Here is a 56,584-nt window from a genome sequence, read left to right as displayed (position 1 = left end):
CATCGACATAGGCGCCATTGGTCACGTCAGGCACATCCAGACGTTCCCCTGTCAGCCATTCGTAAAGGAACCCGGTGCGCCGGGCGTACTGGCCGAAAGGCTCTCGTCGACACCATTCTTCAATAGGTTGCGGGCCTATTGCCGCAAACAGGCGAGCAAAGAATTCAAGATGAATCTCTTCGTACTTGAGCCCGAATTCGAAATGTCCTGCGAAATCGTCTGCGGGTCGGTAACTTTGTGGATACCGGTTCTTCACATTACCGTCACTTTCGCGGCTGACACGTGCAGAGCCAATCGTGGACTCGACGCGCAGAGGCTGTGCAAGTGCGATGTCGTAGCGATCGGCGAGGGCCTTGAAACCGACTGGCATTGACGAATTCCTTAATAGGGCAATGAAAATGCTAACAAAACGCTCATGTGGCGCGAAAACGTTAATTTTCTACGATGCGAAAATACTAATCCTGTGTGAATTTTGATACTAAAACCGTGATTCCCAAAAAAAACGATAACGTATCTCAGCTTAGTCGTAACTGCCCTGAGGGCAAAAGGCAACTCCACCAAATCCCAGACACAAAAAAACCGGCCATCAAGGCCGGTTTTTTCTTTACCTGCATCCCCCGTCAAAAAACAACGTGAGACCAAAATTCGATTGGAGCGGGTGAAGGGAATCGAACCCTCGTTATCAGCTTGGGAAGCTGGAGTAATGCCATTATACGACACCCGCTCAGAACGGCTGACTTTGTACCAGATGTGCACGTGGAAATGAAGTTTTTCTTTGCGCGGGATGGCTTTAGCGCAGGTGAAACAAGACATCAGACCGCGTAACGGTCGTTCGCGGGCAAGCCTCGCTTCTACAGATTTGCGTTAGCGTTGTAGGGCGAAGCTTGCTCGCGATGACGCTGTTTCAGATTGCCAATGCATGGTGGTCCTGGACGTAGTGGTAACGCGGTCGGTTTGCCGGTTGCTCAGGTTTCAGGAAACCCAGCAGGGCATTGCGGCTGTCTCGGCAGGCGGCTTTGTGTTCCATGTCGAGAAAGTGGCCAGTCGCATCCAGCGTCTTGAAGGTGGCGTGTTTCACATGGTCGGCGAATAACCGGGCGCCATCGGCGGCGGTGTATTCGTCCCATTCGCCGTTCATGAACAGCACCGGTACGTTGATTTTCTCTGCCGCTTTGAAGAAACACTGGCGGTCGCTGTGCAGCAGGTCGCTGATGTGGAAGTGCATCTGCCCGTATTCATGATCGGCCAGGCTGCTGACGTGGCGGAAGTTGAAGCGCTTGAACAGGGTCGGCAGGTGTTTGCCGATGGTGCTGTTCACCAGGTTGCCGACCCGGTCGCCGTCACGGCTGCCGAGGTAGTCGACGCCGCGCTCGAGGTAGTCGAGCATGTGCGCGTTGATCTCCGGGGAGAACGAGCTGATCACGGCTTTTTCGATGCGTCGCGGTTGTTGGGCGAGGGCGACCAGGGTCGCGGCGCCGCCCCAGGAAAACGACAGCACGTGTTCGGCGGCGAAGTGGTCGATCAGCTCCAGAAGGATCTGCCCTTCGACTTCCTTGGTCAGCAATTTTTCATGCAGGTTGTGGGCTTTTGATTTGCCCGCGTAGGGCTGGTCGTAGCAGACCACGTTGAACTGCGGATGGAGGTTTTTCACAGTTTGTGCAAACGACGCAGTCGTGGCCATCGAGCCGTTGACCAAGATGATGGTCTTCTCTGCGGCGTCTGCGCGATAGAACTCCGTGTAAACCCGATACTGACCCTGTATATCCAGCACAGCGATTTCTGGCCTCATGTCATAAGACTCCTGGCAAGCGGGTATGCGCGCAAATGAGATTGCACGAGCTTTGTGACAGGTAGGCAGATGCCTGGAATTTTGAAGGCCCATGTCGATCCATTGCAGTCCGGTCGACGGGTATTGTTATTGGCGGGCAGTCTGCCGGTCTGAGGCGGAACCTTAAGGTTCTCTAACCGACAAAAAGTTTCTTTGAAGTACGTTGTGACTCGTCAGTCACATTTTGGCTGACGACCTGATTCAAGCAGGGGAGTCGGCATCGCGCAAGTGCAATTCGTAAATTCTTCGACGGCTTCTGCTGAGCGGTAGGCTGCTTAGATCAATCTGATCTCTTCATCGCTCAGTGGGCGGTATTCGCCCGGTTTCAGCGCGTTGTCGAGTGTCAGCGGACCCATGCGTTCGCGGTGCAGGCGCAACACTTTGTTGTCGAAGTGGCCGAACATCCGCTTCACCTGGTGATAACGGCCTTCGACGATGCTCAGTCGCGCTGATTTCGGCCCGAGCAGCGCCAACTCGGCCGGCAACGTGGTGAGGTTTTCGAAAGCGAAGTACAGGCCTTCGGTGAATTTCAATGCATATTCCGGGCCGATCTCTTGCTCGGTCTCGACGTAGTAGACCTTGGGCAGTTTGGTCTGCGGTTGGGTCAGGCGTCGCGACCAGCTGCCGTCGTTGGTGATCAGCATCAGACCGGTGGTGTTGAAATCGAGGCGACCGGCGATGTGCAGGTCTTCCTTGTCCGGCTCGTGGATCAGATCGAGCACCGTCGGATGCTCTGGGTCGCGAGTGGCGCTGACGCAACCGGGCGGTTTATGCAGCATGAAGTAGCGTGCGGGTTTGCCGACTTGCAGGACTTCCTCATCGACCTCGACACGGCTGAACTCCAGCACTTCGGCGTGAGGATCACTGACGACTTTTCCGTCGACCCGCACGCGCTTTTCCACCAGCAACAGACGAACCTGCTTGCGGTTGAAGCGGGGCAGGTTGCTGAGGAAGCGGTCAACGCGCATGACAAAACATCGACAGGAAAAGGGCCGCGCATCTTACGTGATCGGCCATAAGGATGCTTACAACTGCGCCTCGACCTGTGCGCAGCGCGGGCACAGGCAGGATTTGTCACGCAGCTCGGCGGGCAGCGCTTCGAGTACCGCCGGGTCGATGCTGACGCCGTAGCACCAGCAGGCCCGATCGGCGGTTCGCGGGTCGGCCAGGGTGCAGTCGTTGGAGGCGCCGCAGGCCGGGCAGAATTCAGGCTTGTTCATGTAGGACTATGCATAACTGGTGTGAGGCTTTTCCGCGCAGGTACGGTTACGGCCGGATTGTTTGGCCCGATACATTGCATGATCGGCCCGGGAGAGCAGGGTGTGCAAGGTGTCATCCGGTTGTAGCGTCGTGAGGCCAATGCTGACTGTCAGATGCAAGGCGTGATCGCTGTAGGCATAACGCTGTTGCTCGACATGCCGGCGAATTTTCTCGGCGATCATCAGACCGGTCTCACCGTCCGTGTCCTTGAGTAGCACGATGAACTCCTCACCGCCCCAGCGGCAGACGATGTCGGATTGGCGCAGGCAACTCTCAAGATCCCGTGCAAAGCCGATCAGCACCTGATCGCCGGCGAGGTGACCGTAGGTGTCGTTCAAGGCCTTGAAGTGGTCCAGATCCAGCAGCAGCGCGGTCAGCGGTTTCGGCTCGCGCTGAGCCTCGTGCATCGCCTGTGCGGCCAGCAGGTCGAAGCCGCGACGGTTCGGCAGCTCGGTCAGGCTGTCGAGCGTCGCCTGCGCCTGGATCTTGCCCTGATAGCGCTTGATCACCCGGTGGAGCAGGGCCAGCACGATCAGCGTCACGACCAGGCAAATCAGCAGGTTGAGGTACAGCGACTGACGGATTTCGCTCAGGGCGCCGTCTTCGCGTTTGTCGACGAACAGGTACCAGTTCAATTCCGGAATGAACCGCACATTGAGGAAATGTCCCTCGCCCTGGACGGAATATTCGTAGCTGCCGCTGTGGGGTTTGGGCAGTTGGCTGACGAGGCTCTTCATGCTGTCGAGTTCGCCGAGGGTTTGCCCGACGCGCGAACCCTGCGGACCGCCATCGGCGCCGGTGAGCACCAGCCGACCGAGTTTGTCGACGAAATACACGCTGCGCTGATAGCGCTGCTGGTACTTGTCGATCAGCTTGATCACCGCATCGACTGTCAGACCAACGCCCGCCGCGCCGATGAAACGGTTGTTGTAGTCGTAGACCTTGTAGTTGATGAAGAAGGTCAGGTTGTCCTTGTTGGCAAGGTCCGGGTCGACGTTGATCTCGTAGGGATCGGCCATGTCACGCACGCGGAAATACCAGGTGTCGCGCGGTTCAGTGACCTTGACCTGCTTGAGCACGCCTTTGGCGTGGTAGTAGGTCAGCGTACCGTTGGAAACAAAAAACGCGGTGTAGGCACCGTAGTGGGTCATGACCTCATTGAGGTAACGGGTCATCTGGTCGGTGTCGTGCTCGCCGTTTACCACCCAGTCACGCATGAAGGTATCGCGGGCCATCATCGAGGAAATCAGGATCGGTCTGACGAGGTCTTTCTGGATTTCCGAATAGACCGTGTCCGATGTCAGCGGCAGCTCGGTGTTGACGATGTTGTCGCGGATCGAGGCGCGCGAGGCGTAGTAGCTGAGGAATGAAGTGGCAAGGAAGCCCGCGCCCAGCAGCGCGATCAGCGTGAGAACCAGCAAACGTTGCGAATACAGCGGCGAGCGAAGCGGCATGACGATTCCGTTGGCAATGACCCGATGGAAAGCATTCTAGTGGGACTGCGGGCAAATAACTGCGGGATTTGTGGGGTGAATCGGCTGGGGTCAGGTTCAGTGGCGTCTGGGCGGACGCCTTCGCTGGCAAGCCAGCTCCCACAGGGACCGCGCAAAACCTGTGGGAGCGGGCTTGCTCGCGAATCGAGAGATCAACTCTGATCTGTCAGATAAGCACGCCATCCACCCAGATGACTGATATCCACCGCACCCTCCAACCCATAAGCTTCACAGATAAACCCACTCTCCCAACGCCCATCCGCCAGTTGCACCTTGCCCAACCCCAACGGCGCAGGAATCGCGGTCAGAAACGACCCCAACTCGCTGCTCGGCAATTCCCAAACTTCCACCGCAATCGCCACGCCGCCATCCTTCACCCGCACCATTCCCGGACGAAATGGCGGGCCGCCGGCCAACGCATACAGCTGATAATCCGGCGAACTGAACGTCGTTTCGACCAATGTCGCGCCGCGCCGCTTCAATTGCCAGTTCAGCGCCAGCCCATCCAGATGCGCGCCGCACACCACCAGTCGTGCGCGGTCATTGCGAGCGACCGCCACAGGTACAGGCGCATCCGAACGACGCTGAAACGCATCCGCCACACTCAACAAATACTGATCGGTAAACGCCCGACCAAACAACGTCACGCCCCACGGCAAACCATTGCCCATGAAAGCGCTCGGCACGGCCACGGCGGCGTAGTCGAGCAGGTTCATGAAGTTGGTGTAGTAACCCAGTTCCGAATTGCGCAGCACCGGCTCAGCCGCAAGCTCCGCCAAGGTGACAGGACGGCCGATGGTCGGCGTGACCACGCAATCCAGTCCTTCCAGCGCCTTGTCGCAAAGCGCTTTCAAGGCTTGCAGCCGATACTGGGCGCGGAAGGTTTGCACGCCGCTCACTACCGGTGCCTTGGCCAATACCGCACGAATCACCGGCAATACAGCTTCAGGATTTTGCTCCATCAACTCGCCGGCGACGCTGTAGCGCTCCGCCACCCACGGGCCTTCATAAAGCAAGCGCGCCGCTTCAAGGAATGGCGACAGATCCAGTTCCACCGCTTCACCGCCCAACGTCTTGAGCCGATCGATGGCATCGCCGAACAACAGCGGACCTTCAGGGCAACCGAAGAACTCCAGGTCCTGCGCACGCGGCACGCCGAAGCGGAAAGGGCGCGGATTACCAAACGCCGAGCCGTCATTCCACAGCGGGTTGCTGCGGCTGTACTCATCCCGTGGATCGAGATGCGCCGTGAGCGCCAGCAACTGACTGGCTTCCCGAGCGGTCGCGGTAAAGGTCGTGACGCAATCGAGCGTGCGACACGCCGGCACCACGCCCGCCGTGGAGATCAGCCCTTTGGTGGCTTTCAACCCGAGCAGATTGTTCAACCCCGCCGGCACTCGCCCCGATCCCGCCGTGTCCGTGCCCAACGAAAAACTCGCCACGCCCAGCGCCACCGCCAGCGAAGAACCGGCGCTGGAACCGCCCGACGGATACTCCGGCAACACGCTGTTCGGGCACGCGCCGTACGGCGAGCGACTGCCGTTAAGCCCGGTAGCGAACTGGTCGAGATTGGTCTTGCCCAGCGGAATCGCCCCCAACGCCAGCAACTGCTCGACGATGGTCGCCGACTGCTCCGGCACATAGGCAAACGCCGGGCACGCCGCCGTGGTTGGAATGCCGGCCAGATCGATGTTGTCCTTGATCGCAAACGGCACGCCGTACAGCGGCAGGCTTTCGATATCGCGACCGTCGAGGGCGGCGAAGTACGGTTCCAGTTCTTCAATGCTGAGCAAATGAATGAACAGGTGATAGTCCGGGTTCAGCGCGGCGGCTTTGTCACGCAGGCTCAGCAGCAGTTGTCGCGGTGTGGTGCTGCCGTCGCGGTAAGCGCTGCGCAGGGCGTCGAGTTGCAGATTGATGGTCATGGCGTTAATCCTTTTCAAATGGGGTTCAGTCGAGTTCCAGCACCACGACGCGCTGTCCGGCGCGCACCGCCGAACCCGGTTGCACGCGGATCTCGCGGACGATTCCGGCCATGGGCGCGAGCAGCGGGATTTCCATCTTCATCGACTCCAAAATCACCAGCACATCGCCAGCGGCAACGCGGCTGCCGGTCTCCACCTGAACCTGCCAGAGGTTGCCGGCGATGTGGCTGTCGACGCTCATTTCGCCGCTGGCCAGCGGTACGTCTTCAGTCGGTTCCGGGGCCGCTTCTTCACTGTCGAAATGCGCCTGGCCGCTGGCGATCCAGCGCTCGCGCTCGGCGTTGAACGCGCCTTGCTGCTGCTCGCGAAACGCGGCGATGGTCTCGGCTTCTTTCGCCAGGAAAGTCTGGTAGTCCGCGAGGTTCAACTGGCTGTGTTCGATGTTCAAATCGAAGCGCCCGAGCGGGAAATCGCGGCGGATGCGCAACAATTCATCGGCGCTCACCGGATAGAAGCGGATCTGGTCGAAGAAGCGCAGCAACCACGGTTTGCCATCGAACGCGGCGACTTCGCGGTAGCGGTTCCACATCTGCAAGGTGCGGCCGACGAACTGATAACCGCCGGGGCCTTCCATGCCGTAGACGCACATGTAGGCGCCACCGATGCCCACCGAGTTTTCTGCGGTCCAGGTGCGGGCCGGGTTGTATTTGGTGGTCACCAGCCGATGGCGCGGATCGAGCGGGGTGGCGACCGGTGCGCCGAGGTAGACGTCGCCCAGACCCATCACCAGGTAACTGGCGTCGAACACCGTGCGCTGCACTTCATCGAGGTTCGGCAGGTCGTTGATGCGGCGGATGAACTCCAGATTGCTCGGGCACCACGGCGCGTCCTTGCGCACGGTGGTCATGTATTTTTCGATTGCCAACTGGCAGGCCGGGTCGTCCCAGGACAGCGGCAGATGGACGATCCGCGAGGGCACTTGCAGGTCTTTGGCGGCGCACACGGCGTCCCATTCACCGGCGACGATGCCGAGCAGATCGGTGAGTGGAAGTTGTTCGGGTTGGTAGTGCACTTGCAGTGAACGGATGCCGGGTGTGAGGTCGATCACGCCGTGCAGGTGTTTGCTTTCCAGCGCCTGCATGAGGGCGTGGGCGCGGAAGCGCAGGACGAGATCAAGTTCTGGGGCGCCGATTTCCAGTAGCAGGTGCGTATCCCCCGACAACCTCGCAACCAACCGCGTATCGTCCTGACCAATATCCAAAACAACAGGCGACACAACTCCCTGTGGGAGCGGCGGTGCGACGATTCGACTTGCTCGCGAAGAGGGCGTGTCAGTCGATATGAATGTGTCTGACACATCGCTTTCGCGAGCAAGCCCGCTCCCACAGGGGGTATTCCATTTCAAGGCGAGATTTCGGGCGGTTTTGAGATCGACCGGGAAGAACTGTACTTTGTCACCAGCCTTCAATTGCCCCAGCTGCCAAAGATCCGCCTCAATCACTGTCACCGGACAAACAAACCCGCCCAGACTCGGCCCATCCGGCCCCAGAATCACCGGCATGTCCCCGGTGAAATCCACTGCCCCAATGGCATACGGATTGTCATGAATATTCGACGGATGCAGCCCAGCTTCACCGCCATCAGCCCGCACCCATTCCGGCTTCGGCCCGATCAACCGCACGCCGGTTCTGCTGGAGTTGAAATGCACTTCCCATTGGGTGGCGAAGAACGTGCCGATGTAGTTTTCGGTGAAGTATTCCGGCGCGCCATGCGGGCCGTAGATCACCCGAATCTGCCGCACGGCAGGCAACTCAACGATTTCAGGCAGTTGCTCACCGACGTTGTGGTCGCTCAACACCGGCACATGCAACACGTCCCCGGCCCGCAGCGCACGACCGCCATGCCCGCCAAATTGCCCCAGCGTGAAGGTACTTTTGCTGCCGAGATAATCCGGCACTTGCAGGCCGCCACGCAGGCACAGATAGCTGCGAGCGCCTGCACCGGCAATCGTCCCGAGGCTCAGCGTGGCACCGGCTGGAATCAGCAGCGCCGTGTTCATCGCCACGAGTTCACCGTTCAACGTCAGCGGAATCACCGCCCCGGTCACCGCCACCACCGCATCGCAATTGAAGCGCAGCAACGGCCCGCTCATGGTGATTTCCAGCGCGGCGGCGCCTTCTTCGTTACCCAGCAAAAGATTGCCCAATCGCAACGCACGGCTGTCCATCGGCCCCGACGGCGGCACGCCTACCGCCCAGTATCCGAGACGCCCCGGATAGTCTTGAACGCTGGTCTGCGTCCCGGCGCTGAGCACTTCAAAAGTGTTGGCCCGATAGACCAGATTTTCCAGGCAACGGGTCCACGGCTGACCGCTGGCGAACGGCGCATCGAGCAAAATCTGCCGTAGGTAATCGCGGTTGGTTTCCACACCGTAGAGCAGGCTGTCGCCCAATGCTTGATGCAGATCGGCTCGCGCTTCTTCGCGAGTCGGCGCCCAGCAGATGACCTTGGCGATCATCGGATCGAAGTACGGCGGAATCTCGCAACCGGCCTCGACCCACGTGTCGATGCGCAGCTGTTTGCCATCGGCGACGGGGAAGTTCACAGCGGTCAGCAAACCAGGGCTCGGCTGAAAATCACGCCCCGGATCCTCGGCGTAAAGCCGTGCCTGAATCGCGTGACCGTCGGCTTTCAAACCTTGGCTCAACTCGCTCAACGGCGGTAAATCACCGGCCGCGAGCTCGACCATCCAACGCACCAGATCCACGCCCCACACCTGTTCGGTGACACCGTGCTCCACCTGCAATCGGGTGTTCACTTCTAGAAAGTAGAAGCGCTGATCTTCGCTGTCGAAGACAAACTCCACGGTGCCGGCGCTGCGATAATTCACTGCTTTGGCCAGTTTGATCGCCGCCGCGCAGAGTTCGTCAGCCATGCCTTCAGGCAGGTTCGGCGCCGGGGTTTCTTCGAGGACTTTCTGGTTGCGGCGTTGTACCGAACAGTCGCGCACGCCGAGGGCGATCACTTCACCGCGACCGTCGCCGAACACCTGAACTTCGAGATGTCGGGCACGCTGGATGTACTTCTCGATGAACACACCGGCGTCGCTGAAGTTGTTCTGGCCAAGGCGTTTGACCGCTTCGAAGGATTCGCTCAATTCGGCAGCGCTGCGGCACACGCGCATGCCGATGCCGCCACCGCCGGCGGTGCTTTTGAGCATCACCGGATAACCGACCTGTTCGCCGGCAATCAGCGCCGCGTCGAGGCTGTCGAGCAATTCGGTGCCTTCGAGCATCGGCACGCCGTGTTGCTTGGCCAATGCACGCGCGGTGTGTTTGAGGCCGAACACGCGCAACTGCTCAGGCGTCGGGCCGATGAAAGCGATATCGGCCGCTTCGCAGGCTTCGGCAAACGCGGCGTTTTCCGAGAGGAAACCGTAGCCGGGATGGATCGCCGTGGCGCCGGTGGCTTTGGCGATGGCGAGGATTTTGTCGACCGCCAGGTAGGTGCCGGCCGCCGCGCCTTCACCGAGGCTGTGGGCTTCATCGGCTTGCAAAATGTGCAGGCTCGCGGCATCGGCTTCGGAGTACACGGCGACGCCTTTGACGTGCAGTTCACGCAGGGTGCGCAGGATGCGGCAGGCAATGGCGCCACGGTTGGCAATCAGGACTTTTTCGAACATGGCATAACCCCCGGAGGCGATAACACATCAGCCTCGACCTGGGATGCGGGCCGTCCCGCAGTTTTTCGAAATGCACCCGGGCCGTCCCGGATGAACAAAGTTCACGCTTTTTGTGGCGAGGGAGCTTGCTCCCGCTCGGCTGCGTAGCAGTCGCAAAACCGGCCGCTTCGGTATATCAGGCACAGCGATGTTGGCGGGTTTGGGGCCGCTTCGCGACCCAGCGGGAGCAAGCTCCCTCGCCACAAGGTTTAGCGGTGTTCTCGCTGTTGCAGGCACTGGGCTGAGCGGGCCTGGCACAGGGCAAACAACCATTTACGCAACCGCGCTAATTTCAGTTCCATACCAGCAGCTCCGCAGGCGTAGGGTTGTAGGCATTGCACGGGTTGTTCAATTGCGGGCAATTGGAAATCAGCACGATCACATCCATCTCGGCCCGCAGGTCCACGTACTTGCCCGGCGCCGAAATCCCGTCTTCAAACGTCAGACCGCCATCCGCCGTGACCGGTACGTTCATGAAGAAGTTGATGTTCGGTCCGATGTCGCCCTTGCCCAGTCGCCCGTCGTGGACGCAGGCCCGCAGGTAGTTGTCGCGGCAGCTGTGCATGTAGCGTTTTTCCAGCGCATAACGCACGGTGTTGCTCTCTTGCGCGCAGGCGCCGCCGAGGGTGTCGTGGCGCCCGCAGGTGTCGGCGACGATGGTAAGCATCGGTTTGCCGAGGTTGGAATAGAGCACGCTGCCGGTGCTCAGGTAGACGCTGTTCTGCCGGCGCAAGGTGCGTTGTACGTCGTAGCGCTCTTTCGGATTGGCAACGCTGTAGAACAACGTATCGACCGCCTGATTGCCTTCCAGATCGAGGATGCGCAGGGTCTGGCCGGCCTTGACTTCCATCAGCCACGGTTCGCCGGCCGGGATGGTGGCGCGGTAGACCGCTGTTTCAGGCAGCTGTTGAGCGGTAGCGATTGCGAGTGACATGGCAGCGATCCTCAGGCGAACAGACGGTCGGTGTTGATGAAGCCGCGCTCGTTTTCCGGGCGCGAGGTGCGGCAATGTTCGGCGACGCTGGCGTCGGCGTTCATCCAGCTCAGCTTCAACGGCTTCGGTGCATATTCCGGCGCCGGGTCCATCGGATGTTGCAGCGCGGTGAGCACCACCAGCGTGTCCATCGGCGCGTACAACTCGATGTAGTCACCGGCCTTCGAGTTGCCTTCGACGAAGTGGAAGCGTCCGGTCTCATCGACGTTCACGCGGCTGAACAGGTTGAGGGTCATCAGCAAGTCCGACAGGCCCAGCCCCCACTTGCCGAGTTCAACCAACAGGTTGTCGGTGCCGTTGCGGAAGAAGCCGTTGCGCAGTTCCTGATAGCGGCCCGCGCCGTATTTTTCCGCGACTTCTTCAGCGCAGAGCACGCCGCCGAGACTGTCGCTCCAGCCGCAGGTGTCGGCGGTAATTGCCGCCAATACGCGGCCCATGTCCGAGTAAAGGCAATGGCCGGTGGTGAGCTTGGCGGTGTGTTGGCATTTGAGGCTGTCGGGCAGGTTCAGGCGTTCGGTTTTTTCATTGGCGTTGAGCAGCGTCAGGCTGACGTTGGCGCCGCCGCGCAGGTCGGTCAGGCGCAGCAACTGGCCGCGTTTCAATACGAAGGAGCGATGGCCGCCGCCGGGGAGCATTTCTTCGGCGAAGGGCGGGAACAGTTGGGTCGAATCAGTCATTTTCAGATGCCTCTAAGCGATACGAAGCGTGTCTGCCAACGAGGCCGGCAAGGCATCAATGGCGGCGCGAGTGGCGCGGCGGTCGCTGTTCAAAGGGATGTCGTAGGTGATGCGTGCGCCATAGGCGCCGGGGGCGTGCGGGTCGACGCGGACCTTGTCGAACACCAGCAAGCGGGTGCCGAGGCTGAAACCTTCGGACAGGTCGTGGGTGACCATGAACACCGTCAGTTGCGTCTCGCGCCACAGCTCCAGCAGCAGGCTGTGCATGTCCTTGCGGATGCCCGGGTCGAGCGCGCCGAACGGTTCGTCGAGCAGCAACACGCGGGGTTTCATGATCAGCGCCTGGGCGATGGCTAGCCGTTGCTGCATGCCGCCGGAGAGCTGCGCGGGGTACTTGTCCAGCGAGTGGCCGAGGCCGACCTTTTGCAGCAGCTCCGAGGCCTGTTCTCGCGCGTCTTTTTTAGCGCTGCCGAACAGGCGCCCGAGCAGAGGTGAGCGTGGCAGCTCGAGGCCGAGGGCGACGTTGTCCAGCACGGTCAGGTGCGGGAACACCGAGTAGCGCTGGAACACCACGCCACGGCTCGCATCCGGTTCGCCGGCCAGCGTCTGGCCGTCCAACAGAATCTCGCCGCGAGTGGCGCGCTCCTGACCGAGTAGCAGTCGAAGGAAAGTGGATTTGCCACAACCCGATGCGCCGACAAGGGTGCAGAACTCACCCTCGTTGACGTTCAGGTTCAGCCCTTCGAGCACCACCTGATCGGCGTATTGCTGCCAGACGTTTTTCACCGTGATGAAGCTCATGCGCGAGCTCCTTCATACCAGGGAAAGGCACGCTGAGTCAGGCGCTTCAGGCCCCAATCCATCAGCCAGGCGAGCAGGGTGATCCACACCACGTAAGGCAGGATCACGTCCATCGCCAGATAACGGCGTACCAGGAAAATCCGGTAACCGAGGCCGTCCGTGGAGGCGATGGCTTCGGCGGCGATCAGGAACAACCACGCCGAACCGAGCATCAGCCGCAGCGAGATCAGCAGACGCGGCAGCAATTGCGGCAGCACCACGCGCAGCATCAACGTCCAGGTCGAGGCGCCGAGGGTCTGGGCCTTGATCAGCAGTTCGACCGGAATTTCCCGGGCGCGCTGTTCCAGATCCCGCGCCAGACACGGAGTGATGCCGATCACGATCAGCATCACTTTCGACAACTCCCCCAGCCCGAAGACGATGAACAGAATCGGCAGGATCGCCAGCGGCGGCACCATCGACACCACCGTCAGCAACGGCGACAACGGCGCGCCGAACAGCGGCAACGTCCCGGCGGCGATGCCCAGGCACAGCCCGGCCAGCGCGCTGATGCCGAGGCCAATGGCCAGGCGGCGCAGACTGGACGCGGTGTCTTGCCACAGCACGTATTCACCGGTGCGTGTGTCGGCGGTGAACGCCAGACGTTTCACCGCATCGGTCATTTGCACGGCGCTTGGCAACAGCTTGTCGTTGGGGTTATCCGTCAGTCGCTCGGCCGAGCCCATGAAGTAGGCGAACAGCACCAGGGCGAACGGCAGGATCACCAACAGCAGGCGACTCGGGCGATCCGGGTGGCGATTGATCAGACGCATGGCCAGGTCCTCTTCTTACAGCTTGGCGTCGGCGGCCATCTGCACGTAGCTCGGGTCGAAGCGCAGTTTGAGGTTGGTCTTGTCGCCGCTGGTCACACCGTTGGCGAAGGCCATGCCGACCGCGCTGGTGTCCTTGGCGCCTTCACCGAGCAAGCCGTGCTGGAAGGAAAACTCCGCGACCTTGCGCATGGTGTCCGGCAGTTGCTTGCTGGTGGAGAAGGCCAGGGCTTCTTGCGGCGTGGCGAACAATTTGGTGGTGTCCAGTTGTGCCTGGAAGCCCGCGAGGTCAGTGCCGGAGGCTTTGGCCATGTGTTCGAGGGCCGTCTTGCTGGCCGCGTTTTTTGCGTTCATCAATTCGACCACTTCGAACCAGGCGCCGGTCAGCGCTTTGCCCAGGGCGGGGTTGTCTTTGAGGGTGGCGCTGTTGACCACCATCATGTCCATGATTTCGCCGGGGATCTGGCTGGAGTTGAAGACTTCGGTCACGCCGGGCTTGGCCTTGATGTCCGAGAGCATCGGGTTCCAGGTGGTGACGGCATTGACCTGATCGGTGTTGAAGGCGGCGGAGATATCGGCGTCGGAGGTGTTGACCACTTTCAGGTCTTTCTCGGTGAGGTCGACCGAATCGAGCGCGCGGGCCAGCAAGTAGTGGGAAACCGACAGCTCCACCAGGTTGACGTCCATGCCCTTGAGGTCGCTGACTTTCTTGCCGTCGCCCTTGAGTACGATGCCGTCGTTGCCGTTGGAGAAATCGCTGACGATCAGCGCGGTGCTATCGACGCCGCCGGCCGCCGGAATGGTCAGCGCGTCCATGTTGGTCATGGTGCAACCGTCGAACTGGCCGGCGGTGTACTGGTTGATGGATTCGACGTAGTCGTTGAGCTGAACCACATCGATCTTGATGCCGTACTTCTTCGCCCACTTGTCGACGATGCCTTGGCTGCCAGCGTATTCCCATGGCATCCAGCCGGCGTAAATGGTCCAGCAGACGCTGAAGTGGTCTTTCTGGGCGGCTTGGGACGAGACGCTCACGAAGGCTGCAAAAGCAGCGGCGAGCAGGGCGGGTAAACGAGGTCGGGACATGGTGGTTCTCCAGTTGATCAAGGGCGGGCAGGAGGCAACGCGGCACCGTAAGCGGTGGCTTGTCTCCCGGGCTTTTGTCCCGCCGTGTAACCTCAACTGGAGGTCGCCAACTCTCGGACCAGCCACTCGCCTTAGCGAGTCGGAACCCTAGTCAGCCATTGCAAATTGTGGTGCCGCGAACCTGTGATGACTCCTGCACGGGTTTGTTAAAGCGAGAGCCGTGCCAAGTCGGCCAGATGCCTCTGGTTCGGGGGATTGCGCGATCAGCGCCTTTGAAGGGGGAGGAATTGCTGCCTTGTGATGGTGCGTTGGCGCACCGCGATGGACCGCATTGGCCGCTGATCTGAAGGTTATTGTGGCATTGCACTCGGTTACGGATTTTCAGTCAAAACAGGTGTCAGCCGGCCTGTATCGGCTGCGGGTCTTTCAGGAGGCCGCCATGTTTCGTCGACTGTTGCTTGGTGTTGTGCTCGGTGTCGGGTTGTCCGGCTGCTATTACTACGCCGGCTCCTACGATGTGTATTCCGCGCCTTATTACTACCCCGGCTATTCGCCTTATTCCTATTACTACGGCCCACGCTATTACTATGGTCCGCGCTTTTATGGAGGCTATCGCTACTACTATTGGGGCGGGCATTCGCCACGTTATTACGGCGGTGGATATCGCGGCGGCCACCACTAATCAGCACGTGAATAGATGAAAAACCTTTCATCGGCGAGATGTTTCAACTTGTTGCGAGACCGCACCAGATGTCGAAAACGATGTCTGATTTTTCGACAGTCACCGAATAATTGACTGTCGCTCGCCAGCGTCGCTGGTGTGGCTCACTCGCGGTCCAGGAGGCCGCCATGCTCTGTCGAAAACAGCTCCGCCAAATTCTTCTGATTGCTGTATTGGGATTGTCTGTTGGTGCGTGCGTGCCCTATGCCGATGGAGGAGGCAGCTACTACAGTTCCGAGGTGTATACATCCCCAGCGCCGTATTACTCCGGTGGCGGGGATTACTACTCCAATGGCGGTTATTACACATCGCCGCGCCGGTATTACTCACCGCCGGCCCGCTATTACCAGCCTACGCCGCGGTATTACTACCAGCCGCGGGTTTATCAACCGGCACCGCGTTATTACCAGTCGTCGCCACGAAGCGATTACCGGGCTCATCAGAGTCGCGGCTGGGATGGTCATAGCCGTGGCGGTTGGGACGGTCGTAACCGTGGCAATTGGAGCAACGACAATCGCGGCGGCCACGGTGGACGCGAAAACCGGGGCGGTCGGGGCGGCCATGATGGGCGCGGCGATCATGATGGTCGAGGCAGTCACCGTTAAGCACTCATAAAAAATGCGGCGCATGAAGCGCCGCTTTTTTTGTGCGCCAGATAGGGCTCGTAGGTCGTGACTGGGATTTGAGGTGACGCCCTCAAGGAACCGCACGGTGGCGAAAGAACGAGGGTCACACCTGCTCGATTCGAAATTCACGCGTCTTGCTCCATCTCCTCGGGCGTTCTCGGAACGCTCCTACATTTTTATTTCTGCGCGTTTGTTAGCGTTTGTGCATTCGAATTGATGTTGAAAAAAAACTTCAATTAAATGAGGGCGTGCGAGCAGGAAGTCAGTTAAATCATGAATTTACTTATCATTCATCAAAACTTTCCTGGTCAATTTCGGCACGTTGCATTGGCAGCGCTGTGCCGGCCAGGCGTTACAGTTACTGCGATAGGGCGAGATACTGCTCCGGGTATATCAGGAATAAAGCTCTTTAGATATCGACCTGTAAGAAAGAAATCAAATTTCATTCATCCGTACTTGCATCAATATGAAGAGGCGGTAGTTGATGGGCAGAAAGTACTTGGGGTGTTGAAAGGACTCAAGCAAAAAGGCTATCGCCCTGATGTGATACTTGCTCACCCAGGATGGGGTGAAACGCTTTTTGTTAAGGATGTATACCCTGACACTCCTCTGATTAATTTTTGTGAATACTATTATCATTCAAAAGGCGCGGACGTGGATTTTGATCCTGAATTTCCGTGTGCAACAGATGCTTCCTCAAAAATTCGCCCACTGAATTCGATGCATCTTTTGAACCTTGAACAATGTGATATTGGAATTGCACCGACATATTGGCAGCGCAGTCTGTTTCCGCCAGCGTATCACTCTAAAATTGACGTAATTCATGAAGGTATTCCTCTACAAGCGCCTGAGCCTGTGCCGATTGCCTCTGTAAAGCTACCCAGTGGGCACGTGATAGAAACCGGGCAGTCAATCGTGACGTATGTCGCCAGAAACCTTGAGCCCTATCGCGGATTTCATAGTTTCATGAGATCCATTCCTTATATCCAGGCCAAGTGTCCGGACGCCCAGATCGTAATTGTGGGAGGCGATGGCGTCAGTTATGGACGTTTGCCTAAAGGGTTTGAGAATTGGCGCAGTAAGTTGCTGGCGGAATTAACTATGGATCTTTCCAAGGTGCATTTCACGGGCAAGCTGCCTTATAAAACGTATAGAGCAGTTTTACAGGTATCAGAAGTGCATGTTTATTTGACTTATCCCTTCGTTCTGTCGTGGTCGTTGCTAGAGGCAATGACGTCTGAGTGTGTTGTGATCGGTTCCGATACCGCTCCGGTTCAGGAGGTGATCGTTGATGGTGAAAATGGATTGCTGGTGGATTTTTTTGACGCTGAGGCGATAGCTGGAAAGGTTTGTAGAGTCTTAAAAAATACCGGCGATTTTAGTTTGATTGGAGAATCAGCGAAATCAACTGCTAGCAGATTTGATGTAAAGCATGGAGTGCGAGGCTATTTTGACGCTTTTGACCGCGTGATGTCAGCTTTCAAGTAGCTTGTTTGATCATTTTAAATGGAGTTTGAAATGTATAAGGTATATCGCAAGGATGCATATTGGTGGTGTAAAACCATATTGAAGTACGGTTTGGTTTTGGCTTTTTGCTCATGGTTGGTGAGTTGCTATATTGACTCGGAGCGCAGGGCAGAAGAGCGGGGTCGTAGCCGAGAGGAATCAAAAAAATGCAATCAGGAACTCGCTGGTATGGAGCATGTTCCCATTCTGGGGGGAGGCCTTCTTGATATAAGTAAAATCCCAGGGTTTTATTATAGTTCTACCACGAGGAACGGGCTGTGTATTGCGGAAGGCCTCGAGGGCTCTTTCTGGTGGACGGGTACTGAACTTCGTCCCACCTATCAGGAACTCGGGAAGGAGCCGTCACCCAACCGGAAGCTTTTCAGTGTTACAGCCAGGCTGTACACAAGAACAGCATCCACTGAACCATATGAAGTGGGTCTTCAGACTGTCGATTGGCCTGGAGAGCTTATTGTGAAACTTAAAAATTACCCGGGTTTGGAGCTCTGGCTTGACGCTCCCCCTCCTAGCGTTGAGAACGAGTTCTCTATAAAAAATTTCGTTATAAGCGATTGGCGTCGCCGTGACGGAACTCCGCGAATGATTGCGTGTAACGGTTTGGGTTCTCCGTCGAGCGAAGTTTTGGAAAGTGGGTTGAGTAGGGACGTTTTATTGACGTTTAACAGATCACAACTGGAAAATCTGGACTTTGGCCGTTTCAATGCTTATTGCACAGTCGAATTGCATGATTTTGATTTTGCAGGTGGTGATGCTCGTGTGCATTTGGGGACAGGTTCGCTACATGCGGCTCCTGCCGCGCTTAAGTTTATTAATGAGTATCTTTCACGCTCCATAATTACAGGGAAGTAATGATGAGTTATATTTTTAGTGCTGTAGAGAAAGAAAAGATTATCGATGCTGCCAGTATATGCAAAGGCATGAGGTTTGAATCGAGGATTGAGTTGTATCGAGCTGTAGCGATAAAAGGTCTAAATTGTGCACCTTTTTATCAGGCGCTATCGGAAATGATTGGTGAAAAGCTTTCTGGTTCTGTTGTTTTTGATGAAAACATTAAGAAGATTTTAAAGAGTGCCAAGCTGTGGCTTGATGTGGCAATTAATGCCAATGGAGGAAATGGTGCTTACTCAGCTTTGATCCGTGCTTATACAATGCGGCAAGGACAGTTAAGACTGAATAAAGTGTTTAGTGATGAGTTGATGCAGGAGTCATCGAACCAGGTGGCAGTCAATTTCATGAATGCTTTGATGTATGGGTCGCTCAAAGACAACTTGGCGCCGTGGACCGTGCCTTCAATTGACCAAATCGCTTCCATCGATGCAAGCGCCATCGGTAGAATACTGTTCCCTAAGGAAGTTGGCGAAGAAGATACCGCTTCAAGTCGTAACTCGGGGTGGTCGGGGACAATCGGATTTAGTCTGTTGGGTGGGGAATATCCCTATGAAACGTGGAGATTGATCTCGGCAGGTGATCCCGGGTCGGAAATTAAAGGAAGGCATGAATTAGCAGAAGTTAATAGGGTAGATGATTTTAAGAATATCTTGTTCGCCATAGATTCCTACTGCGTGGCTCTTGTGGCAGTGTTCAAGAGTTTTGGTTGGAATGCACTCGAGAGTCTGTTTTCAGTTTTGCCGGAGCAGATAAATATTGCGGAAAGCAGTGGAAGCTATAGCCCGTTCATCCAGCATGTCGTCAAAGGCACGCCTATTTCATCCACGGTGGACCTGATATTAAGGTATGGGGTGAATACCTTCTTTGATATGTTAAAACTAACATATGATGGTGTTGCTTCAGTTGCACCTACCACGGATGAAACATTTGCTGCTAACGCCTATGCATTTTTCTCCTCGTTATCACCGAGTCAATCCCAGAGTACTGTTGCCAAGACGATTGTGGAATGCGGCAGTGTTTCTGAGTGGAGAGAGTTAGCCGCCCAGGAAACACCTGCCGGGAAGGCATTGCGCAACTCTTTAAAACACCTGAGTGAAATCGTCATAGAGAGAGAAGACAACTTTTCAGGGCGTGGACTGGAACTCCATGATTCGAAAAGCGGTGATGGAGTAATTACAGAGCAATGGATTGTTGATCGCGCGGATATGCTAGGCCGCCTAATATCCAGGACCACTGTATCATTCGGAGAAAACACGTCGCAGGCCTATTCCTATTCGGATCTTGCATCTGGTAAGCAAGTATCAATGAAAGCAGGTGTTTTAAATCCACTTGTCATGTTTGGTGATGATGGCGGGCGTTCGTTCAGCGGGGGAACAAATATCGACCATCTTTATGGTGGTTCCGGCGATGACAGAATCAACGGAGGTGAAGGAAATGATTATGTTGAAGGTGGTCAGGGTAGCGACTCGTTAAGCGGCGGAGATGGAAATGATGCGCTACACGGGATGGCCGGTGATGATGTATTGGTGGGCGGCAAAGGTAACGATATTCTGATTGGAGGCGCCGGCAACGATCGATATGAATTCACAAGTGGCGATGGAATCGATCAGATTTACGATATAAACGTCGATGGTCAGATACTTATAAATGGCCTTCCGATTCCGCTCCCCAAACGTATTGGCCCTCTGAGCAATACCTGGATCACTGAAGATGGCGCCATTACTTTAACCCTCATCGAAGAACTCGCTGAAAAAACACTTAATATCAAATACGGCCAGAATGACCTGATTGTCATAAAACACTACACACCGGGAATGTTCGGCATCCAACTTCCAGGCTACGTAAGCCAGAGCTTTGCGAAGCCCCATCTCACCATCACCGGTGACCGAAAAGCTGAAGATGCCGATCCGGATGTTCCCGGTGAGCAGCTTTCTTACGATGAGCTGGGCAACGTTGTGGTGATGCCGAAGGTAAAACAGAGCAACCGGGCAGACGTGCTGCACGGATCGCTTAGCCACGACATGCTCATTGGACTCGGTGGTTCCGATCAGTTATTCGGTAAAGCCGGAAATGATCGTTTGTTTGGAGATAAGCAGGCCACTATCGAAAAGGCGATGACTGGCGGAGCCGTTCGCGGACGAGCAAGTCGTGGCGATTGGCTTGATGGGGGGCTGGGCGACGATCTCCTGGTCGGCAGTTCATCCAGAGACATGCTACTCGGAGGTACCGGAGGAGATACGCTGGTCGGCGGGGCGGGCGACGACAATCTATCGGGTGATGGTATGACCGGTGGCGTGTTGGACAGTTGGGACTTCAAACGCGTTGAACTCCCTTTTGGCAAGGATAGTAGCAGTTGGCATGCAGGCCTCTCCGATGCCTCCATTAGTACGGCCGTAGAAGTTGGTAACGACATTCTTTATGGCCAGGGTGGTCACGATTTTATGACCGCTGGCGGGGGGGACGATTTACTCGATGGCGGCCCCGGGAATGATGTCATGGGCGGCGATCAAGGAAATGACACCCTTTTCGGTGGCAGCGATGACGACATCCTATTGGGAGATAACCACGATTCCGCTGGCGGGCTCAAAAGCAGGAGCCATGGAAACGATTTGCTGGACGGTGGTGATGGCAATGACGAACTTCACGGTAATGGTGGTAGCGATGTGTTGTACGGCGGCCTCGGTAACGATGATCTAAAGGGCGATGACTCTGAGTTGCAGGGGATTGAGGGTGATGCAGCCCATTATTTCGGGAGTGACTTTCTGGATGGTGGTGCGGGCAACGACACCCTCCAGGGTGGCGGTGCTGATGATTCACTTTATGGCGGTGCAGGTAACGATAATCTCTCTGGCGATTACCTCACTCACCCAGTTCACTACCACGGTAATGATTTCCTTGATGGCGGCATCGGTGATGACACGCTTATAGGCATGGGTGGCTCCGATACGCTGATAGGGGGAGAAGGAAATGACGCCTTGGACGGAGACGAACACAGACTGCGAGAGGGCGGGATTAATGATGATTACATTCAAGGCAATGCAGGAAACGACACACTCTGGGGAGGCTTGGGCGCCGATACACTTTATGGCGGCGCTGATGACGACTTCTTGTTGGGTGATTATGAGCTAAGGCCCGAAACGGAACATGGCGCAGATTATCTTGATGGCGGTGCCGGTAACGACACCCTGATAGGCGGAGGTGGAGACGACACGCTAAATGGCGGTGCAGGTGGGGACTATCTTCGCGGTGGTCCCGGTAACAACGTTTTTGAAGGAGGCAGTGGCAAAGACTATCTGGATGGGTTAGACGGCGATGACACTTATCACTTCGGTGCCGGCGATGGTATCGACGTTATCGCAGATACAGGCGGAAACAACATCATAAAATTCGGATCTGGATTTGCTGCGAGCGATTTAAAAGTTGGCATCGTTGTTGTTGATGTTGGCCCAGTATTACGACTGACGAATGGGTTGGGTGACGCAGTTCGGATCCGTGATTTTGAAAAATGGCAAAATTCATCATTTAGTTTCAGTGACGGTGTCGTTTTAAGTTTTCAGGAGGTTATGAAAATTGCCCAAGGTTCGGTAGATGTTTCGTCTTTGGCAGAAACATCTCCGGGAAGTGGTGCAAGCGAAAGTGGTGTCGAGGCTGTAGATAATAATACTAGTACGGAGCAATCCGGACATGATGACAACTCTAGTGGGGAGACAGATACCAATAGTAATGCGGCCGATATCCCGCGAGTTGAAACTGATGCCGATAAATTGTGGAGCGAAGAGTTTATGGATAATCTGAAAAAGCGCCGCTCGGCATTTATTCTGGCATCGGGATTCGTGCTAAATGCTCAGGGAGCCTGGAGTAAAAACCATATTGCTGATGATGAGTACAGCTACCACGAACAAACTAATTTAATTGTTGAAAGTTTTCAGTCAGGATCATTGTCAGAACCCCCTGAACGGATGAATCTTGTTTCTGGTAAGGCAGTGCTCAGTGAGAGGTCCTCAAGCACAACGTCCCGCACAGAGTCAAGACCGGCATTGGTAGGTGGGCTGAAATACACACCAAAACAAGAACCGCAATACTTTCCCTCCGGCTCAAATTACAGTGGGTTTGCTTTAAATGCTGGTGAAGTTGTCGTCGAAAATAAAAGCGCCACAGGTGTCATTCAAGGTTGGTATGTTTATCCTGCTGGAAGCTTTGAAAGTGGCGAGGTAAGTTATAAACAGTTCATTTGGGATGTCACGACTGAAACTATCAGGCATCAAATTGTTCAGGGCGACGATACAGGCGGCCGGGTAAATCTCGAAGTTGGAAATATTTTTCATGGCGGGACGGGCGATGACTTAATAGTCACGTATAAGGATCCCGAGGTTTATTATGGTAATGATGAGGCTAGGACACCCGGTGCGTTTCTTTTAGGCGGGGAAGGAAACGATACGCTGCTCGGATCAGAGGGTGCGGATTATTTAGTCAGTGGTTCAGGGTATGATTGGCTTTACGGTGAGAACGGTCCAGACACTTATATAATAGGTGCCCATGCTGGAGCGACTACCATTATTGCGGATATGTTAAGCCCTGTGTTTCTTCGTCCGGAAGTTGGGGTTGCCGGGTGGAAAGCAGAATTCGGGTTAGACGATACGGATACCGTTAGACTTCCGGATGGGATAACCCTTGAGCAGTTGCAGTTAAGTTGGGGTGCCGTATTGGTTGAAGCGGTCAATATTGAGCTGGCGCCAAAACCACAACGCCGCACCTATCGCAATCCGCCCCGTGGGCAGATGCTTTACTCGACGCTTGATATCTCTTGGGGGCAAGATCAACAGGTTCGTATTGTATTGCCGAATGCGAGTGATCTTGGTGGTTCTGGTATTGAGGTTATAAAATTTGCAGATGGATCAAGCGTTAGCTTGGAGCGCCTTATAGTTAATAGTAAATTAGGTCCAGCACCTGATACTTACCACCATGGTGTTCTGATCGATGATGCGGCTGAGGCTATCTCTTTTCGGGATGGTAAAAAACTCCCTCTCGTTGGCGGTCAAGGTAATGACACTTTGAGTGGCGCTGGAGAGATACGAGGTATGCAGGGAGATGACTTGATTTCGGGTGGTACAGGGGACGATATCCTATGGGGAGGGCCTGGTAACGACACTTTAACCGGCGGCGCGGGTAACGATATTTATAAATATGACGGGTTGGGGAGAGATTTGATTATTAATGCGTCAGGCGGTACTGATGGAATCGATTTTACGGATTTCGATGCATCCATTCATCAGTTGAAATTTCACCGCGATAATAATGATCTCGTTGTAGTGGTGAATTACGGTGCGTCTCCTAAGATACGAGTGGCTAATCATTTTTCAGGTGGCGATGCTGCGATAAGCTTTATAAGAGTACAAGGAGTAGACAGGGCGCCTGAAGACTACACTGCGAACCAGCTGGTTGAACTTCTGCATCCCCTGCCTCCGCTAAAAGATATGGACGATATATTTTTACGTGATGGCGAGGGTGTGTCGGAGGCAATTAAGGAAATAAATGAATTTTATGGGGTTCAGATTTAGTTATGGCTTGATGACAAAACAAACAGACGGTGACTACTAGCCGTTCTTAGGAACGCGCCGGGTGACTCACTCGGAGAATATGGCTTGCCCGCGATAGACCTATTGATATGGCCATCGCGGACAAGGCCTTGATCCTAGTATCCGGAAAGATCCGCCAGCGGATGTCGACCTTCCCAAACCTTGTGAAAATGCGCCTCCACCACCGCATCCGGGACGTTGTTGATGTCCGGCCAACGCCAGCGCGGTTTCTGATCCTTGTCGATCAACCGCGCCCGCACGCCTTCGCTGAACTCCGGGTGTCGGCAGCAGTTGAGGCTCAAGGTGTATTCCATCTGAAAAACCTGCGCCAGCGACAGGTGTCGGGCGCGGGCGATCTGCTCCCACACCAGATGAGCGGTCAGGGGCGAGCCTTCGCTCAGGGTGCGTGCGGCGCGGCTGAGCACCAGGTCCGTGTGATCGCGTTGTTGGCTGATGGCCTTCCAGGCGCATTGCACGTCACTGACGTCCAGCAGTTCATCGATCTGCTGGCGGCGCGGCAGCCACTGGGCTTCAGGCATCTGCGAGAGCGCTTCCTGCTGCAAGGCCTTGAGCAGACTGTTGAGCTGCATCGGTGTCTGTTCCTGCCAGTTCAATTGCAACAAGCCTTCGATCAGCTCTTCTTGCTGTTCATCGAGCAGGAAACGGTCGGCCAGGTCCAGATCGATCGCATCACGACCGTTAATATGCGCACCGGTCAGGCCGAGGAACAGACCGAGCTTGCCGGGCAGGCGCGACAGAAACCAACTGGCGCCGACATCCGGGTACAGACCGATACTGATTTCCGGCATCGCCAATCGGCTGCTCGGCGTGACGATGCGGATGCTCGCGCCCTGCAGCAGCCCCATGCCACCCCCCAGCACATAACCGTGGCCCCAGCAGATCAGCGGTTTCGGGTAGGTGTGCAGGCTGAAGTCCAGTCGGTATTCCGCCGCAAAGAAATGCGCGGCCAGCGGCGGTACTTCACCCGGATGCGTGCGACAGGCTTCCACCAGGCTGCGGACTTCGCCGCCCGCACAAAAAGCCTTGGCGCCGTTGCCGCGCAATAGCACGCAGACGATTTGCGGATCCTTGGCCCAGATGTCCAGTCGATCGCGCAGGGCGTTGATCATCGGCAAGGACAGGGCATTAAGGGACTTTTCTGCATCCAGGCTGGCAACGCCGATGCGGGCGCCGTCGGTGCCAGTGAGTTCTTCGAAGTGCAGATTCATCGTGACCTCGATCGGGAATTTGAGCGTTCAGTATGATCGCAATGCAGGAAAGTGCCGGTTCTGCGTCAGATCAATTGACAAGCGTGATGGGCTTTCCTAGGGTTCGCCCCATTGTTTTTGCCGGATGTAACCATGACTGCTGACGACCGTATCAAACTCGAACCGAGCTGGAAGGAGGCACTGCGTGCTGAGTTCGACCAGCCCTACATGGCAGATTTGCGAAATTTTCTGCAACTGGAGCGCGCGGCGGGCAAGGAAATCTATCCACCCGGCCCGATGATTTTCAACGCGCTTAATTCGACGCCGCTGGACAAGGTGAAAGTGGTGATTCTCGGTCAGGACCCGTATCACGGCCCGGGCCAGGCCCATGGCTTGTGCTTCTCGGTGCAACCCGGCGTACCGGCACCGCCGTCGCTGGTGAACATCTATAAAGAGTTGAAACGAGACCTGAACATCGAGATTCCCAATCACGGCTATCTGCAGAGCTGGGCTGATCAGGGCGTGTTGATGCTCAATACCACCATGACCGTCGAGCGCGCCAACGCCAATGCGCACAAGGACAAGGGTTGGCAGTTTTTTACCGACCGGATCATTGAAGTGGTTAGCCAACAGCAACCGCATCTGGTGTTCATGCTGTGGGGGGCGCATGCCCAGAGCAAGCAGAAACTGATCGATGCGACCAAGCATCTGGTGCTGACGTCGGTGCATCCGTCGCCGCTGTCCGCTTATCGCGGTTTTCTCGGGTGCGGGCACTTCAGCCGGACCAACAAGTTTCTGGAACAGAATGGCGAGACGCCGATCGAGTGGCGGTTGCCGCCGGTTTAGGCGCGACAGAGGGCTTTTGTGGCGAGGGAGCTTGCTCCCGTTGGGCTGCGAAGCAGCCCTAAAACATGCAAGCTGGTTCTTTCTGATCCACCACATACACCCGGTTTACGACTGCTACGCAGCCGAGCGGGAGCAAGCTCCCTCGCCACAGTGGATGGTGTCAGGGCTGCTCCGGCACCCGGTTCCAATACTTGAACAACGGCTCCGCCAGAAACAACACAAACAACAACCGCATCACCTGCATCGCCGTCACCAGCGGCACCGACAATTGCAGGGTCTCCGCCGTCAGGCTCATCTCCGCAATCCCGCCGGGCATCATGCCCAACGTCAGTGAACGCAAATCCAGGTGCGTCAGCGCACTCAATCCCAGCGCTGCCGCCGTGGCGATCAACATGGTCAGCACCGTGCCAATCAAGGTCCGCCCCATAAACGAAGGCGCCCGCCGGAAAAACTGCCGGTTGAAGTGACAACCCAACCCACTGCCGATCAGCCATTGGCCAATCTGACTGCCGCCGTTTGGCAAGCCTATATGCAAATCCCAACCAATGCTCACCGCCGCACTCACCAGCAGCGGCCCGAACAGCCACGGGTTGGGTTGACGAAGACGTTCCCAAAGCCAGGCCGCCAACGCGCCCGCCGGGAATAGAAGGGCCAGCCACCACCCGTTGACGGCCGTCGGATGAGCGATCGGCGCACCGTCGCCCAACAAATACTTGAACGCCGCCGGCACACACAGCACCACCACCAGCACCCGCAGACTTTGCCCGGCCGCTACGCGACTGAGCACCGCGCCATTGCGTGCGCCGAGGTTGACCATCTCCCCGGAGCCGCCGGGCATGCTGGAAAAGAACGCGGTGGCGCGATCCTCACCGGTGCGTCGCATCAACCAGACCCCGACTATGGCCGAGAGGCTGGTGACCAATGCACCGAAGAAGATCAGACCAAAGTGGCTCAACACCTGCTCCATCACCACCGGGGTGAAGTGCAGGCCAATGCCGATGCCGACGACCCACTGGCCGACCTTGCGGCCGCCAGGGATTTCCGCCAGTTGCCAGGGTGTCAGGCAGCGCACCAGGATGATCGCCAGCAACGAGCCGACCATCCAGGGCAACGGCCAGCCGACCAGGCTAGCGAGGTAACCGCCCAGCGCGCCGACCAGCGGCGTACCCCACCAGGCGTTGAAGGGTGTTCGATCAGACATCGGCGATAGCGCGACGAGCGACCGAACGCTTGCGCCAGATCCGCACAATTGGCACCAGCAGCATCACTACGATCAACCCCCAGACACCCACGGTGATCCCGCTCGACCAGAGAATCTCCAGCGAACCGTTGGAGATCGACAGTGCCCGGCGCAGATTCTGTTCCATCAAACCTCCGAGAATGAAGCCGAGCAGAACCGGCGACAACGGGAAGTCCAGCTTGCGCAGAATGTAGCCGAAGATACCGATGCCGATCATCAGGAACAGGTCGAAGGTGGTGGCATGCACCGCGAACACGCCGATGGCGGTAATGATCGCGATCATTGGCACCAGCGCCCAGTTCGGTACCGCGAGGATGCGGGTGAAGATGCGGATCATCGGAATGTTGAGAATCACCAGCATGATGTTGGCGACAAACAACGAAGCGATCAGGCCCCAGACGATGTCCGGTTGCTGTTGAAACAGCAGTGGACCCGGCGTGATGTTGTACAGCGACAACGCACCGATCATCACCGCCGTCGTGCCCGAACCGGGAACGCCCAGCGTCAACATCGGCACCAGCGCGCCGCAGGCCTCAGCACCGATGGCAGTTTCCGGAGCGGCCAGGCCACGCTTGTCGCCCTGTCCGAATTTTCCACTTGGGCCGGCGATACGTTTCTCGGTCATGTAGGCCACGGCACTGGCAAGCGTCGCGCCGGCACCAGGCAAAACGCCCATGATGAAACCCAGCACACCGCAACGCATGTTCACCCAGAACACCGAGGCGGCTTCCTTGAAGTTGAACATCATGCGACCGGTGGCTTTGAACGCTTCTTGCCCGCGATGGGTTTTTTCCAGCAGCAACAGGATTTCGCTGATGGAGAACAGGCCCAGCACCAGCACCACGAACTGAATACCGTCGGTGAGGTGGATATTGTCCCCGGTGAAGCGGTAGACACCGCTGTTGGCGTCGATACCGACAGTCGACAGAAACAGGCCGATCAGCGCCGCGATAAAAGTCTTCAGTGGGCGATCACCCGCCATGCCGCCGAGACAGACAATCGCAAACACCATCAGGACGAAATATTCCGCCGGGCCGAAGGCAATCGCCCATTTCGCCAAAATGGGCGCGAACACCACCATCCCGCAGGTCGCAATAAAGGCGCCGATGAACGAACTCCACGCCGACAGTGACAGCGCAACGCCCGCCATTCCCTGACGGGCCATCGGGTAACCATCGAGGGTGGTCATCACGGTGGACGCTTCGCCCGGAATGTTCAGCAGAATCGAACTGATCCGGCCGCCGTATTCGCAACCCAGATACACCGCGGCCAGCAGGATCAACGCTGATTCCGGCGGCAGGCCGAGGGCGAACGCGATCGGGATCAGCAGCGCCACGCCGTTGATCGGCCCCAGACCCGGCAACAGGCCGACGACGGTGCCGATCAGCGTGCCGCTGAGTGCAGTGACCAGGTTGTAAGGGGTCAACGCGACGCCGAAGCCATGACTCAAATAACCAAGCGTATCCATATCAGTTCTCCAGAACGTCGAGCAGGCCCAGAGGCAGTGGCACGTCCATGACTTTGTCGAACAGCAGGTACAGACCGATACTCATCAGGCTGATGATCACCGCACCCGGCAACCAGCGTCCGCCGTACAGGCGCGCCATCGGAATGCCAATCAGCAGGCTGCTGAGGATAAAGCCCAGAGGTTCGAACAACCCGGCGAAGACCAGAAGCAACAATACGCAGATGCCAATCTTGGTCAGGGTTTCGCGATCCATCGGCGGATCTTCATCGGTGTGTTTGATCGGCGAGGGGCGATACACCATGTAAACCAGTCCCAGGCCCATCAAGCCCAGCATCAACAGGGGAAAGGCTCGTGGTCCGATCGGTTCGTAGGAAAAAGGTGCCTGGTAGGGCCAGGCCATCAGCACCAGGCTGAGACAGGCCAGCAACAGCACCGAAGCAAAAATGCGTTGTAAGAGCATGGAAAACTCCTGTGCCGCGACTCCGTCAAACGGAGCCGCAGCCGCTAGACAGAGGCGATCACTGAATCAGGCCGAACTCTTTGGCCAGCACTTTGTAGTCCGCGACCTGCTTCTTCACGTAGGTGTCCAGCTCCGGGCCGGTCATGGCGAACGGGAACAGTTCACGCTGATCGCGCAGCTTGGCGAAGTCTTCGGACGCCAGCAGTTTGTCGAAGGCCTCTTTCCACCAGGCGTAGTCTTCGTCGCTGACTTTTGGCCCGAGGTAGAAACCGCGAACCACCGGCCAGACGATGTCGTAGCCTTGCTCCTTGGCGGTCGGAATGTCTTTCATCTCCGGCTCGTCCAGGCGTTTCTCGGAGAACACCGCCAGCAGTCGCATGTCGCCGCTCTGGATATGCGGCATGGAGTCGGAGATGTCGGTGCTGCCGACCTGGATATGACCGCCGAGCAGGGCGGTGGCGATTTCACCGCCGCCTTCGAGGGCGACGTAACGCAAGTCGCGCGGGTTGATCCCGGCGGCCTTGGCGATCAGCGCGGTTTGCATCCAGTCCTGGCTGCCGACGGTGCCGCCGGAACCGATGACCACTTTGCTCGGATCTTTCTTCAGCGCTTGAACCAGATCGTCCAGGGTCTTGTAGGGCGAATCGCTTTTCACCGCGATGGCGCCGTAGCTGGTGCCGACGGCGGCCAACCAGCGCACGTTGGTTTCATCGAAACGACCGAACTTGCCCTGGGCCAGGTTCAGTAGCGAACCGCTGGACCATGCCACCAGCGTGCCGGCGTCGGCCGGACGTTGAGCAACCACCGCGTTGTACGCCACCGCGCCGACACCGCCGGGCATGTAGGTCACGCGCATCGGTTTGGTCAGCAGCTTTTCGTTGACCAGCGCGCTCTGCGCCAGTTTGCAGGTCAGGTCGAAACCGCCACCGGGCGAGGCCGGGGCGATGCATTCCGGGCGTTTAGGCTCGGCCATCAGTTGGCCGGCAAACAGCATGCAGCTGGCGGCGAGGGCGAAACGGCGCAGTGATCGATTCATTGTTGTCTCCACGGGAGTTATTGTTTTTGGGGATGTTTCAGATGCGGCGGTTTCGCGTTGCGCAGCCAGCAACGGCGCTGACGAGCGTAAGCGATGGGGAGCGAGAAAAGGGATGGGGCGGGCAAATCTGGAGCTGTGTGGACAGCATGGCGAAGTACCTCGTTATTGTTCTTATTGGCGAAAACGCATCAAGGCGTTTTTCGGGAGCTACATTTCAAAGCACGACCGATGGCTCGCAGTCGAAACCATCCGTGGGCCGACTCTAACGGTCGAACCTTTCACTAACCTTTCAGCGGACTTTCACGGTTTTCGGGCTTCACAGCGGCGGATGCGGCTGTAAACTCCGCGCCAAAGAATGGCGTCGAACATCCCTGAATGAGGTAAAGATCCATGCGTGTTCTGCTCGTCGAAGACCATCTGCAACTCGCCGACAGTGTCGCCCAGGCGCTCAAGAGCACCGGGCTGACCGTTGATGTGCTGCATGACGGCGTGGCCGCCGACCTGGCGTTGAGCAGCGAGGAATACGCCATGGCGATCCTCGACGTCGGCCTGCCGCGCATGGATGGTTTCGAAGTGCTGGCGCGCCTGCGGGCCCGGGGCAAGAACCTGCCGGTGCTGATGTTGACCGCTCGCAGCGACGTCAAGGACCGGGTGCATGGCTTGAACCTCGGCGCTGACGATTACCTGGCCAAACCGTTCGAACTGACCGAGCTCGAAGCGCGGGTCAAAGCCTTGTTGCGCCGCAGCGTGCTCGGCGGTGAACGACTGCAGAGATGCGGCGTGCTGGCTTACGATCTGGACACCCGGCGCTTCACCCTCGGCGACGAACTGTTGACCCTGACCTCCCGCGAGCAGGCAGTGCTCGAAGCCCTGATCGCCCGTCCCGGTCGGGTGATGAGCAAGGAACAACTGGCTGCCCAGGTGTTCGGTCTGGACGAAGAAGCCAGCCCCGATGCCATCGAAATCTACGTCCACCGCTTGCGCAAGAAACTCGACGGCCAACCGGTCGCCATCGTGACCTTCCGTGGTCTTGGCTACTTGCTGGAAAGCCGTGATGCATAAGCCCAGCAGCCTGCGCTGGCGGTTGCTGTGGAACCTCGCGCTGTTGTTGGTGGTGTTGATGCTGGCCAGTGGTTTGAGCGCTTACTGGAACGGGCGTGAAGCTGCCGACACCGCGTACGACCGGACCTTGCTGGCCTCGGCACGAACCATCGCCGCCGGGGTGTCCCAGCGCGATGGCAGCCTGAGCGCCGACGTGCCCTACGTGGCCCTCGATACCTTCGCCTACGACAGCGCCGGGCGGATTTTCTATCTGGTCAATGACATCAATCAGAAGCTGATTTCCGGTTACGAAAACCTGCCGCCTCCGCCGCCGGGCACGCCGCGTACCGACGACTATCCGGCGCTGGCGCGTTTCTATAACGCGACGTATCGGGGGCAGAACGTGCGGGTGGTCAGCCTGCTTAAACCCGTGAGCGAGCCGAACATGAACGGCATGGCGGAAATCCGCGTGGCGGAAACCGATGAGGCGCGCGTGAGCATGGCCCGCAGCCTGGCGGCGGACACTTTGCTGCGGTTGGGCATGCTGGCGGTCGGCGCATTGCTGATCGTGTGGTTTGCGGTCAGTGCGGCGTTGCGTCCATTGGAACGTTTGCGCACGGCGGTGGAAGAACGCCAGTCCGACGATCTGCGGCCGCTGCCACTGGTGGAAGTGCAGCGCGAATTGTGGCCGCTGGTGCGCGCGCTCAATCACTTTACCGAGCGCCTGCGCTGGCAGTTCGAGCGACAGGCGCAATTCATCGCCGATGCCGCCCATGAACTGCGTACGCCGCTGGCCGCGCTCAAGGCGCGGCTTGAGCTGGGCCTGCGCTCGTCTGAACCCGACACTTGGCGCAATACGTTGGAAACGGCGGCCCAGGGCACGGACCGCTTGACCCATCTGGCCAATCAATTGCTTTCGTTGGCGCGGGTCGAGAACGGTGCCCGGGCGATCGCCGAGGGCGGCGCGCAATTGCTGGACCTGAGTCAACTGGCCCGTGAACTCGGCATGGCCATGGCGCCGCTGGCCCATGCCCGAGGTGTCGCGCTGGCGCTGGAGGCGGATGAGCCGGTATGGCTGCGCGGTGAGCCGACGCTGTTGAACGAGCTATTGAGCAATCTGGTGGATAACGCGCTGGCCCATACGCCTTCCGGCGGCAATGTGATCCTGCGGGTCTCGGCACCGGCAGTGCTGGAGGTCGAGGACGATGGGCCGGGGATTCCTCTTGAAGAACGCGATCGGGTGTTCGAACGCTTCTATCGACGCAATCAGCAAGTCGCCGGCTCGGGGTTGGGGCTGGCGATTGTCGGCGAGATTTGCCGTGCGCATTTGGCGCAGATCAGCCTGCATGACGGTGAAAAGGCGGGGTTGAAGGTGCGGGTGAGTTTTATTGCGGGGTAGGTTGCGGCACATGCACATCTGTGGTGAGGGAGCTTGCTCCCGCTGGACTGCGTAGCAGTCCCATTCTTTTTATTGGAAAGTGGGGTCGCTTCGCAACCCAGCGGGAGCAAGCTCCCTCGCCACAACAATCAGTAAAACATCGACCGCGACTCTTCCAGATCCCTGCACGTCGCCTCGTTCTCCGGATCGATTCCCAGCTTCTTGAAGGCCGGCACGCTGAGCGGGTCGATACGGGCGATGGGATGGTCGGTGTCCTTGTGGCAATACAGGCTGGCCACCTGCACCAGATCCACATAGTCGACGCGCTCGGACTCACGCTTGAAGTCCAGATACAGCCCCGGCACCTGTACCAGCATTTCCGGAAACTCCCAGACCCGCAGCAGTTTGTCGCCCAGCAACGGGTGAATCCGGTCGATGACATGGTTCAGGCTGACCGGGTCCGACAGCAGCTCGTAATGGTCTTCGGCGTAAGTCAGGATCGGCAACACGCCAATCTGATGCACCAGCCCGCCAAGAGCCGCCTGATCAGGTTTGAGTTGCGTGTAACTACGGCACAGCGAGTAACTGACTCCGGCGATTTCCAGGCTTTTGTGCCAGACATCGCGCATCTTTTTTTCTACCACGTCGGAACGCGCGTGGAAAATCTGCTCCATGACCAGGCCAATGGACAGGTTGCTACTGTAATTGACGCCCAGGCGCGTGATTGCCGTGTGCAAGTCAGTGACTTCCTGGGTCGCGCGCAGCAGCGGGCTATTGACCACTTTGATCAGGCGCGCCGACAGCGCCGTATCACGGCCAATCACTTTACTCAGGGCGCTGACACTGATTTCCGGATCTTCAGCGGCCTTGCGAATCTGCAGGGCCACTTCCGGCAATGTTGGCAGAACCAGGTCATCGTTATCGATGGCCTCAACCAAATCCTGTTGGACCTTATCCGCCAGCTCACTCATTTTTTTTCTCTAGGTGTTGCGACAAGTGCTGCCGTTAACGCTGGATTTCGCGATCGCGATCCAGTTCGTAAGGCAAGTCGAGCATGTGCAGGGTCGGCCCTTCGAGTGTGCCCAGATGGACGTCACCGATTTCTGCTGCTTCAGCTTGCAGCACGGCCAGCAGTTCAATATTTTGCCCAGCGCGTGCGGCGATCACCACTTCGCCGATGGAACTGCCGTGGGTCGGGGAAAACAGTTGAGTGCCAGGCTCAGGCAAATCACTGGCGTCTAGCTTCAGGCGATACAAGCGACGTTTGAGTTTGCCCAGGTACTGCATGCGCGCGACGATTTCCTGGCCGGTGTAGCAACCCTTTTTGAAACTCACGCCACCGACGGCTTGCAGGTTGAGCATCTGCGGTATGAACAGCTCGCGGGTGCTCGGCATGACCTGACCGATCCCTGCGCGGATCTGGCCCAGCAGCCATTGATTGAGATCGCCTTCGGTCAACAGGGCGGACAGCTTGCCTTTGATGGCGTCGGCCTGATCGGCGGCAACCCAGAGTTCTGCACGGTCCGGTGAAACGCGGACCGCGATCAGCCCGTCATTGCGTGCAACGCTGTCGGTATCTGCCGGCAATACAAGACCGAGGCTGATCAGGGCAGCATCGCCATGGTCGACGCCGAAGCGGACCCACACGGCGCTTTCATCAGTCAGTTTGGATTTGGAGAACACCGCATACTTTTTCAGATCCGCCAGTTGCGGTTCCAGCAGCTCGGTGGCCATGGCCATGAGCACGCCGTCACCTTGCAGCAGGATGCGGAAACTCGACTGCATCCGGCCTTTCTGAGTGCAGCGTGCGCCGAGGCTGGCCTGGGTGTCGCTCAGGTAATTGAGGTTGCAGGTCAGCTGGCCTTGCAGAAATTTAGCGGCATCCGCACCGCGGACCGCAAGAACGCCTTCATGAGACAGGGTGCAGAAAAAAGCAGAATCGGCCATGGGTCATCGCAGGAAAGAAGAGTCTGGGGGACATCATAAGGGGGCGCCCATGAAATGGGTAGTTCACAAAAGGTCGGCAGTGCCCGACCAAAGCCGACTGTTCGATGGTGTCGGGGGCTGTATACTTGCCGCCTATTTGAGGAGCGCTCCATGGTCGAAGATGTAGAACTGAATCGCCTCTACTGGCACAGCCGCCGCGGCATGCTTGAACTTGACGTGTTGCTGGTGCCATTCGTGAAAGAGGTCTATCCGCACCTCAATGATGTCGACCGCGATTGCTACCGCAAGCTGCTCGAGTGCGAAGATCAGGACATGTTCGGCTGGTTCATGGAACGCGCCGAATCGGAAGACCCGGAGCTTCAGCGCATGGTTCGCATGATCCTGGATCGTGTCCAGCCCAAGTAATGCGTTCGAATGCCGCTGGCATGCCTCACGGCAGTTGCTGGCGGCGTATCTGTTGGCCCAGCTGTTCGCGCTGGGGTCGTTGTTTTTTCTTTCCATACCGGTCTGGGCCAGTTTGCTCGGCGCCTTTTGTTGTCTGGCGCATGGCATTTGGGCATTGCCAAGACAGATTTTGCTGACACATCCACAGGCGTTTCGCGGCTTGCGTCGCGATGCGGATGGCTGGCAGTTGTGGAATCAGGCGGCCGGTTGGCAGACGATTCAGTTGAGGCGGGACAGTCTGGCGTTGCCGTTGGTCGTGGTGCTGCGTTTTCGTCTGCGCGACGAGCGGCGAGTCCGGGCGATTTGCGTGCCACGGGATTCGCAGGCGGCGGATCTGCACCGACGCCTGCGGGTTCGGCTCACGTTCAGTCGGCGTAGGTGGGCGGCACCAGAATAGTGTCCAGCGCAACCGGCAGCATGTTCGGGTAGTCGAGGGTGTAATGCAGGCCGCGACTTTCCTTGCGCTCCATGGCTGACTGGATCATCAGATCGGCAACCTGGGCCAGGTTACGCAGTTCGATCAAATCCCGGCTGACCTTGTAGTTGCTGTAGAACTCGTCGATTTCGTCCAGCAACAACTGCACGCGGTGCTGCGCCCGTTGCAGGCGCTTGTTGGTGCGTACGATGCCGACGTAGTCCCACATGAACCGCCGCAGCTCATCCCAGTTGTGCGCAATGATTACGTCTTCATCCGAGTCGGTGACCTGGCTGGCGTCCCAGACGGGCAGGGCGACCGGAATCGAAACCAGCGGCAACTGTTCAAGAATGTCTGCTGCTGCCGAGCGCGCGTAAACGAAGCACTCCAGCAGCGAGTTGCTGGCCATGCGGTTGGCGCCGTGCAGGCCGGTAAAACTGGTTTCGCCAATCGCATACAGCCCCGGCACGTCGGTGCGGCCTTGCTGATCGACCATCACGCCGCCGCAGGTGTAGTGCGCTGCGGGAACGACCGGGATCGGTTGTTTGGTGATGTCGATGGAAAACTCGAGGCAACGCTCGTACACCGTCGGGAAGTGCGTCTTGATGAACGCTTCCGGCTTGTGACTGATGTCCAGATAGACGCAGTCGATACCGAGCCGCTTCATCTCATGGTCGATCGCCCGGGCGACGATGTCCCGTGGCGCCAGTTCGGCGCGCGGGTCGAAACGCTGCATGAAGCGTTCGCCGTTGGGCAGTTTCAGGTGTGCGCCTTCACCACGCAATGCTTCGGTGATCAGGAAACTCTTGGCCTGCGGGTGATACAGGCAGGTCGGGTGGAACTGGTTGAACTCCAGGTTCGCCACCCGGCAGCCCGAACGCCAGGCCATGGCGATGCCGTCACCGCAGGCGCCGTCGGGGTTACTGGTATACAGATAGACCTTGGCTGCACCGCCGGACGCGAGGATCACAAAGCGCGCACCGTACGTGTCGACTTCGCCTGTGCCGCGATTGAGCACGTAGGCACCGAGGCAGCGATCGCCCTCAAGGCCCAGGCGTTTTTCGGTGATTAGATCGACCGCGACGCGCTGTTCCAGCAGTTCGATGTTGGGCCGTTGTCTGGTTTTGTCGAGCAAGGTTCTGAAAATCGCTGCGCCCGTGGCATCGGCGGCGTGAATGATGCGCCGATGGCTGTGACCGCCTTCGCGGGTCAGGTGAAACTCGAAACCGCCGTCTTCGGTGCCGGATTGCTCATCGCGGGTGAACGGCACGCCCTGATCGATCAGCCATTGAATGGCCTCTTTACTGTGCTCGACGGTAAAGCGCACGGCTTCTTCGTGGCACAGGCCGCCGCCGGCATTGAGGGTGTCATCGACGTGGGACTCAACGGTATCGGTGTCATCCAGAACGGCAGCGACACCGCCCTGGGCCCAGAAAGTCGAGCCATTGGCGAGATCGCCTTTGCTCAGTACGGCGATACGCAAATGATCGGGCAAGGTCAGCGCAAGACTCAAACCGGCTGCACCGCTGCCAATGACCAGAACATCATGTTGAAACTGTTGGCTCATTTCAGGATTCCGCTCAAAGCGACCCGGGACGGGGTTGGCGCCAGACTACTGGAACGGCGAGTCAGGGCGGCCACACAGCGCACTAGTATATAGAGGGGGGGGGCGGCACAATAGCCGGGCTAACATGGCATTGTGAAACTACAGTGACAGAAAAGCCCTGACGCTTCGTCGGATGGTTTTTCGACCCGTTCGGCGACAAGGTGACTGTATCGTGGATTTAACAGTCTTTTTCCGTTCAGGGTTGCACAATGTCGGTCTGGCACAGCTATAAATATTTGGAACTTTTGCCAAAGGCCCAAGATCAATAGACCGTTGCCTGAATCAAGGGACAGTGTCGGCTTCAGTGCGGGATTGCGGTTTGATCCTTGCCGGCGAATCCGATGACAAGATTATTCGCGCAGCCGGGTTAGCTCGAGCTGCGCTTTTCGTGCGTGCCAAATCAGAGCCCGCAGGAAACTTGCTTGGAGGGGGAGAACTTTTGCGAAAAGCCCGAGTCTATGTTTGCAAGTCTGGTTGTTTAGTTATGCAAGCTTCCTCCGAGCTTATCGAGGAGAGTTCATGCTAACCCAGGAAGAGGATCAGCAGCTCGTCGAACGCGTTCAGCGTGGCGACAAGCGAGCTTTCGATCTGCTAGTGCTGAAATACCAGCACAAAATTCTCGGGTTGATCGTGCGTTTCGTGCACGACACCCATGAAGCCCAGGATGTGGCACAGGAAGCCTTTATCAAGGCATACCGTGCGCTTGGAAATTTTCGCGGGGACAGCGCGTTTTATACGTGGCTTTACCGCATCGCCATCAACACGGCGAAAAACTATCTGGTTTCACGCGGCCGCCGGCCGCCGGATAGCGATGTCAGTTCCGAGGATGCAGAGTTCTACGATGGCGATCATGGCCTCAAGGATCTCGAGTCGCCAGAACGTGTATTACTGCGGGATGAGATCGAAGGCACCGTCCATCGAACCATTCAGCAACTGCCAGAAGATTTGCGTACGGCTTTAACTTTACGTGAATTCGATGGTCTGAGTTACGAGGACATTGCGAGCGTCATGCAATGTCCGGTGGGCACCGTGCGCTCCCGGATTTTCCGCGCTCGGGAGGCCATCGATAAAGCCCTGCAGCCGTTGTTGCAGGAAAACTGAGACAGCGGCGACAGCCAAGAGAGGAACGCCATGAGTCGTGAAGCCCTGCAGGAATCGCTGTCCGCAGTGATGGATAACGAAGCGGACGAATTGGAATTGCGTCGGGTATTGAATGCCTTTGACGATGTTGAAACCCGTGATACATGGGCTCGTTATCAGATCGCTCGGGCAGTGATGCATAAGGACCTGCTGCTTCCACGCCTGGATATCGCCGCGGCAGTTTCCGCTGCGCTGGCTGACGAGGCCGTACCGGCAAAAGCTTCCCGTGGTCCATGGCGCAGCCTGGGTCGTCTGGCAGTCGCAGCTTCGGTCACCGTTGCCGTATTGGCGGGTGTTCGTCTGTACAACCAGGACGAGATCGCTGGCGTAGAACTTGCACAGCAATCCAGCCAACCGGGTCTTACCGTTCCTCAGGTCAAGGGTCCAGCTGTATTGGCAGGCTATAATGAGAGTTCGGAAGCCACTGGCCCTATGGCCAACGGCGTATTGCAAGGTCAGCCGGGCTGGCACGATCAACGTTTGCCTGGTTACTTGCGCCAACATGCTCAACAGGCTGCATTGAAAGGTACTGAGAGCGCTCTGCCTTACGCTCGTGCAGCAAGCCTGGAAAACCGTTAAGGAGGATCATGCGCGCCATACCTCTACTTTCGCTTCTGCTCAGTGGCTGGTTCATTGTTCCAGCCCACGCCGATGAAGCCCAGGGCTGGTTGACCCGTCTTGGTCAGGCCGAGCAACAGCAAAGCTTTCACGGTACTTTTGTCTACGAGCGAAACGGTAGTTTTTCTACCCACAACATCTGGCACCGCGTCCAGGATGGCAAGGTCAGCGAGCGTTTACTCCAGCTCGATGGCTCTGCTCAGGAAGTCGTGCGCATTGATGGGCATACTCAATGCGTCAGCGGCACCCTGATCGCAGGACTTGGGGACTCCCCCAACTCCGCTGCTCGTGCACTCGATCCACAAAAGCTCAAGAATTGGTACAACCTTGCCGTCATCGGCAAGTCGCGTGTGGCCGGGCGTGCGGCGGTCATCGTTTCCCTGACGCCCCGTGATCAGCACCGTTACGGTTTTGAACTGCATCTGGACAAAGAAACCGGTTTGCCACTCAAGTCTTTGCTCCTGAATGACAAAGGACAGTTGCTGGAGCGCTTCCAGTTCACGCAGCTGGATACCTCCGGTGTACCTTCCGACAGTGATCTTCAGCCGGGCAGTGACTGCAAAGTCATCACACCCGATAGCGACAAGGCTTCAGCAGTCAAGGTCGCCCAGACCTGGCATTCAGACTGGTTGCCTGCAGGCTTCGAGCTGACCAGCAGCACCTCGCGCAAGGATCCAGAGACCAAAACCCAGGTCAACAGTCTGCTGTATGACGATGGTCTGGCCCGTTTCTCGGTGTTCCTCGAGCCGCTGAATGGTGCAACCATCACCGATACTCGCACTCAGCTCGGGCCGACCGTTGCTGTATCCCGACGCTTGACCACGCCTCAAGGCGACATGATGGTCACCGTGGTCGGTGAAATCCCGGTAGGGACCGCTGAACGGATCGCGCTGTCCATGCGCACCGATGCCACTGCAACCCAGTAGTGAGCTGGTATCGAAATGTTTGGTGAGCATTTCAATTTGCAAATATCCCCAAAATTTTTTATAGGTCAGAGCCCCTCGGCTCTGGCCTTGTTTGTTGTTCCCGGAACAAAAATACCGGCGTATCGTTCCCGGTGTTCCTTGCTCCATATCGCTTAACCATGCTCGTCGTAACGGGAGCCGTATGTCGATACCATGCTTGAAGTCTTACCTCTCCATTTTTGCCACTGTACTGGTGCTCGGTCAGGCGGTCGCTGCTCAAGCAGTCGAATTGCCTGACTTTACGCAACTGGTCGAACAGGCCTCGCCTGCTGTGGTGAACATCAGCACCACGCAGAAACTGCCGGATCGCAAAGTGAGCGAGCAGATGCCCGACCTCGAAGGCTTGCCGCCGATGTTGCGCGAGTTCTTCGAGCGTGGCATGCCGCCACAACCGCGTACACCTCGCGGCGATCGTCAGCGTGAAGCCCAGTCCTTGGGTTCGGGTTTCATCATCTCGTCTGACGGCTACATACTCACCAACAACCACGTGATCGCCGATGCCGACGAGATTCTCGTTCGCCTGGCTGACCGCAGTGAGTTGAAAGCCAAGCTGGTCGGCACCGATACACGTTCCGACGTGGCCTTGCTGAAAATCGAGGGCAAGGATCTGCCCGTTCTAAAACTTGGCAAATCCCAGGACCTGAAGGCCGGCCAGTGGGTCGTCGCCATCGGCTCGCCATTTGGTTTCGACCATACCGTCACCCAAGGTATCGTCAGCGCCGTCGGTCGCAGCCTGCCGAACGAAAACTATGTGCCGTTCATCCAGACCGACGTGCCGATCAACCCGGGTAACTCCGGTGGTCCGCTGTTCAACCTGGCGGGCGAAGTGGTGGGGATCAACTCGCAGATCTACACCCGTTCCGGCGGCTTCATGGGTGTGTCGTTCGCGATTCCTATCGACGTGGCCATGGACGTGTCCAATCAGCTGAAAAGCGGCGGTAAAGTCAGCCGTGGCTGGTTGGGCGTCGTCATTCAGGAAGTGAACAAGGATCTGGCCGAGTCGTTTGGTCTTGAGAAACCGGCCGGTGCGCTGGTGGCTCAGATCCAGGACGACGGCCCGGCTGCCAAGGGCGGTCTGCAAGTGGGCGACGTGATCCTGAGCATGAACAGTCAACCGATCGTCATGTCCGCCGATCTGCCGCATCTGGTGGGCGCACTGAAAGCCGGCTCGAAAGCCAATCTGGAAGTGATTCGTGAAGGCAAGCGCAAGAATGTCGAGTTGACGGTCGGCGCAATCCCGGAAGAAGGTAAAGAGCTGGATTCTTTGGCGAAATCGACCATCGAGCGCAGCAGCAATCGCCTGGGAGTTTCCGTGGCCGAGCTGACCGACGAGCAGAAGAAAACCTACGACCTCAAAGGTGGTGTGGTTATCAAGGAAGTCCAGGACGGTCCTGCTTCTATGATTGGCTTGCAGCCAGGCGACGTTATCACTCACCTGAACAATCAGGCGATTGGCTCCACCAAGGAGTTCACCGATATCGCCAAGGCGCTGCCGAAGAACCGCTCGGTGTCGATGCGGGTTCTGCGTCAAAATCGCGCCAGCTTCATCACCTTCAAACTGGCTGAATAAACCGGTTGTCGGCTGAATAAAAAACCGCCTCGAAAGAGGCGGTTTTTTTGTGCCTCCTGAAAACCGTAGGAGCGAGCTTGCTCCGGGCGGCGTTCCGACGATGGTCGCTAACGAAGACGGGGAATACCTGAACGAGCGCGGCGCCCTTGAGTTTTTCGCGAGTGAGCTCGCTCCTACAAAAGTCTCAGCCCATCATGTCCTTGATCATGCGCTCCTGTTCCATCAGCTCCCGTTGCCGGGCGTCGATCCGCGAAGACAGTGGGAAGTTGGTGCCGGCCTTGCGCTTGGCGAAGTCCAGTTGCTGGATGGCCTGGCGATAGTCGCCGACCAGTGCAAAGTACTCGGCGCGGGCCTGATGCAGGCCGATGATGTTGCCTGACAGGCCACGGGTTTCAGCCACCATGTACCAGACGTCCGGATCATCCGGACGACTCTTGAGCAGGTTCTCCAGCGCTTTTTCCGCTTCCGGCGCACGGTTCTGCTTCAGCAACAAATCGACACGCACCTGATTCAGCGGGTAGTTGCCCGGATACTGAGTCAGCATCCGGTCAACCCGGGTCTGGGCGTCCGGCAGGCGATTGTTGGTGATGTCCAGATCGATCTGAGCCAGGTTGTAGATGATCTCGTTCGGCGATTTGGCCAGCAGAAGCTTGAGGTTTTCCCGCGCTTCGTTCAACTGACCGCCCTTGATCTGGGCAATCGCCAGGCCATAGCGGGCGACATCGTTTTTCGGGTTCTCATCCAGCTGCGCGCGAAAGCGCTTGGCGCCCAGACCTGGGGTTTCTTCGTAGATCAGTTGGACCCGTGCGCGAATTAGCTGATAACGCATGGTGTCTTCAATACCGCCCGGTTTGGCCTGCTCGGCGCGGTTGCGGGTGTCGGCGATCCGCGATTCGGTTACCGGGTGAGTCAGCAGGAATTCCGGCGGCTTGGCGTCAAAACGGTATTGGCGCGCCAGCCGCTCGAACATGGTGGGCATCGAGCGTGGATCGTAACCGGCCTTTTCCAAATTCTGGATGCCGATGCGGTCGGCCTCCTGTTCGTTCTGGCGCGAAAAGCGCCGTTGCTCCTGAATCGCCGCCGCCTGGGTGCCCGCAATGGCTGCGATCCCGGCATCGCCGGCACCGGCAGCGGCAATCACGATCCCGGCCAGCAGCGCGGCCATCATCGGTACCTGCATGCGCTGTTGCGCTTCAACGCCACGGGCGAAGTGGCGCTGCGACAAGTGAGCCAGTTCGTGAGCGAGTACCGAGGCGTATTCGCCCTCGGTCTGGGCATTGAGGAACAAACCACCGTTGACCCCGACAATCCCGCCAGGCGCCGCAAAGGCGTTGAGTTGCGGGCTGTTGATCAGGATGAATTCCAGGCGCCGGTCGTTGACCTGGCTGGTCTCCACCAGGCGGTAGACGCTGGATTCGACGTAATCCTTGAGCTGCGGGTCATTGAGCTGCGAAACCTGGCTGCGCAGCAGCGACAGCCAAGCACGACCCAACTGGTATTCCTGTTGCGGCGAGACAATGGCAGAACTGGCGTCACCGAGTGACGGCAGGTCGTCGGCGAAGCCCGGTGATGCGAGCAGGCAAGCGAGCGTCAGCAGGGTAGGGCGCAAAAAAGTCATGCACAAAGCCTTGAGTCGACAAAGACCTTACTGTAGCCGGACAGTACGCTTCGGACCAGATATTCTAAGCCGCCCGACCACCTGACCCGGAGTGACGCAATGACCGACGCTGTAGCCCATGACGCCGAACTGGACGCCAGCGGCCTGAATTGTCCGTTGCCGTTACTCAAGGCCAAGCTGGAACTCAATCGCATGGCCAGCGGCGCGGTGCTCAAGGTGATTGCCACCGATGCGGGTTCGCAGCGTGACTTTCGCACCTTTGCCCGATTGGCCGGTCATACGCTGCTTCGTGAAGAAGATGAAGCGGGCGTTTACCGCTTCTGGTTGAAAAAAGCCTGAAAACTGCTGCGTTCGTTGCTAAGGATTATTGATGTTCAAAGTGTTACGCGACTGGATTCAGCGTTATTTCTCCGATGAAGAAGCGGTGGTGCTGGCGGTTCTGCTGTTTCTGGCGTTCACCGCTGTGCTTACCCTTGGGGGCATGCTCGCGCCGGTGCTCGCCGGGATGGTGCTGGCGTATCTTATGCAGGGGTTGGTCGTGACGCTTGAACGCCTGCGCGTGCCGGGTGGTGTGGCCGTGGGGCTGGTCTTCGCCTTGTTCATGGGCGTTTTGCTGGTATTTATCATTGTCTTGGTGCCATTGCTCTGGCATCAGTTGATCACGCTGTTCAACGAGTTGCCCGGCATGCTCGCCAAGTGGCAATCGCTGTTATTGCTACTGCCCGAGCGCTATCCGCATCTGGTCTCCGACGAACAGGTTCTGCAGGCCATTGAAGTGGCGCGGGGCGAGATCGGCAAGTTCGGTCAATGGGCGCTGACCTTCTCACTGTCGAGTCTGCCGCTGCTGGTCAACATCATGATTTACCTGGTGCTGGTGCCGATTCTGGTGTTTTTCTTTCTCAAGGACCGGGAAATGATTGGCCAGTGGGTTCGCGGTTACTTGCCCCGTGAGCGCGCGTTGATTACTCGCGTCGCCCATGAGATGAACCGGCAGATTGCCAACTACATCCGCGGCAAGGTCATCGAGATTTTCATTTGCGGTGGCGTGACCTACATCGGATTTGTCGTGCTGGGGCTCAACTACGCGGCGTTGTTGGCGTTGCTGGTGGGTGTGTCGGTGGTGGTGCCGTATGTCGGGGCTGTGGTGGTGACCGTGCCGGTGATGCTGATTGCGCTGTTCCAGTGGGGCTGGAGCGATCAGTTCATCTATTTGATGGCGGTCTACGGGATCATTCAGACACTGGATGGCAACGTGTTGGTGCCGCTGTTGTTTTCGGAAGCGGTCAACCTGCACCCGGTGGCGATTATCTGCGCGGTGCTGTTATTTGGCGGGTTGTGGGGATTTTGGGGCGTGTTCTTTGCGATTCCGCTGGCGACCTTGTTCAAGGCTGTGCTGGATGCCTGGCCGCGCAAGGAACCGGTGGTGGCGCCGCTGCTTTGATGGATAACCCCGATTTTTCGGCGAGGCTAAGGGCCTCTTCGTCGGAACGCCGCCCGGAGCAAGCCCGCGAAGGCGTCAGAACAGGCGCTAGATAATCAAGCCTTGTTCAACGCCTGAGCCGCCGCCAAAACCGCATCCACATGCCCCGGCACCTTCACACCACGCCATTCCTGACGCAGCACACCATCCTTATCAATCAGGAACGTGCTGCGATCGACGCCCATGTATTCCTTGCCATAAAGCTTCTTCAACTTGATCACATCAAACAGCTGGCACAGTGCTTCTTCCTTGTCGCTGATCAGTTCGAAGGTGAACGCTTGCTTGGCCTTGAAGTTCTCGTGGGATTTCAGGCTGTCGCGGGACACACCAAAGACTTCGGTGTTGGCGGCTTTAAAGGCATCCAGCTGATCGCGAAAGCCCTGGCCCTGGGTCGTGCAACCCGGCGTGCTGTCCTTCGGATAGAAGTAGATCACCACTTGCTTGCCTTTAAGGCCCGCGAGACTGATGGTCTGCCCGCTGGTGGCGGGGGCTTCGAAGTCGGCAACCGGTTGGTCGATGGCAACGGCCATGAAAGCTTCCTTACATTGGGTTTTGTGGGCGCCACGGTTCGATCAGGGCATCCAGGTTCAGCGCGTCGGCGAAATCCAGGAACTGATCGCGCAACCAACTGATCTGCACGCCGGCCGGCAACGTCACGGTAAACGTGGCGTTGAGCATGGTGCCGCCGGTTTGCGGTGCCTGATAGGTGTCGCAGGTCAGGTTTTCCAGCTCGACGTTGTGGTCCATGAAGAACTGGCACAGCTCGTTGATGATGTCCGAGCGGTACGCGGAGCTGACGTAGGCGACGTACGGCAAGGCCTGAGGGCGGTTCTCCAGTGCCGCGCTGCGCACCACGTTGACCGTGAAGGCGTGCTTCTTGGCGAGGCTCGGCAGGCTGCCTTCAAGGCGCGCCAGGGCGTCCCAGCTGCCGGAGACCTCAAGGATCAACGCGCTGCACTCGCCATGGCGGGTCAGGCGAGAGGTGACCACGGCGCAGCGATTTTCATGGCTGGCGCGGCACAGGACGTTAGTCAGCTCCATGGGGTTGGCGCCGAGGGCACTGATGACAAGGAATTGTTCGCGAACTGTGGGGGTGGACATGCAGCATTCCTAAAGCGATGAGCGGTCGATACTTCTACGGGCTTTTTTTACCGGGGGCGAGCCTGCGGATGCGAATTCAGAAAACCCGGGCCGAAGGTTGCAACGTGCTCCATTAAGGCAAGAGCGAAGGGTGGCAACGCTGGATCGGGGCTTGTGATGCCGAAAATGGAGGCTGAAACCCGGCGTACGAGCTTGTCAGTACCGATCAAAGTCTGAAGGGTAGCGAAAAGCAGCGCCAAGGGGAATGGCAGCAGCGCAGTACTTCGCTTGTACAAGCATCTTGGCGCCAGTACCATTACGGCTCTCTTTTTCCGGCAGGAGCGGTTGCATGATTGCGGGCAGTATGGTGGCACTGGTCACACCCATGGATGCACAAGGTCGTCTCGACTGGGACAGCCTGAGCAAACTGGTGGACTTTCACCTGCAGAACGGCACCCACGCGATCGTGGCGGTCGGCACTACAGGCGAATCGGCCACCCTTGACGTGAACGAGCACATCGAAGTGATTCGTTACGTGGTGAAGCAGGTGGCAGGGCGCATTCCGGTGATCGCCGGTACCGGCGCCAACTCGACGCGCGAAGCCATCGAGCTGACCACCAATGCGAAGACCGCCGGCGCCGATGCCTGCCTGCTGGTGACGCCGTATTACAACAAGCCGACCCAGGAAGGCTTGTATCAGCACTTCAAGGCTATTGCCGAAGCCGTCGACATCCCGCAGATCCTTTATAACGTGCCTGGCCGTACGGCATGCGACATGCAGGCCGAGACCGTTATCCGTCTGTCGACCGTGAAAAACATCATCGGCATCAAGGAAGCCACCGGCGACCTCGATCGTGCAAAAGCCATCCTCGCCGGCGTCAGCAAAGACTTCCTGGTGATCTCCGGTGACGACGCCACCGCGGTCGAGCTGATCCTGCTCGGCGGTAAAGGCAACATCTCGGTGACCGCCAACGTTGCCCCGCGCGACATGGCCGACCTGTGCAACGCTGCCCTGAAAGGCGACGCCGTCACAGCCCGTGCGATCCATGAAAAGCTGATGCCGCTCAATAAAACCCTGTTTATCGAATCCAACCCTATCCCCGTGAAATGGGCACTGCATGAAATGGGCTTGATGCCGGACGGTATCCGTCTGCCGCTCACCTGGCTCAGCGCTGCCTGTCACGAACCGCTGCGGCAGGCCATGCGCCAGTCCGGCGTCCTGGTTTAATTGAGGAAGCACTACGCATGAAGCGATTGGCCGGACTTTCCGCACTTGCCTTGATTATCTCCAGCACCAGTGGCTGTGGATGGGTCTGGGGCCCGGAAGGTTATTTCCGTGACCGTGGTAGCGATTACCTGGAAGCGCAACAGACTGCACCGATGCAATTGCCAACGGACGTCAGCACCGCCAAACACCTGGATCCGCTGCTGCCGATCCCGCGCAACGTGGCCGACGACACCGTCAAGGGCGAATACATCGTGCCTCGTCCGCAGCCGCTGTCCGCTGCTGCCGACGCCAGTGCCTACTCGCTACAGAAGAGCGGTGATTCGCGTTCGATCCTGGCCCAAAACCCACCGGCCGAAGTCTGGCCAGTGGCTGTGCAGTTTTTCCAGGACAACGGTTTCCGTCTGGATGAACAGCGCCCGCAAACCGGCGAATTCACCACCACCTGGCAGCATTCCGACGAACTGTCCGCAGCGATGGCCAAGCGCCTGAGCGCAGCCGGTGTCGGCGCTGACAGCGAAACCCGCGTGCGGGTGCGCATCGAGCCGGGCGTGCAGCGCAACACCAGTGAAGTCTATGTGGTCAGCGCCGAACGTCCTGCCGGCAGCACCGCCGATGTGGCCTTCACCAACCGTTCGGTCAACACCGGCCTGGACGCGGCACTGGTCGACGACATGCTCGCGAGCATGAGCCGAACTTCGGAGAAGGGCGGTTCGGTCTCCATGCTGGCTTCCCGTGATTTCGATACGCCAAGCCGTGTCAGCCTGAGCGAAGACGGCAGCGGCAACCCGGTTCTGAACGTCGGTAACGACCTGGACCGTGCCTGGTCGAGCGTCGGTCGTGCGCTGGAACAGGGCGAATGGCGCGTTGAAGACATCAACCGCAGCCTGGGCCTGTACTACATCAACCTGTCTGAAAAAGCCGAGAAGAAAGACGAGAAGCCTGGCTTCTTCGGCAGCCTGCTCGGCAGTGGACCGAGCAAGGAAGAAGTTGAAGCCCGTGCCGAGCGTTATCAGGTTCGCCTGAGCAAGGTGGGTGATACCGTTCAGGTCACCGTCGAGAAAAACATCAACACCGTGGCGCCGGCTGACGTGGCGCGCAAAGTGTTGAGCGTGATTCAGGACAACCTGGGCTGATCACATGCGTTTTGCCGTTCTCGGCAGCGGTAGCCAAGGGAACGGCACGCTGATAGCCAGTGCTGATACGTATGTGCTGGTGGATTGTGGTTTTTCCCTGCGGGAAACCGAAAAACGCCTGTTGCGCCTGGGTGTGAACCCGGCGCAACTGAGCGCGATACTCGTAACCCACGAACATGCCGACCACGTGCATGGCGTGGGTTTGCTGTCTCGGCGTTACAATCTGCCTGTCTACCTCAGTCGCGGCACCCTGCGCGGGATGCGCAAACCGATTGAACCGGCTGGCCTTCTGGCGGGCGGCGAGCAACTGCAGATCGGCGCACTGAGCATCGGCGTCATTGCCGTGGCCCACGATGCACAGGAACCGACGCAATATGTGTTCAGTGACGGTGAGCGACGCTTCGGCCTGTTGACCGATCTGGGCTCATACTGCAACAAAGTGCTGGACGGCTATCGGGACCTCGATGCGTTGATGATCGAGGCCAACCATTGCCGTGACATGCTGGCTCGCGGTCACTACCCGTACTTTCTCAAGCAGCGGGTGGGCGGTGAACTGGGACATTTGAACAACCACCAGGCGGCATTCCTGGTGTCCGAGTTGGGCTGGCAAGGCCTGCAACACCTGGTCCTGGCCCATCTGAGCAGCAAGAACAACCTGCCGCAGCTGGCCCGGCAATGTTTTGTCGACACCCTCGGGTGCGACCCGGACTGGCTGCAACTGGCCGATCAAGATTCAGGGCTCGACTGGCGACACATCGCCTAGCCCACCTACTTAGCAAGCGGAGCCCATCATGGAAAAACGTGAAGAACTCTACCGCGGCAAAGCCAAATCGGTTTTCAAGACCGACGACGCTGACCGCTTGATCCTGCTGTTTCGCAACGACACCTCGGCGTTCGACGGCAAGCGCATCGAGCAGCTCGACCGCAAAGGCATGGTGAACAACAAGTTCAACGCCTTCATCATGCAGAAACTCGAAGCAGCCGGCGTGCCGACCCAATTCGACAAACTGCTGGGCGACAACGAATGCCTGGTGAAAAAACTCGACATGATCCCGGTCGAGTGCGTCGTGCGTAACTACGCCGCCGGCAGCCTGGTCAAGCGCCTGGGCGTCGAAGAAGGCATGAAGCTCAACCCTTACACCTTCGAACTGTTCCTGAAGGACGACGCCAAGGGCGACCCGTTCATCAACGAATCCCACGTCGTGGCGTTCGGTTGGGGCAACGCCGAGCAACTGGTTCGCATGAAAGAACTGTCGCTCAAGGTCAACGAAGTCCTGAGCAAACTGTTCGACGACGCCGGCCTGCTGCTGGTCGACTTCAAACTCGAATTCGGCGTGTTCTCCGACGGCTCCATCGTCCTGGGCGACGAATTCAGCCCGGACGGCTGCCGTCTGTGGGACAAGGCCACCGGCAAGAAAATGGACAAGGACCGCTTCCGTCAGGGCCTCGGTGACGTCATCGAAGCCTACGAAGAAGTCGCCAATCGTCTGGGCGTACCGCTTTAATCGACGCAAGCATCTGATAGCACGGAAAAATTTCGCTTAGGGGGTTCGCTTCCGGCAAAAGTGTTGTTATGATGCGCGCCGTTGGAGAGATGCCAGAGTGGCCGAATGGGACGGATTCGAAATCCGTTGTACCTTCACCGGTACCTAGGGTTCGAATCCCTATCTCTCCGCCATTACACAGAAAAAGCCCCGTAGCTGAATAAGCTACGGGGCTTTTTCGTTTCTGTAGATTTTTTTAGGGCATTTTAGGTAACCGTCCGGTAGACAAGTCTTGACGAACTCATCTTAGGTCGATGGAGTGAGGACGGCGTGCTGGTCGGACGGTTACGGCGGAGCGTTTACGAGGTTTTGGTGCCCGGGAGAGGGCCTTTGGCCCAGTGGTCAGATGCTTCGCCGCTCAGGTAAGGCAGAACCTCGAGTAGTACAGGTGCCTTTATTGTCATGTCTGAACCAGTGGCCGCCTCCCATAGCCGCCCCAACCGACTACGCTTATTTGGATGCAGGTGTGCCACGACCATTTTTGCCGGAGGGATCTGTTCGTCCCAGGACATAGTTACTCCCTCAGCCGGGCCCCCCCTCTCTATCAAATTGAAACGTTATCAGGTCAATTTGCTGTCCTGTATTGCGGCGAAAGTGGGGAGCGATCCCTTAAATCCCATGCTGCGAAGTACCGGGACGACATGTTCCTTTAATGCTGCATCGATTTTCTCGCGCTCCATTGCATGACTCTGTTTGGCAAGAGAAGACGGTATTCGGTAAGAAGTGCAGAGGTTAGACGGGCGTCCACTTACTCAACGTTGAGCACCGATTTCTAACATCCAATCAAAGGAAAAGGTACGCACATGAAGATCAAAGAGTTCGGCGTTGAAATCTGGATGAACGCCTATGAAAACGATTGCGAATACAACTTGGCCGAAACTTGCGTCGAGTCTCTGACCATCGAACAACTACTGGAAATGGCCGGTAAAAAAGACAGCATCCTCGATGAGCTGCTGCCGTTGAAGATGACGTATGGCGCGATCGAAGGTTCTGATCGCCTGCGCAGCAATGTTGCGGCTTTGTACTCGAAGCAGAGTAAGGACAACGTGATCATCACCCACGGCGCGATCGGTGCTAACGCCTTGGTGTATGAAACCCTCGTTGAACCAGGTGACCACGTTATTTCCGTGGCTCCGACTTACCAGCAGCACTACTCGATTCCCGAGAGTTACGGCGCCGACGTTTCGATTCTCAAGCTGCGTGAAGAGAACGCTTTCCTGCCTGATCTGGAAGAGCTGATTGCGCTGGTCAGGTCGAACACCAAAGTAATTGCCATCAACAACCCGAACAACCCGACCGGGGCGCTGATGGATCAAGCCATGCTTGAGCAGATCGTGGCGATTGCCCGTTCGGCCGGCGCCTACCTGCTCAGTGACGAGGTCTACCGGGGCATTGACCAGGACGGCAACGGCTTTACCGTCTCGGTGGCAGATCTGTACGAAAATGGTATCAGCACCGCTAGTATGTCCAAGGCGTTCTCGCTTGCCGGTCTGCGTCTGGGCTGGATCGTCGCGCCAATCGACCTGATTCATCGGGTCGCCATTCACCGCGACTACAACACCATCAGCGTAGGTATGCTGGATGACCATTTCGCCTGTATCGCCTTGGAAAACAAGGACAAGATCCTGGCCCGCAACAAATCCATTACTCGTACCAACCTCGAATACTTAGAGCAGTGGATCGCGAAAGAACCAAAGGTCTCGTTCGTCAAACCGAAATCCGGCACCACAGCCCTTCTGAAGATCGATGTCGACGTGTCCTCCCGCGACTTGTGCGTCAAACTGCTTGAGAGCAAAGGCGTCATGTTCACGCCAGGCAGTGCTTTGGACATCGAAGGTTATGTGCGCATTGGTTACGCCAACAATCTTTCAGTCCTGAAGGAAGGTCTGGAAAAGGTTTCGGAATTTCTCGCTGAGTTTTGATCTCCTCCTACATGCCTTGGTCGAGCCGCGTGGCATGGTCTGATGAATGATGCCGTCGGCATTTTCATTACTCGATAACAACATACGCATGATGCTGGATGCCCCTGCCAGAACCATTCATTGTTGTTTACCCGCTTGCGTATCAAGAGTGCAGAATGAACGTATGTCCGCCCAACACACCTTGCGTGGGTAAACGGGCGCCCACTTATGCGGCAGCAACTTCGTAATTTCACTCGCCCGCTGCGTCGGCAGGCGAGTGAGAACGTCCTTCAGGTAAGCATACGGATCATGCCCACTCATACGTGCTGACTGGATCAGACTCATGATCGCCGCCGCCCGCTTGCCGCTGCGTAGCGACCCCGCAAACAACCAGTTCGAGCGTCCAAGTGCCCACGGTCGGATCTGGTTTTCCACTTGGTTGTTATCGATGGGCACGGCCCCATCTTTCAGATAGCGCGTCAGCGCTATCCAGCGTTTAAGGCTGTAATCCAGGGCTTTGGCTGTTGCTGAGCCGTTGGGCACAAGGTCGCGCTGGGCCAGCATCCAGTTATGCAGCGCTTCCAGGATCGGTGCGGCCTTTTCCTGCCGTATTCGCCAGCGATCCTCATCGCTCATGTCCCGCGCTTGCCGTTCGACTTCGTACAAGCCGCCAATCGAGTGCAGTGCCTGTTCGGCCGACGCCCTGGGCTTCAAGGTCATTGGCTATCATGCAATACAGAGCAATTGATCGAATGACGGGTGATGGCATGAACAGATGGCGGCGTCTTTGGTTGTCTGTGAAGCTGATAGCAGCCGCTGCGGCCTGCCTGACTGTTGCTGTCCAGGCTTTTCGCTACATGTTGGAAAGCCCCGACGCAGCGCAAATTCATCCTTTGAGCATTGTGGTTGTCGGGCTGATCTTTGGCTTCATCAGTTATGGACTGCTTTCGCTGATTGAAAGGTTTGTATGGGGCTTTGTAGCCCCTTCTGACACTGTCGCCCCCAAACCTCGGGCAGAACTTGAGAGCGATGTGGGGCTGGCAGCGGATCAGCCGTTAACCCTGCCATCTGATGCCTCAACTCATCAGAAAAATCTGTGAACTGACGTGAGTCAGCTTTCTACCCATCCCACTGACACTGATGCCGCCGCCCGGCTGGATAGCAAACTGGCGCAATGGGTGCCCACTGCGCCGCAAAATCTCAAGGGGGCGTTGTCCATGGACGTGGCGTTCTGGGTCGATCACGGTGAAGAGCTGGAGGAGCGATTCAACGCGTGGGCCAGTAAGTAACAGGAATTGGCTGGACGTTGTAAGGCGTCTAGCCTTCTTTTTTTGTGAGAACCGGCATCGTCCTCGCGTAAGAAAAATAAGCCTGTTCACAGGAAAAATTACTCAGCCGAGTAGCTCGAATTACTGCCCACCGAATCCATTGGCCGCCCCGGGAATCAAGGGGTTTCCCTTGAAATATCCCCTGACACTGAAAGACCTCATCGCCAAAAATCCTCATCTACTCTGGTTTTCGCAGGTCACTGATCTGCCGTTATCAGCCATCGCAAGGAGCGAACAATGTACTTTGAGATTTACAGGCAAACCCGTGGCACCCCGCAGACTGGCAAAGGTCAATGGCGGTGGCGCTTGAGGGCGGGGAACAATGAAACGATTGCCAGCGGCGAGGCGTACATCAACAAGGCGGATTGCGCGCATGCCATCAGCTTGATCAAGGGGACTCACGATCAGACCCCGGTGAAGGAAATCTAAACCTCAAGTGGTGAAGCTGCTCAGTGAGAGCAGCTTCGTTACAAGCAGTCTCGCAGTCGGATCAAACGCAAACTACCTGAGTCGCATAGACGCCGCTTGCGACAGCTACCTAAACTGTCAGCAGATTTGGGGACTGGGGGCAATGGATGAATCGCAACGAACTACGCAAGGCGGATATCAACCTGATGGTGGTGTTCGAAACCTTGATGCTCGAGCGCAATGTCACCCGGGTGGCGGAGAAGTTGTTTCTCGGACAGCCGACCATCAGTTCGGCGCTCAACCGCTTGCGCACGATGTTCAACGATCCGCTGTTCATTCGCGTCGGTCATCGCATGGAGCCGACCGCCAGGGCCGAGGAGCTGATTCAGTACCTGTCGCCAGCGCTGGATTCGCTGTCGGTGGCCTTGAGTCTGACCCATGATTTCGACCCCGCCAGCAGCACCATGACCTTCCGTATCGGGCTGTCGGACGATGTCGAGTTTGGTCTTCTGCCGCCGTTGCTGCGAGCTCTGCGCCAGGAAGCGCCGACGGTGGTGTTTGTGGTGCAGCATGTCGATTACTGGCGGATTCCCGATTTGCTGGCGTCTGGCGATATCACCGTTGGTATCAGCCAGACTCGCGGTCTCCCGGCCAATGCCAAGCGCAAATTGCTGCGGCACATTCAGCCCAGCATCTTGCGTGCCGATGCGTCCGACACGCCGTTGACCCTCGATGAATATTGCTCGCGCCCGCACGTGCTGGTGTCCCACACCGCCAATGTCAGTGGTTACGCCGATGAGTGGCTGGCGGAAATTGGTCGTACTCGCCAGGTGGTTTTATCCGTGCCGCAATACAGCTCGTTGCCAGCCTTGCTCGCCGGAACCGATCTGATCGCCAGCCTGCCGGATTACGCCGCCGAGGCGATGGCAGCCTCTGGTCAGCTGTTCACCGAGCCTTTTCCGTTCAAGACGCCGACCCTGGACCTGTCCATGGTCTGGCTCAGCCACGTCGAAACCGACCCTGCCGAACGCTGGTTGCGCTCGCGACTGGAGGCGTTCATGAGTGAGCGCTTTGAGTCGCCGCCGCCCCGGTGAGCAGGACAACTCTGTGCTATATGTACGACCTTTCCGTCAACCTCAAGGAGCCACGTCATGCCTCACCTGCACATGGAATACACCGCCAACCTGCCCGATCTGAATGCCGATGTGGCGCTGATCCGGCTGAACAATACGCTGGTGGCTTCCGGTCAGTTTGCTGCCGAATACGACATCAAGAGTCGAGCGGTGAAGGTCGAGACGTTCAAGGTCGGCACGGCATTGGGTGAGCGGGCGTTCGTGCATGTGAAGCTGGCGTTGTTGAGTGGTCGCTCACCGGCGATCAAAAAGCGGTTGTCCGAAAGTCTGCTGGCCGTGGTGCAGGAACTGTGTGAGTGGCCAGTGGGCTTGGAAGTCCAGCTGGCCGTGGAAATCCTCGACATCGATCGCGAGTCCTACACCAAGGTCGCCATCAACAACTGAGTTTCAGGTCATTTCCTGTTCGGTGCAGGCCTGCACCACCTGCTCACGCAACCAGGCATTGGCGCAGTCCTCATCGGCACTTTGACTCCACTGCATGTCGAGGGTGAACCCCGGCAAACCGTTGGGCGCTTCGCAGTGATTGAAGATGGCCTCGCTGGCCAGCAAGTGCTGGATGCGTCGGGGCAGGGTGACGATGAAGTCGGTGGCGGTGATCATTTTCAGCGCGGCGCTGTAGCTGTTGGATCGCGCGACGATCTGCCGTTTTTGCGCCTGCTGCGCCAACCAGTCGTCGACCATGTTGGTGTTGGACGTCCAGGGTGTTGGAAATACATGCCGGCGTTCGGTAAAGGCTTGCAGGCTTAAACGCGGCTCCAGCGGTGTGGCGCGTTTATCGAAGACACAGACCAGATCATCTTCCAGCAGCGTCCGGGATTTGAAGTCGGTGTGATTGCGATGGAAGTTCGGGCCGAAGCAAATCACCAGGTCGAGGCTGCCGTCGCGCAGTTCTTCGGCCGGGATGTCGGTTTCTAACTTGTGCATGTTGACCATCACCGGCCAATCGGCGAAATCGAAACGTTTCAACAGGCGCGGCAGGATCAACTGCTCGAAGTATTCCGGTGCGCAAATGTTGAAGGTGACCGGTTGCAAGGTGGGGTCAAACGTGGGTGCGCCGGCGTGACACAGGTTGATGCTTTCCAGAATTTTCAGCACGTGCGTGTGCATGGTGCTGGCTTTGTAAGTGGGCCGCATACCGGCGCGGGTGTTGATGAACAACTCGTCTTCGAAACTGGTGCGCAGTTTTTTCAGGCAGTAACTCACGGTGGACTGGCTGACGCAGAGCGTTTCGGAAACGCCGGTGACGCTGCTTTGTTCATACACGGCCACAAACACCATGAGGTCCTGCATGTCGAGTTTTCTAAGCAAGTTACTGTTCAGCATCCATTCGTCTCGCTGTGATCCTTGCGCTGACTGAGCGCAAACTCGTGCGAATGATCCTAACGGAACGATGGTGTCAGGAGAATGCTCCGTGGGAAGTTTCACTAATAGTTGTGAGGCAATGCCAGTGTTCTTCAGCCCTGGACGTTTGCCGGCACGGTGTGACGGCTGGACATCAACAGTGCCATCATGCCGATGCCGACGAGCACTGCGCCGATGATTTCCAGCGGTAGCGGTGACTGTCGCAACCAGAGCCAATGAAACAGCGTGCTCAGGTAAATGTAGGAAATGACCGACGACGGGGCGATGACGCCGATGGCCCGATGCAGCAGCCAGAAGGTCGCCAATGTGGGAGCGGGCTTGCTCGCTCCCACACTGGTTCCAGGGTGGCTCGTAGAATGTTTAGCCATCTTGCAACCAAAGTTCTTCAAATCCCGATTTAACGACTTATCCAGCCATGTGACGCTGCTGCTCATCTGTTTACTGCGGTCTTCTCTATGGACGGTTGTCCGGTCGCACTTCCTTCCGAACTCGCCTTCTGGGCGTTGTGGCATTGCCGTCACGCGCGCCCGCCGGATTCCCGCCTTTCCCGTTGATTGTTCTTACAGGTCCCGCGCTGTGCGCAGGGATCAAACCGGCAGCGCCTGCGCGTTTGCCTGACGCGGAAACAAGAGAATTCCTATGAGTTGTGCCACGACATCCTTCGCCACGAAGCAAGAAGCCCTGACCTTTCTTGAACAGAATCCGGATATCGAGATGTTCGAGTTGTTCATCCTCGACAACAACGGCGTGCCTCGGGGCAAGTTGTTGCATCGCGATGAACTGCTGGCGGTGTACGAAAGCGGTCGGCCTCTGCCGAGCACCATTCTGGGCCTGACCATCAACGGCGATGACGTGGAGAACTCAGGGCTTGTGTGGGACGTGGGCGACATCGATTGCCGGGCCTACCCGATCAGCGGCAGTTTGACGCGCATGCCGTGGCGATTGATTCCGACGGCGGCGGTGCAGGTCAGCATGCACCCGAAGGAGGGCATGCCGGCGACCATTGCCGACCCGCGCCACTTATTGGCGAAGGTCATCGAAGGCTTGCAGGCGGA

At 57.6% G+C, this 56,584-nt stretch carries 50 protein-coding genes, 2 tRNA genes, 3 pseudogenes and 1 riboswitch (2 of these 56 only partly in view); of the genes and pseudogenes, 28 read left to right on the top strand and 27 right to left on the bottom strand.

The genetic code is table 11. The annotated features are described in order from the left end of the window. The 13 genes from ACYZTL_RS08965 to ACYZTL_RS08905 form a co-directional block, all read right to left on the bottom strand. A protein-coding gene (locus ACYZTL_RS08965; protein WP_461951490.1) for a Fic family protein crosses the window boundary here: on the bottom strand, positions 1 to 370 show its beginning. Its footprint begins 1,175 nt before the window's first position; 370 of the gene's 1,545 nt are visible here — the first part of the coding sequence; its start codon is at positions 368 to 370; its stop codon lies off the left edge, out of view. A 280-nt stretch (positions 371 to 650) separates the two neighbouring features. Then, positions 651 to 724, bottom strand: a tRNA-Gly gene (locus tag ACYZTL_RS08960). A 180-nt stretch (positions 725 to 904) separates the two neighbouring features. Further along, positions 905 to 1,789, bottom strand: a complete 885-nt coding sequence (locus ACYZTL_RS08955; protein ID WP_461951489.1) for an alpha/beta fold hydrolase — start codon at positions 1,787 to 1,789, stop codon at positions 905 to 907. Positions 1,790 to 2,103: 314 nt separating this feature from the next. Next, entirely contained in the window at positions 2,104 to 2,796 is a 693-nt protein-coding gene (locus ACYZTL_RS08950; RefSeq protein WP_461951488.1) for a pseudouridine synthase, read from the bottom strand. A 57-nt stretch (positions 2,797 to 2,853) separates the two neighbouring features. Next, positions 2,854 to 3,048 carry a cysteine-rich CWC family protein gene (locus ACYZTL_RS08945; protein ID WP_461951487.1) on the bottom strand — a complete coding sequence of 65 codons (195 nt, stop codon included), beginning with the start codon at positions 3,046 to 3,048 and terminating at the stop codon, positions 2,854 to 2,856. 6 nt (positions 3,049 to 3,054) lie between these two features. Continuing rightward, positions 3,055 to 4,542, bottom strand: coding sequence for a sensor domain-containing diguanylate cyclase (locus ACYZTL_RS08940; RefSeq protein WP_461951486.1), 1,488 nt, complete (start codon positions 4,540 to 4,542; stop codon positions 3,055 to 3,057). A gap of 191 nt (positions 4,543 to 4,733) precedes the next feature. Next, on the bottom strand, positions 4,734 to 6,506 hold the full coding sequence (atzF, locus tag ACYZTL_RS08935) for an allophanate hydrolase (protein ID WP_461951485.1): 1,773 nt from the start codon (positions 6,504 to 6,506) through the stop codon (positions 4,734 to 4,736). Positions 6,507 to 6,531: 25 nt separating this feature from the next. Continuing rightward, positions 6,532 to 10,188: an urea carboxylase gene (gene uca, locus ACYZTL_RS08930; protein ID WP_461951484.1), complete on the bottom strand. Its 3,657-nt coding sequence runs from the start codon at positions 10,186 to 10,188 to the stop codon at positions 6,532 to 6,534. 331 nt (positions 10,189 to 10,519) lie between these two features. Then, on the bottom strand, positions 10,520 to 11,161 hold the full coding sequence (locus ACYZTL_RS08925) for an urea amidolyase associated protein UAAP2 (RefSeq protein WP_218437284.1): 642 nt from the start codon (positions 11,159 to 11,161) through the stop codon (positions 10,520 to 10,522). Between the two features lie 11 nt (positions 11,162 to 11,172). Beyond that, entirely contained in the window at positions 11,173 to 11,898 is a 726-nt protein-coding gene (locus tag ACYZTL_RS08920; protein ID WP_461951483.1) for an urea amidolyase associated protein UAAP1, read from the bottom strand. 12 nt (positions 11,899 to 11,910) lie between these two features. Further along, positions 11,911 to 12,699 (bottom strand): ABC transporter ATP-binding protein, encoded by a 789-nt coding sequence (locus tag ACYZTL_RS08915; RefSeq protein ID WP_461951482.1) that lies wholly within the window; start codon positions 12,697 to 12,699, stop codon positions 11,911 to 11,913. Beyond that, positions 12,696 to 13,511, bottom strand: a complete 816-nt coding sequence (locus ACYZTL_RS08910; protein ID WP_461951481.1) for an ABC transporter permease — start codon at positions 13,509 to 13,511, stop codon at positions 12,696 to 12,698. Before ACYZTL_RS08910 ends, ACYZTL_RS08915 begins: the two co-directional genes overlap by 4 nt. A 15-nt stretch (positions 13,512 to 13,526) precedes the next feature. Then, entirely contained in the window at positions 13,527 to 14,594 is a 1,068-nt protein-coding gene (locus tag ACYZTL_RS08905; RefSeq protein WP_461951480.1) for a putative urea ABC transporter substrate-binding protein, read from the bottom strand. Between the two features lie 61 nt (positions 14,595 to 14,655). Further along, a riboswitch (guanidine-I (ykkC/yxkD leader) is annotated at positions 14,656 to 14,756 on the bottom strand. Positions 14,757 to 15,033: 277 nt separating this feature from the next. On the opposite strand from ACYZTL_RS08905, the gene ACYZTL_RS08900 reads away from it, so the two are divergent. The 5 genes from ACYZTL_RS08900 (at position 15,034) to ACYZTL_RS08880 (ending at position 23,914) form a co-directional block, all read left to right on the top strand. Continuing rightward, positions 15,034 to 15,276 carry a hypothetical protein gene (locus ACYZTL_RS08900; RefSeq protein WP_461951479.1) on the top strand — a complete coding sequence of 81 codons (243 nt, stop codon included), beginning with the start codon at positions 15,034 to 15,036 and terminating at the stop codon, positions 15,274 to 15,276. Between the two features lie 167 nt (positions 15,277 to 15,443). Beyond that, entirely contained in the window at positions 15,444 to 15,920 is a 477-nt protein-coding gene (locus ACYZTL_RS08895) for a hypothetical protein (RefSeq protein WP_461951478.1), read from the top strand. Positions 15,921 to 16,214: 294 nt separating this feature from the next. Beyond that, complete coding sequence (locus ACYZTL_RS08890; RefSeq protein ID WP_461951477.1) at positions 16,215 to 17,429, top strand: glycosyltransferase family 4 protein; 1,215 nt, start codon at positions 16,215 to 16,217, stop codon at positions 17,427 to 17,429. Between the two features lie 30 nt (positions 17,430 to 17,459). Beyond that, positions 17,460 to 18,317, top strand: coding sequence for a hypothetical protein (locus tag ACYZTL_RS08885; protein ID WP_461951476.1), 858 nt, complete (start codon positions 17,460 to 17,462; stop codon positions 18,315 to 18,317). A gap of 2 nt (positions 18,318 to 18,319) precedes the next feature. Beyond that, entirely contained in the window at positions 18,320 to 23,914 is a 5,595-nt protein-coding gene (locus tag ACYZTL_RS08880) for a calcium-binding protein (RefSeq protein WP_461951475.1), read from the top strand. Between the two features lie 134 nt (positions 23,915 to 24,048). Here ACYZTL_RS08880 and ACYZTL_RS08875 read toward each other — a convergent pair whose 3' ends face one another. Then, a complete protein-coding gene (locus ACYZTL_RS08875) occupies positions 24,049 to 25,161 on the bottom strand; it encodes an enoyl-CoA hydratase/isomerase family protein (RefSeq protein WP_461951474.1) in 1,113 nt (370 codons plus the stop codon). A gap of 132 nt (positions 25,162 to 25,293) precedes the next feature. Here ACYZTL_RS08875 and ung point away from each other — a divergent pair, with 132 nt between their 5' ends. Next, positions 25,294 to 25,986 (top strand): uracil-DNA glycosylase, encoded by a 693-nt coding sequence (ung, locus tag ACYZTL_RS08870; protein ID WP_461951473.1) that lies wholly within the window; start codon positions 25,294 to 25,296, stop codon positions 25,984 to 25,986. Positions 25,987 to 26,146: 160 nt separating this feature from the next. Here ung and ACYZTL_RS08865 read toward each other — a convergent pair whose 3' ends face one another. From ACYZTL_RS08865 to ACYZTL_RS08850, 4 genes are read right to left on the bottom strand one after another with little or no spacing between them, the layout of a single operon-like run. Continuing rightward, positions 26,147 to 27,187: an AbrB family transcriptional regulator gene (locus tag ACYZTL_RS08865; protein WP_461951472.1), complete on the bottom strand. Its 1,041-nt coding sequence runs from the start codon at positions 27,185 to 27,187 to the stop codon at positions 26,147 to 26,149. After that, entirely contained in the window at positions 27,180 to 28,694 is a 1,515-nt protein-coding gene (locus ACYZTL_RS08860; RefSeq protein ID WP_461951471.1) for a tripartite tricarboxylate transporter permease, read from the bottom strand. Before ACYZTL_RS08860 ends, ACYZTL_RS08865 begins: the two co-directional genes overlap by 8 nt. 1 nt (position 28,695) lies before the next feature. Continuing rightward, the gene (locus tag ACYZTL_RS08855) at positions 28,696 to 29,154 is read right to left on the bottom strand and encodes a tripartite tricarboxylate transporter TctB family protein (protein WP_461951470.1); all 459 of its coding nucleotides are present in this window, start codon (positions 29,152 to 29,154) and stop codon (positions 28,696 to 28,698) included. A gap of 58 nt (positions 29,155 to 29,212) precedes the next feature. Continuing rightward, positions 29,213 to 30,190 carry a Bug family tripartite tricarboxylate transporter substrate binding protein gene (locus ACYZTL_RS08850; RefSeq protein WP_461951469.1) on the bottom strand — a complete coding sequence of 326 codons (978 nt, stop codon included), beginning with the start codon at positions 30,188 to 30,190 and terminating at the stop codon, positions 29,213 to 29,215. A gap of 390 nt (positions 30,191 to 30,580) precedes the next feature. Here ACYZTL_RS08850 and ACYZTL_RS08845 point away from each other — a divergent pair, with 390 nt between their 5' ends. Both ACYZTL_RS08845 and ACYZTL_RS08840 read left to right on the top strand, forming a co-directional pair. Further along, positions 30,581 to 31,252 (top strand): response regulator, encoded by a 672-nt coding sequence (locus tag ACYZTL_RS08845; protein ID WP_461951468.1) that lies wholly within the window; start codon positions 30,581 to 30,583, stop codon positions 31,250 to 31,252. Beyond that, positions 31,245 to 32,630: a sensor histidine kinase gene (locus tag ACYZTL_RS08840; RefSeq protein ID WP_461951467.1), complete on the top strand. Its 1,386-nt coding sequence runs from the start codon at positions 31,245 to 31,247 to the stop codon at positions 32,628 to 32,630. Before ACYZTL_RS08845 ends, ACYZTL_RS08840 begins: the two co-directional genes overlap by 8 nt. Before the next feature lie 128 nt (positions 32,631 to 32,758). Here ACYZTL_RS08840 and ACYZTL_RS08835 read toward each other — a convergent pair whose 3' ends face one another. Both ACYZTL_RS08835 and ygfZ read right to left on the bottom strand, forming a co-directional pair. Further along, positions 32,759 to 33,580 (bottom strand): HDOD domain-containing protein, encoded by an 822-nt coding sequence (locus ACYZTL_RS08835; protein ID WP_461951466.1) that lies wholly within the window; start codon positions 33,578 to 33,580, stop codon positions 32,759 to 32,761. A 34-nt stretch (positions 33,581 to 33,614) separates the two neighbouring features. Then, positions 33,615 to 34,556 carry a CAF17-like 4Fe-4S cluster assembly/insertion protein YgfZ gene (gene ygfZ / locus ACYZTL_RS08830; protein ID WP_461951465.1) on the bottom strand — a complete coding sequence of 314 codons (942 nt, stop codon included), beginning with the start codon at positions 34,554 to 34,556 and terminating at the stop codon, positions 33,615 to 33,617. A gap of 150 nt (positions 34,557 to 34,706) precedes the next feature. Between ygfZ and ACYZTL_RS08825 the strand changes: the two genes are divergently transcribed. Together ACYZTL_RS08825 and ACYZTL_RS08820 are read left to right on the top strand one after the other, a co-directional pair. Continuing rightward, positions 34,707 to 34,961, top strand: a complete 255-nt coding sequence (locus tag ACYZTL_RS08825) for an FAD assembly factor SdhE (protein WP_007944081.1) — start codon at positions 34,707 to 34,709, stop codon at positions 34,959 to 34,961. Beyond that, positions 34,945 to 35,397, top strand: coding sequence for a protein YgfX (locus ACYZTL_RS08820; protein ID WP_461951464.1), 453 nt, complete (start codon positions 34,945 to 34,947; stop codon positions 35,395 to 35,397). Before ACYZTL_RS08825 ends, ACYZTL_RS08820 begins: the two co-directional genes overlap by 17 nt. Here ACYZTL_RS08820 and nadB read toward each other — a convergent pair. Beyond that, positions 35,366 to 36,982: an L-aspartate oxidase gene (gene nadB, locus ACYZTL_RS08815; protein WP_461951463.1), complete on the bottom strand. Its 1,617-nt coding sequence runs from the start codon at positions 36,980 to 36,982 to the stop codon at positions 35,366 to 35,368. The genes ACYZTL_RS08820 and nadB overlap by 32 nt on opposite strands. 558 nt (positions 36,983 to 37,540) lie before the next feature. Between nadB and rpoE the strand changes: the two genes are divergently transcribed. The 4 genes from rpoE (at position 37,541) to ACYZTL_RS08795 (ending at position 41,314) form a co-directional block, all read left to right on the top strand. Continuing rightward, on the top strand, positions 37,541 to 38,122 hold the full coding sequence (gene rpoE / locus ACYZTL_RS08810) for an RNA polymerase sigma factor RpoE (RefSeq protein WP_093425570.1): 582 nt from the start codon (positions 37,541 to 37,543) through the stop codon (positions 38,120 to 38,122). A 30-nt stretch (positions 38,123 to 38,152) separates the two neighbouring features. Next, positions 38,153 to 38,740 carry a sigma-E factor negative regulatory protein gene (locus ACYZTL_RS08805; protein WP_461951462.1) on the top strand — a complete coding sequence of 196 codons (588 nt, stop codon included), beginning with the start codon at positions 38,153 to 38,155 and terminating at the stop codon, positions 38,738 to 38,740. An 8-nt stretch (positions 38,741 to 38,748) separates the two neighbouring features. Continuing rightward, positions 38,749 to 39,705, top strand: a complete 957-nt coding sequence (locus ACYZTL_RS08800; protein ID WP_461951461.1) for a MucB/RseB C-terminal domain-containing protein — start codon at positions 38,749 to 38,751, stop codon at positions 39,703 to 39,705. A gap of 181 nt (positions 39,706 to 39,886) precedes the next feature. Then, positions 39,887 to 41,314, top strand: a complete 1,428-nt coding sequence (locus ACYZTL_RS08795) for a DegQ family serine endoprotease (RefSeq protein WP_461951460.1) — start codon at positions 39,887 to 39,889, stop codon at positions 41,312 to 41,314. A 184-nt stretch (positions 41,315 to 41,498) separates the two neighbouring features. Here ACYZTL_RS08795 and ACYZTL_RS08790 read toward each other — a convergent pair whose 3' ends face one another. Beyond that, a complete protein-coding gene (locus tag ACYZTL_RS08790) occupies positions 41,499 to 42,932 on the bottom strand; it encodes a M48 family metalloprotease (protein WP_461951459.1) in 1,434 nt (477 codons plus the stop codon). Positions 42,933 to 43,031: 99 nt separating this feature from the next. On the opposite strand from ACYZTL_RS08790, the gene ACYZTL_RS08785 reads away from it, so the two are divergent. Both ACYZTL_RS08785 and ACYZTL_RS08780 read left to right on the top strand, forming a co-directional pair. Beyond that, positions 43,032 to 43,271, top strand: coding sequence for a sulfurtransferase TusA family protein (locus ACYZTL_RS08785; RefSeq protein WP_461951458.1), 240 nt, complete (start codon positions 43,032 to 43,034; stop codon positions 43,269 to 43,271). Positions 43,272 to 43,302: 31 nt separating this feature from the next. Next, complete coding sequence (locus ACYZTL_RS08780; RefSeq protein WP_461951457.1) at positions 43,303 to 44,373, top strand: AI-2E family transporter; 1,071 nt, start codon at positions 43,303 to 43,305, stop codon at positions 44,371 to 44,373. Between the two features lie 95 nt (positions 44,374 to 44,468). Here ACYZTL_RS08780 and ACYZTL_RS08775 read toward each other — a convergent pair whose 3' ends face one another. Both ACYZTL_RS08775 and ACYZTL_RS08770 read right to left on the bottom strand, forming a co-directional pair. Next, a complete protein-coding gene (locus ACYZTL_RS08775; protein WP_461951456.1) occupies positions 44,469 to 44,942 on the bottom strand; it encodes a peroxiredoxin in 474 nt (157 codons plus the stop codon). Between the two features lie 10 nt (positions 44,943 to 44,952). After that, positions 44,953 to 45,513: a glycine cleavage system transcriptional repressor gene (locus tag ACYZTL_RS08770; RefSeq protein WP_461951455.1), complete on the bottom strand. Its 561-nt coding sequence runs from the start codon at positions 45,511 to 45,513 to the stop codon at positions 44,953 to 44,955. A 328-nt stretch (positions 45,514 to 45,841) separates the two neighbouring features. Between ACYZTL_RS08770 and dapA the strand changes: the two genes are divergently transcribed. The 6 genes from dapA (at position 45,842) to ACYZTL_RS08740 (ending at position 51,319) form a co-directional block, all read left to right on the top strand. Next, positions 45,842 to 46,720, top strand: a complete 879-nt coding sequence (dapA, locus tag ACYZTL_RS08765; RefSeq protein ID WP_461951454.1) for a 4-hydroxy-tetrahydrodipicolinate synthase — start codon at positions 45,842 to 45,844, stop codon at positions 46,718 to 46,720. Positions 46,721 to 46,737: 17 nt separating this feature from the next. Then, a complete protein-coding gene (gene bamC, locus ACYZTL_RS08760) occupies positions 46,738 to 47,853 on the top strand; it encodes an outer membrane protein assembly factor BamC (RefSeq protein WP_461951453.1) in 1,116 nt (371 codons plus the stop codon). 4 nt (positions 47,854 to 47,857) lie between these two features. Then, on the top strand, positions 47,858 to 48,616 hold the full coding sequence (locus ACYZTL_RS08755) for an MBL fold metallo-hydrolase (protein ID WP_008034928.1): 759 nt from the start codon (positions 47,858 to 47,860) through the stop codon (positions 48,614 to 48,616). Positions 48,617 to 48,644: 28 nt separating this feature from the next. Continuing rightward, positions 48,645 to 49,358 carry a phosphoribosylaminoimidazolesuccinocarboxamide synthase gene (purC, locus tag ACYZTL_RS08750; protein WP_461951452.1) on the top strand — a complete coding sequence of 238 codons (714 nt, stop codon included), beginning with the start codon at positions 48,645 to 48,647 and terminating at the stop codon, positions 49,356 to 49,358. Between the two features lie 83 nt (positions 49,359 to 49,441). Continuing rightward, positions 49,442 to 49,531 (top strand) — tRNA-Ser (locus tag ACYZTL_RS08745). A gap of 669 nt (positions 49,532 to 50,200) precedes the next feature. Then, a complete protein-coding gene (locus ACYZTL_RS08740) occupies positions 50,201 to 51,319 on the top strand; it encodes an aminotransferase (protein ID WP_461951451.1) in 1,119 nt (372 codons plus the stop codon). A 195-nt stretch (positions 51,320 to 51,514) separates the two neighbouring features. On the opposite strand, the pseudogene ACYZTL_RS08735 reads toward ACYZTL_RS08740, so the two are convergent. Further along, positions 51,515 to 51,994, bottom strand: a pseudogene (locus ACYZTL_RS08735) (IS66 family transposase); the annotation flags it as partial. A gap of 32 nt (positions 51,995 to 52,026) precedes the next feature. Between ACYZTL_RS08735 and ACYZTL_RS08730 the strand changes: the two are divergent. The 5 genes and pseudogenes from ACYZTL_RS08730 (at position 52,027) to ACYZTL_RS08710 (ending at position 54,551) form a co-directional block, all read left to right on the top strand. Next, positions 52,027 to 52,398, top strand: coding sequence for a hypothetical protein (locus ACYZTL_RS08730; protein ID WP_461951450.1), 372 nt, complete (start codon positions 52,027 to 52,029; stop codon positions 52,396 to 52,398). A gap of 27 nt (positions 52,399 to 52,425) precedes the next feature. Further along, positions 52,426 to 52,587, top strand: a pseudogene (locus ACYZTL_RS08725) (ABC transporter substrate-binding protein); the annotation flags it as partial. A 276-nt stretch (positions 52,588 to 52,863) separates the two neighbouring features. Next, the gene (locus tag ACYZTL_RS08720; RefSeq protein ID WP_461951449.1) at positions 52,864 to 53,055 is read left to right on the top strand and encodes a YegP family protein; all 192 of its coding nucleotides are present in this window, start codon (positions 52,864 to 52,866) and stop codon (positions 53,053 to 53,055) included. A 146-nt stretch (positions 53,056 to 53,201) separates the two neighbouring features. Next, complete coding sequence (locus ACYZTL_RS08715) at positions 53,202 to 54,128, top strand: LysR family transcriptional regulator (RefSeq protein WP_461951448.1); 927 nt, start codon at positions 53,202 to 53,204, stop codon at positions 54,126 to 54,128. Positions 54,129 to 54,185: 57 nt separating this feature from the next. Further along, positions 54,186 to 54,551, top strand: a complete 366-nt coding sequence (locus tag ACYZTL_RS08710; RefSeq protein WP_461951447.1) for a 5-carboxymethyl-2-hydroxymuconate Delta-isomerase — start codon at positions 54,186 to 54,188, stop codon at positions 54,549 to 54,551. A gap of 3 nt (positions 54,552 to 54,554) precedes the next feature. Here the strand turns inward: ACYZTL_RS08710 and ACYZTL_RS08705 are convergent, their stop codons facing one another. Next, complete coding sequence (locus tag ACYZTL_RS08705) at positions 54,555 to 55,490, bottom strand: LysR family transcriptional regulator (RefSeq protein WP_461951446.1); 936 nt, start codon at positions 55,488 to 55,490, stop codon at positions 54,555 to 54,557. Between the two features lie 131 nt (positions 55,491 to 55,621). Continuing rightward, positions 55,622 to 55,837: pseudogene (locus tag ACYZTL_RS08700) on the bottom strand (DMT family transporter); the annotation flags it as partial. A 331-nt stretch (positions 55,838 to 56,168) separates the two neighbouring features. Here ACYZTL_RS08700 and ACYZTL_RS08695 point away from each other — a divergent pair. Further along, positions 56,169 to 56,584, top strand: partial view of a glutamine synthetase family protein gene (locus ACYZTL_RS08695; protein WP_461951445.1) — the 5' end (the start) only. The gene runs 967 nt beyond the window's last position; the window shows 416 of its 1,383 coding nt (coding positions 1-416); the start codon lies at positions 56,169 to 56,171; its stop codon lies beyond the right edge, outside the window.

It is taken from the genome of Pseudomonas sp. LB3P81 (assembly GCF_054897965.1).
This window is presented reverse-complemented; position numbering and strand designations above follow the sequence as displayed.

Excerpts from the sequence above, each read along its gene's own strand:
- ACYZTL_RS08955 (WP_461951489.1), bottom strand. The coding sequence starts at position 1,789 with ATGAGGCCAGAAATCGCTGTGCTGGATATACAGGGTCAGTATCGGGTT.
- ACYZTL_RS08950 (WP_461951488.1), bottom strand. The coding sequence starts at position 2,796 with ATGCGCGTTGACCGCTTCCTCAGCAACCTGCCCCGCTTCAACCGCAAG.
- ACYZTL_RS08945 (WP_461951487.1), bottom strand. The coding sequence starts at position 3,048 with ATGAACAAGCCTGAATTCTGCCCGGCCTGCGGCGCCTCCAACGACTGC.
- ACYZTL_RS08940 (WP_461951486.1), bottom strand. The coding sequence starts at position 4,542 with ATGCCGCTTCGCTCGCCGCTGTATTCGCAACGTTTGCTGGTTCTCACG.
- atzF (WP_461951485.1), bottom strand. The coding sequence starts at position 6,506 with ATGACCATCAATCTGCAACTCGACGCCCTGCGCAGCGCTTACCGCGAC.
- uca (WP_461951484.1), bottom strand. The coding sequence starts at position 10,188 with ATGTTCGAAAAAGTCCTGATTGCCAACCGTGGCGCCATTGCCTGCCGC.
- ACYZTL_RS08925 (WP_218437284.1), bottom strand. The coding sequence starts at position 11,161 with ATGTCACTCGCAATCGCTACCGCTCAACAGCTGCCTGAAACAGCGGTC.
- ACYZTL_RS08920 (WP_461951483.1), bottom strand. The coding sequence starts at position 11,898 with ATGACTGATTCGACCCAACTGTTCCCGCCCTTCGCCGAAGAAATGCTC.
- ACYZTL_RS08915 (WP_461951482.1), bottom strand. The coding sequence starts at position 12,699 with ATGAGCTTCATCACGGTGAAAAACGTCTGGCAGCAATACGCCGATCAG.
- ACYZTL_RS08910 (WP_461951481.1), bottom strand. The coding sequence starts at position 13,511 with ATGCGTCTGATCAATCGCCACCCGGATCGCCCGAGTCGCCTGCTGTTG.
- ACYZTL_RS08905 (WP_461951480.1), bottom strand. The coding sequence starts at position 14,594 with ATGTCCCGACCTCGTTTACCCGCCCTGCTCGCCGCTGCTTTTGCAGCC.
- ACYZTL_RS08900 (WP_461951479.1), top strand. The coding sequence starts at position 15,034 with ATGTTTCGTCGACTGTTGCTTGGTGTTGTGCTCGGTGTCGGGTTGTCC.
- ACYZTL_RS08895 (WP_461951478.1), top strand. The coding sequence starts at position 15,444 with ATGCTCTGTCGAAAACAGCTCCGCCAAATTCTTCTGATTGCTGTATTG.
- ACYZTL_RS08890 (WP_461951477.1), top strand. The coding sequence starts at position 16,215 with ATGAATTTACTTATCATTCATCAAAACTTTCCTGGTCAATTTCGGCAC.
- ACYZTL_RS08885 (WP_461951476.1), top strand. The coding sequence starts at position 17,460 with ATGTATAAGGTATATCGCAAGGATGCATATTGGTGGTGTAAAACCATA.
- ACYZTL_RS08880 (WP_461951475.1), top strand. The coding sequence starts at position 18,320 with ATGAGTTATATTTTTAGTGCTGTAGAGAAAGAAAAGATTATCGATGCT.
- ACYZTL_RS08875 (WP_461951474.1), bottom strand. The coding sequence starts at position 25,161 with ATGAATCTGCACTTCGAAGAACTCACTGGCACCGACGGCGCCCGCATC.
- ung (WP_461951473.1), top strand. The coding sequence starts at position 25,294 with ATGACTGCTGACGACCGTATCAAACTCGAACCGAGCTGGAAGGAGGCA.
- ACYZTL_RS08865 (WP_461951472.1), bottom strand. The coding sequence starts at position 27,187 with ATGTCTGATCGAACACCCTTCAACGCCTGGTGGGGTACGCCGCTGGTC.
- ACYZTL_RS08860 (WP_461951471.1), bottom strand. The coding sequence starts at position 28,694 with ATGGATACGCTTGGTTATTTGAGTCATGGCTTCGGCGTCGCGTTGACC.
- ACYZTL_RS08855 (WP_461951470.1), bottom strand. The coding sequence starts at position 29,154 with ATGCTCTTACAACGCATTTTTGCTTCGGTGCTGTTGCTGGCCTGTCTC.
- ACYZTL_RS08850 (WP_461951469.1), bottom strand. The coding sequence starts at position 30,190 with ATGAATCGATCACTGCGCCGTTTCGCCCTCGCCGCCAGCTGCATGCTG.
- ACYZTL_RS08845 (WP_461951468.1), top strand. The coding sequence starts at position 30,581 with ATGCGTGTTCTGCTCGTCGAAGACCATCTGCAACTCGCCGACAGTGTC.
- ACYZTL_RS08840 (WP_461951467.1), top strand. The coding sequence starts at position 31,245 with ATGCATAAGCCCAGCAGCCTGCGCTGGCGGTTGCTGTGGAACCTCGCG.
- ACYZTL_RS08835 (WP_461951466.1), bottom strand. The coding sequence starts at position 33,580 with ATGAGTGAGCTGGCGGATAAGGTCCAACAGGATTTGGTTGAGGCCATC.
- ygfZ (WP_461951465.1), bottom strand. The coding sequence starts at position 34,556 with ATGGCCGATTCTGCTTTTTTCTGCACCCTGTCTCATGAAGGCGTTCTT.
- ACYZTL_RS08825 (WP_007944081.1), top strand. The coding sequence starts at position 34,707 with ATGGTCGAAGATGTAGAACTGAATCGCCTCTACTGGCACAGCCGCCGC.
- nadB (WP_461951463.1), bottom strand. The coding sequence starts at position 36,982 with ATGAGCCAACAGTTTCAACATGATGTTCTGGTCATTGGCAGCGGTGCA.
- rpoE (WP_093425570.1), top strand. The coding sequence starts at position 37,541 with ATGCTAACCCAGGAAGAGGATCAGCAGCTCGTCGAACGCGTTCAGCGT.
- ACYZTL_RS08805 (WP_461951462.1), top strand. The coding sequence starts at position 38,153 with ATGAGTCGTGAAGCCCTGCAGGAATCGCTGTCCGCAGTGATGGATAAC.
- ACYZTL_RS08800 (WP_461951461.1), top strand. The coding sequence starts at position 38,749 with ATGCGCGCCATACCTCTACTTTCGCTTCTGCTCAGTGGCTGGTTCATT.
- ACYZTL_RS08795 (WP_461951460.1), top strand. The coding sequence starts at position 39,887 with ATGTCGATACCATGCTTGAAGTCTTACCTCTCCATTTTTGCCACTGTA.
- ACYZTL_RS08790 (WP_461951459.1), bottom strand. The coding sequence starts at position 42,932 with ATGACTTTTTTGCGCCCTACCCTGCTGACGCTCGCTTGCCTGCTCGCA.
- ACYZTL_RS08785 (WP_461951458.1), top strand. The coding sequence starts at position 43,032 with ATGACCGACGCTGTAGCCCATGACGCCGAACTGGACGCCAGCGGCCTG.
- ACYZTL_RS08780 (WP_461951457.1), top strand. The coding sequence starts at position 43,303 with ATGTTCAAAGTGTTACGCGACTGGATTCAGCGTTATTTCTCCGATGAA.
- ACYZTL_RS08775 (WP_461951456.1), bottom strand. The coding sequence starts at position 44,942 with ATGGCCGTTGCCATCGACCAACCGGTTGCCGACTTCGAAGCCCCCGCC.
- ACYZTL_RS08770 (WP_461951455.1), bottom strand. The coding sequence starts at position 45,513 with ATGTCCACCCCCACAGTTCGCGAACAATTCCTTGTCATCAGTGCCCTC.
- dapA (WP_461951454.1), top strand. The coding sequence starts at position 45,842 with ATGATTGCGGGCAGTATGGTGGCACTGGTCACACCCATGGATGCACAA.
- bamC (WP_461951453.1), top strand. The coding sequence starts at position 46,738 with ATGAAGCGATTGGCCGGACTTTCCGCACTTGCCTTGATTATCTCCAGC.
- ACYZTL_RS08755 (WP_008034928.1), top strand. The coding sequence starts at position 47,858 with ATGCGTTTTGCCGTTCTCGGCAGCGGTAGCCAAGGGAACGGCACGCTG.
- purC (WP_461951452.1), top strand. The coding sequence starts at position 48,645 with ATGGAAAAACGTGAAGAACTCTACCGCGGCAAAGCCAAATCGGTTTTC.
- ACYZTL_RS08740 (WP_461951451.1), top strand. The coding sequence starts at position 50,201 with ATGAAGATCAAAGAGTTCGGCGTTGAAATCTGGATGAACGCCTATGAA.
- ACYZTL_RS08730 (WP_461951450.1), top strand. The coding sequence starts at position 52,027 with ATGCAATACAGAGCAATTGATCGAATGACGGGTGATGGCATGAACAGA.
- ACYZTL_RS08720 (WP_461951449.1), top strand. The coding sequence starts at position 52,864 with ATGTACTTTGAGATTTACAGGCAAACCCGTGGCACCCCGCAGACTGGC.
- ACYZTL_RS08715 (WP_461951448.1), top strand. The coding sequence starts at position 53,202 with ATGAATCGCAACGAACTACGCAAGGCGGATATCAACCTGATGGTGGTG.
- ACYZTL_RS08710 (WP_461951447.1), top strand. The coding sequence starts at position 54,186 with ATGCCTCACCTGCACATGGAATACACCGCCAACCTGCCCGATCTGAAT.
- ACYZTL_RS08705 (WP_461951446.1), bottom strand. The coding sequence starts at position 55,490 with ATGCTGAACAGTAACTTGCTTAGAAAACTCGACATGCAGGACCTCATG.